Annotated in this window: 50 protein-coding genes and 1 pseudogene (2 of these 51 cut by a window edge); 11 read left to right on the forward strand and 40 right to left on the reverse strand. The window is 65.8% G+C overall.

All coding sequences use genetic code 11. The annotated features are described in order from the left end of the window. The 16 genes from recO to QP997_RS06620 all read right to left on the reverse strand — a co-directional run. Positions 1-161, reverse strand: partial view of a DNA repair protein RecO gene (gene recO / locus QP997_RS06545; RefSeq protein ID WP_284846615.1) — the 5' end (the start) only. The gene continues 598 nt to the left of window position 1, outside the view; only the first 161 of its 759 coding nucleotides appear in the window; the start codon lies at positions 159-161; its stop codon lies beyond the left edge, outside the window. A 30-nt stretch (positions 162-191) separates the two neighbouring features. Next, positions 192-611 carry a DUF4282 domain-containing protein gene (locus QP997_RS06550; RefSeq protein ID WP_148792508.1) on the reverse strand — a complete coding sequence of 140 codons (420 nt, stop codon included), beginning with the start codon at positions 609-611 and terminating at the stop codon, positions 192-194. Beyond that, a complete protein-coding gene (locus QP997_RS06555) occupies positions 595-1,137 on the reverse strand; it encodes a DUF4282 domain-containing protein (RefSeq protein ID WP_148812221.1) in 543 nt (180 codons plus the stop codon). The genes QP997_RS06550 and QP997_RS06555 overlap by 17 nt, the downstream gene beginning before the upstream one ends. A 69-nt stretch (positions 1,138-1,206) precedes the next feature. Then, positions 1,207-2,247, reverse strand: coding sequence for a GTPase Era (gene era / locus QP997_RS06560; protein WP_148792510.1), 1,041 nt, complete (start codon positions 2,245-2,247; stop codon positions 1,207-1,209). Then, positions 2,231-3,784, reverse strand: a complete 1,554-nt coding sequence (locus QP997_RS06565; protein WP_284846616.1) for a hemolysin family protein — start codon at positions 3,782-3,784, stop codon at positions 2,231-2,233. Before QP997_RS06565 ends, era begins: the two co-directional genes overlap by 17 nt. After that, positions 3,785-4,372, reverse strand: coding sequence for an rRNA maturation RNase YbeY (ybeY, locus tag QP997_RS06570; protein ID WP_210398558.1), 588 nt, complete (start codon positions 4,370-4,372; stop codon positions 3,785-3,787). Then, a complete protein-coding gene (locus QP997_RS06575) occupies positions 4,372-5,424 on the reverse strand; it encodes a PhoH family protein (protein WP_284846617.1) in 1,053 nt (350 codons plus the stop codon). Before QP997_RS06575 ends, ybeY begins: the two co-directional genes overlap by 1 nt. Positions 5,425-5,431: 7 nt before the next feature. Next, entirely contained in the window at positions 5,432-6,187 is a 756-nt protein-coding gene (locus QP997_RS06580; protein ID WP_284846618.1) for a 16S rRNA (uracil(1498)-N(3))-methyltransferase, read from the reverse strand. Positions 6,188-6,282: 95 nt separating this feature from the next. Next, positions 6,283-7,425: a molecular chaperone DnaJ gene (gene dnaJ / locus QP997_RS06585; RefSeq protein WP_284846619.1), complete on the reverse strand. Its 1,143-nt coding sequence runs from the start codon at positions 7,423-7,425 to the stop codon at positions 6,283-6,285. 46 nt (positions 7,426-7,471) lie between these two features. Beyond that, positions 7,472-8,524 (reverse strand): heat-inducible transcriptional repressor HrcA, encoded by a 1,053-nt coding sequence (hrcA, locus tag QP997_RS06590; RefSeq protein ID WP_284846620.1) that lies wholly within the window; start codon positions 8,522-8,524, stop codon positions 7,472-7,474. A 69-nt stretch (positions 8,525-8,593) separates the two neighbouring features. Further along, positions 8,594-9,859 carry a radical SAM family heme chaperone HemW gene (gene hemW / locus QP997_RS06595; protein WP_284846621.1) on the reverse strand — a complete coding sequence of 422 codons (1,266 nt, stop codon included), beginning with the start codon at positions 9,857-9,859 and terminating at the stop codon, positions 8,594-8,596. Positions 9,860-9,865: 6 nt separating this feature from the next. Continuing rightward, positions 9,866-10,612, reverse strand: a complete 747-nt coding sequence (locus QP997_RS06600; RefSeq protein WP_284846622.1) for a hypothetical protein — start codon at positions 10,610-10,612, stop codon at positions 9,866-9,868. 170 nt (positions 10,613-10,782) lie between these two features. Continuing rightward, positions 10,783-12,618, reverse strand: a complete 1,836-nt coding sequence (locus tag QP997_RS06605; RefSeq protein WP_284846650.1) for an AMP-dependent synthetase/ligase — start codon at positions 12,616-12,618, stop codon at positions 10,783-10,785. 236 nt (positions 12,619-12,854) lie between these two features. Beyond that, the gene (locus QP997_RS06610) at positions 12,855-13,142 is read right to left on the reverse strand and encodes a hypothetical protein (RefSeq protein WP_284757942.1); all 288 of its coding nucleotides are present in this window, start codon (positions 13,140-13,142) and stop codon (positions 12,855-12,857) included. A 35-nt stretch (positions 13,143-13,177) separates the two neighbouring features. Further along, positions 13,178-15,349, reverse strand: a complete 2,172-nt coding sequence (locus tag QP997_RS06615) for a M3 family metallopeptidase (protein WP_284846623.1) — start codon at positions 15,347-15,349, stop codon at positions 13,178-13,180. Between the two features lie 67 nt (positions 15,350-15,416). Then, a complete protein-coding gene (locus QP997_RS06620) occupies positions 15,417-16,385 on the reverse strand; it encodes an ABC transporter substrate-binding protein (protein WP_284846624.1) in 969 nt (322 codons plus the stop codon). Positions 16,386-16,560: 175 nt separating this feature from the next. Here QP997_RS06620 and QP997_RS06625 point away from each other — a divergent pair, with 175 nt between their 5' ends. Next, a complete protein-coding gene (locus QP997_RS06625; RefSeq protein WP_284846625.1) occupies positions 16,561-17,859 on the forward strand; it encodes a MalY/PatB family protein in 1,299 nt (432 codons plus the stop codon). A 71-nt stretch (positions 17,860-17,930) separates the two neighbouring features. Continuing rightward, positions 17,931-19,826, forward strand: coding sequence for an ABC transporter ATP-binding protein (locus QP997_RS06630; protein WP_284846626.1), 1,896 nt, complete (start codon positions 17,931-17,933; stop codon positions 19,824-19,826). A 135-nt stretch (positions 19,827-19,961) separates the two neighbouring features. Here QP997_RS06630 and QP997_RS06635 read toward each other — a convergent pair whose 3' ends face one another. Both QP997_RS06635 and QP997_RS06640 read right to left on the reverse strand, forming a co-directional pair. Next, positions 19,962-20,135, reverse strand: coding sequence for a CsbD family protein (locus QP997_RS06635; RefSeq protein ID WP_284846627.1), 174 nt, complete (start codon positions 20,133-20,135; stop codon positions 19,962-19,964). 79 nt (positions 20,136-20,214) lie between these two features. Further along, a complete protein-coding gene (locus QP997_RS06640) occupies positions 20,215-21,066 on the reverse strand; it encodes a 3-hydroxybutyryl-CoA dehydrogenase (RefSeq protein WP_284846628.1) in 852 nt (283 codons plus the stop codon). A gap of 139 nt (positions 21,067-21,205) precedes the next feature. Between QP997_RS06640 and QP997_RS06645 the strand changes: the two genes are divergently transcribed. Then, entirely contained in the window at positions 21,206-23,806 is a 2,601-nt protein-coding gene (locus tag QP997_RS06645) for a DEAD/DEAH box helicase (RefSeq protein WP_284846629.1), read from the forward strand. 88 nt (positions 23,807-23,894) lie between these two features. Here the strand turns inward: QP997_RS06645 and QP997_RS06650 are convergent, their stop codons facing one another. The 3 genes from QP997_RS06650 to QP997_RS06660 form a co-directional block, all read right to left on the reverse strand. Continuing rightward, a complete protein-coding gene (locus QP997_RS06650) occupies positions 23,895-24,824 on the reverse strand; it encodes a hypothetical protein (RefSeq protein ID WP_284846630.1) in 930 nt (309 codons plus the stop codon). A 65-nt stretch (positions 24,825-24,889) separates the two neighbouring features. Then, a complete protein-coding gene (locus QP997_RS06655; RefSeq protein ID WP_284846631.1) occupies positions 24,890-25,660 on the reverse strand; it encodes a serine hydrolase in 771 nt (256 codons plus the stop codon). A gap of 152 nt (positions 25,661-25,812) precedes the next feature. Next, complete coding sequence (locus QP997_RS06660) at positions 25,813-26,442, reverse strand: phosphoprotein phosphatase (protein WP_070761596.1); 630 nt, start codon at positions 26,440-26,442, stop codon at positions 25,813-25,815. Positions 26,443-26,590: 148 nt separating this feature from the next. On the opposite strand from QP997_RS06660, the gene QP997_RS06665 reads away from it, so the two are divergent. From QP997_RS06665 to QP997_RS06675, 3 genes and pseudogenes are all read left to right on the forward strand, one after another. Next, positions 26,591-27,628: a bile acid:sodium symporter family protein gene (locus QP997_RS06665; RefSeq protein WP_187441043.1), complete on the forward strand. Its 1,038-nt coding sequence runs from the start codon at positions 26,591-26,593 to the stop codon at positions 27,626-27,628. 124 nt (positions 27,629-27,752) lie between these two features. Continuing rightward, positions 27,753-27,908: pseudogene (locus QP997_RS06670) on the forward strand (bile acid:sodium symporter family protein); the annotation flags it as partial. A 21-nt stretch (positions 27,909-27,929) separates the two neighbouring features. After that, positions 27,930-28,859, forward strand: a complete 930-nt coding sequence (locus QP997_RS06675) for an NADP-dependent oxidoreductase (RefSeq protein WP_284846632.1) — start codon at positions 27,930-27,932, stop codon at positions 28,857-28,859. Between the two features lie 327 nt (positions 28,860-29,186). On the opposite strand, the gene lepA is transcribed toward QP997_RS06675, so the two are convergent. After that, positions 29,187-31,040, reverse strand: a complete 1,854-nt coding sequence (gene lepA / locus QP997_RS06680; protein WP_284846633.1) for a translation elongation factor 4 — start codon at positions 31,038-31,040, stop codon at positions 29,187-29,189. Between the two features lie 152 nt (positions 31,041-31,192). Between lepA and QP997_RS06685 the strand changes: the two genes are divergently transcribed. The 3 genes from QP997_RS06685 (at position 31,193) to QP997_RS06695 (ending at position 33,388) form a co-directional block, all read left to right on the forward strand. Next, on the forward strand, positions 31,193-31,762 hold the full coding sequence (locus QP997_RS06685; RefSeq protein WP_070757614.1) for a type II toxin-antitoxin system PemK/MazF family toxin: 570 nt from the start codon (positions 31,193-31,195) through the stop codon (positions 31,760-31,762). A 176-nt stretch (positions 31,763-31,938) separates the two neighbouring features. Next, positions 31,939-32,202, forward strand: a complete 264-nt coding sequence (rpsT, locus tag QP997_RS06690; RefSeq protein ID WP_012360603.1) for a 30S ribosomal protein S20 — start codon at positions 31,939-31,941, stop codon at positions 32,200-32,202. Positions 32,203-32,359: 157 nt separating this feature from the next. Further along, positions 32,360-33,388, forward strand: a complete 1,029-nt coding sequence (locus QP997_RS06695; protein ID WP_070757612.1) for an ADP-ribosylglycohydrolase family protein — start codon at positions 32,360-32,362, stop codon at positions 33,386-33,388. Positions 33,389-33,481: 93 nt separating this feature from the next. Here QP997_RS06695 and holA read toward each other — a convergent pair whose 3' ends face one another. From holA to QP997_RS06760, 13 genes are all read right to left on the reverse strand, one after another. Further along, positions 33,482-34,486, reverse strand: a complete 1,005-nt coding sequence (gene holA, locus QP997_RS06700; protein ID WP_284846634.1) for a DNA polymerase III subunit delta — start codon at positions 34,484-34,486, stop codon at positions 33,482-33,484. Between the two features lie 6 nt (positions 34,487-34,492). Then, on the reverse strand, positions 34,493-36,700 hold the full coding sequence (locus QP997_RS06705) for a ComEC/Rec2 family competence protein (RefSeq protein WP_284846635.1): 2,208 nt from the start codon (positions 36,698-36,700) through the stop codon (positions 34,493-34,495). Continuing rightward, the gene (locus tag QP997_RS06710) at positions 36,697-37,668 is read right to left on the reverse strand and encodes a ComEA family DNA-binding protein (protein WP_284846636.1); all 972 of its coding nucleotides are present in this window, start codon (positions 37,666-37,668) and stop codon (positions 36,697-36,699) included. The genes QP997_RS06705 and QP997_RS06710 overlap by 4 nt, the downstream gene beginning before the upstream one ends. Positions 37,669-37,718: 50 nt before the next feature. After that, entirely contained in the window at positions 37,719-38,693 is a 975-nt protein-coding gene (locus QP997_RS06715) for a DegV family protein (protein WP_070761589.1), read from the reverse strand. After that, positions 38,690-39,463 carry a histidine phosphatase family protein gene (locus QP997_RS06720; protein ID WP_284846637.1) on the reverse strand — a complete coding sequence of 258 codons (774 nt, stop codon included), beginning with the start codon at positions 39,461-39,463 and terminating at the stop codon, positions 38,690-38,692. The genes QP997_RS06715 and QP997_RS06720 overlap by 4 nt, the downstream gene beginning before the upstream one ends. A gap of 39 nt (positions 39,464-39,502) precedes the next feature. Further along, positions 39,503-40,012, reverse strand: a complete 510-nt coding sequence (rsfS, locus tag QP997_RS06725; RefSeq protein ID WP_284846638.1) for a ribosome silencing factor — start codon at positions 40,010-40,012, stop codon at positions 39,503-39,505. 80 nt (positions 40,013-40,092) lie between these two features. Further along, a complete protein-coding gene (nadD, locus tag QP997_RS06730) occupies positions 40,093-40,743 on the reverse strand; it encodes a nicotinate-nucleotide adenylyltransferase (protein WP_070757599.1) in 651 nt (216 codons plus the stop codon). Between the two features lie 51 nt (positions 40,744-40,794). Continuing rightward, positions 40,795-42,084 (reverse strand): glutamate-5-semialdehyde dehydrogenase, encoded by a 1,290-nt coding sequence (locus tag QP997_RS06735; protein ID WP_284846639.1) that lies wholly within the window; start codon positions 42,082-42,084, stop codon positions 40,795-40,797. Positions 42,085-42,146: 62 nt separating this feature from the next. Beyond that, positions 42,147-43,325: a glutamate 5-kinase gene (proB, locus tag QP997_RS06740; protein ID WP_284846640.1), complete on the reverse strand. Its 1,179-nt coding sequence runs from the start codon at positions 43,323-43,325 to the stop codon at positions 42,147-42,149. A 110-nt stretch (positions 43,326-43,435) separates the two neighbouring features. Beyond that, positions 43,436-44,950, reverse strand: coding sequence for a GTPase ObgE (obgE, locus tag QP997_RS06745; protein ID WP_284846641.1), 1,515 nt, complete (start codon positions 44,948-44,950; stop codon positions 43,436-43,438). 128 nt (positions 44,951-45,078) lie between these two features. Then, positions 45,079-45,345 carry a 50S ribosomal protein L27 gene (gene rpmA, locus QP997_RS06750; protein WP_012360615.1) on the reverse strand — a complete coding sequence of 89 codons (267 nt, stop codon included), beginning with the start codon at positions 45,343-45,345 and terminating at the stop codon, positions 45,079-45,081. A gap of 63 nt (positions 45,346-45,408) precedes the next feature. Beyond that, positions 45,409-45,711, reverse strand: a complete 303-nt coding sequence (gene rplU / locus QP997_RS06755; RefSeq protein WP_012360616.1) for a 50S ribosomal protein L21 — start codon at positions 45,709-45,711, stop codon at positions 45,409-45,411. Positions 45,712-46,078: 367 nt separating this feature from the next. Continuing rightward, positions 46,079-49,648, reverse strand: a complete 3,570-nt coding sequence (locus QP997_RS06760; RefSeq protein ID WP_284846642.1) for a translation initiation factor IF-2 N-terminal domain-containing protein — start codon at positions 49,646-49,648, stop codon at positions 46,079-46,081. A gap of 328 nt (positions 49,649-49,976) precedes the next feature. Here QP997_RS06760 and QP997_RS06765 point away from each other — a divergent pair, with 328 nt between their 5' ends. Beyond that, complete coding sequence (locus QP997_RS06765; protein ID WP_284846643.1) at positions 49,977-50,762, forward strand: hypothetical protein; 786 nt, start codon at positions 49,977-49,979, stop codon at positions 50,760-50,762. An 80-nt stretch (positions 50,763-50,842) separates the two neighbouring features. Here QP997_RS06765 and ndk read toward each other — a convergent pair whose 3' ends face one another. Then, positions 50,843-51,253 (reverse strand): nucleoside-diphosphate kinase, encoded by a 411-nt coding sequence (gene ndk, locus QP997_RS06770; RefSeq protein ID WP_015381795.1) that lies wholly within the window; start codon positions 51,251-51,253, stop codon positions 50,843-50,845. Positions 51,254-51,489: 236 nt separating this feature from the next. Here ndk and QP997_RS06775 point away from each other — a divergent pair, with 236 nt between their 5' ends. Next, the gene (locus QP997_RS06775) at positions 51,490-52,344 is read left to right on the forward strand and encodes an AMP-binding protein (RefSeq protein ID WP_284846644.1); all 855 of its coding nucleotides are present in this window, start codon (positions 51,490-51,492) and stop codon (positions 52,342-52,344) included. A gap of 100 nt (positions 52,345-52,444) precedes the next feature. Here the strand turns inward: QP997_RS06775 and QP997_RS06780 are convergent, their stop codons facing one another. The 4 genes from QP997_RS06780 to QP997_RS06795 form a co-directional block, all read right to left on the reverse strand. Beyond that, a complete protein-coding gene (locus QP997_RS06780) occupies positions 52,445-52,873 on the reverse strand; it encodes a DUF4233 domain-containing protein (RefSeq protein WP_012360621.1) in 429 nt (142 codons plus the stop codon). Positions 52,874-52,905: 32 nt separating this feature from the next. Then, a complete protein-coding gene (gene folC / locus QP997_RS06785) occupies positions 52,906-54,543 on the reverse strand; it encodes a bifunctional tetrahydrofolate synthase/dihydrofolate synthase (RefSeq protein ID WP_284846645.1) in 1,638 nt (545 codons plus the stop codon). Further along, positions 54,540-57,326, reverse strand: a complete 2,787-nt coding sequence (locus QP997_RS06790) for a valine--tRNA ligase (RefSeq protein WP_284846646.1) — start codon at positions 57,324-57,326, stop codon at positions 54,540-54,542. Before QP997_RS06790 ends, folC begins: the two co-directional genes overlap by 4 nt. A gap of 123 nt (positions 57,327-57,449) precedes the next feature. Then, positions 57,450-57,671: the final stretch of a malate dehydrogenase gene (locus tag QP997_RS06795; protein WP_284846647.1), read on the reverse strand. The gene runs 783 nt beyond the window's last position; the window shows 222 of its 1,005 coding nt (coding positions 784-1,005); its start codon lies off the right edge, out of view; its stop codon occupies positions 57,450-57,452.

Here is a 57,671-nt window from a genome sequence, read left to right on the forward strand (position 1 = left end):
CCGAAGCGGGACTTCGTCTTGCGGATGCCCTTGGCGACCGCGCGCACCACCCCGTGACTGCGGGTCAGCAGCACGAGGATGAGGTCGGCCTCCCCCAGCTTGTAGCTGCGCAAGACGAAAGCCTCGTCCCGGAAGTTCGGGCGAGGCGAGAAAGATGACATGGCTGACAGGCTACCGCGTGGGGCAGCTACTTAGACGATGAGCTCGGGGTGCGCGTCGGAGCGGCGACGGATCCGCTGCCAGGCCGTGGCCGTCGCGGCGATGGCGGCGACCATCTCCAAACCGACGCGCAGCAGGGCGATCTCGATGAAGGCGAGGACAGCGTAGAGCACGCCGGAAACCAGAACATTGGCCACGTTCGGCTCGAAGCTGATCTCCGGGGAGCTGGTGAAGAACTCGGAACCATCGAAGCCGTTGATGGAGATGCCCACCCCACTCAGCCCAATCATCGAACCGAAGGTCATAACCACCGCGTTCACCAGAATGATCACGATGCCCAGGATGTAGAGCACCCGGATGAAGCCGGGGGAAAGGATGCGGTCAAAGCCGAAATCCGTCAGGGTTCGGAGGAAGGCCCCCTGTTGCGCAGGCTGGTTAGTTCTGCGCGCCATGGTTCTGTCCCGGGTTCTGGTTCTGCTCCTGTTCCATGGCGCGCAGGCGCTGCTCCTGGCGCGCGTCGATGGCCTGCACAGACTGGGAGGTGCGGATCAGGGACACTGCAACCTCGAGGTAGACGCGGGACAGCGCCAGCACCGCCACCGTGATCAGCACGATCGGCGGGACAGCCAGGACGAAGACCAGCAGGCTGAAGCCCAGCGGCTGACCGGAGAAGAACACGCTCACCGCACCCAGCAGCGCCAGCCCTGCGGCCACGCCGATGACCACGAAGAGCACCATGTACAGCACCTGGGCCACGCTCGGGGTGACGTAGCGGCGGAAGCTGAAGTCGAAAAGCGCGCCGAGGAAGCTGCCGCCCTGCGGGTCCTGAGCCCCGGGGCTGGGCCGATACTCCGGAGTGCGATTTTCCATGCCCTGGCCCTGCAGGAAGGTCTCATTGGCCTGCCGGGCCTGCTCAGGTGTCAGCTCGCCCGGGGTGCGGGGCGAGAAGTCGGAAGGTTGGTTCTCGGGGTTATCCATGTGTACTCCTTGGATGCGCGATCGCGCCGGTGTGCCGCGACGCGCCCAGTGGCCGGGCCGGGCGTGGGTTTAGAAGCCCATGCGCTCCAATGCCTTCGGGTCGGATTGCCAGTTCTTTGCCACCTTCAGGCGGACGTCCAGGTAGATGTTCTGCCCCAGCATCTCGATGATCTGGAGGCGAGAGTTGTGCACGATCCGCGACAGGCGGCGGTTGTTGCGGCCCCGCAGGATGGCCTTCTGGCCCTCCCGCTCCACGTAGATCACCGCGTGCACGTTCAGCACGCCCTCCCTGGTCGGGGACGGCAAGATCTCATCGACCTTCACAGCCACCGAGTGCGGCAGCTCGTGCTCCAGGCCTTCCAGTGCGGCCTCGCGGATCAGTTCGGCGATGCGGGTCTCGGTGTCGTCGTCGGTGACGTGGTCATCTGGGTAGAACTTCGGTCCCTCGGGCAGCTTCTCAGCGATGACGTCCACCAGGGTGTCCAGCTGGAATCCGTCCTGGGCGGACAGTGGGACGACGTCCACCTCGGCGCCGTCGAGTGCTTCGGTGAGCATGGCGTGCAGGCCGAGCAGCTGCTGGCCAACCCGGTCTTTGGAGACCTTATCGGTCTTGGTGACGATGCCCATCAGCGGCACCTTGGGCGCGACCTGGCGGACGTTTTCCACGATCCAGCGGTCGCCGGGGCCGATCTTCTCGTCGGCTGGCACGCACACACAGATCAGGTCCATGTCCACGTAGGTTTCCTTGACCACGTCGTTGAGCCGCTCGCCCAGCAGGGTGCGTGGCCGGTGCAGGCCCGGGGTGTCCACGACGACGATCTGGGCCTTCGGCCGGTGCACGAGCCCGCGGATCGGGTGGCGGGTGGTTTCCGGCTGATCGGCGGTGATGGCGATCTTCTCCCCGACCAGGGCGTTGGTCAGCGTGGACTTACCGGTATTCGGCCGGCCCACGAAGCTCACGAAGCCGGAGCGGAAGCCCTCGGGCGTGTCGAAGCCGAGCCCAGCACCCGCACTTTCGGTCGCGGGGTTGCCTGCTGCCGGGCTGGCAGCAGCATCGGCGGGGAGCATCGACTCATCGGGGAAATTCATCTCGCTAGTCACCCTCCCCATTCTGCCCTACTGCAGGCCGTGGGGCGGAATCATCGCGCCGCGGGGCAGCCTCGCCGGAACCGGACGGGCCCACCGCCTCGGCGCTATCCGCATCGGGCTGTTCCTCCCCCGGGTCCACCCGGCTGACGACCGCGGACTTCACGATGTAGCGCCCCCTCTTGTTATGGCCGCCCTCGAAGACCAGGTGCAGCCCGGCGGTTGTGATCTCCGCCCCCGGCATCGGCACCTTGCCCAGCTCCAGGGCGCCCAGCCCAGCCACGGTGTCAGCCTGGTCGTGCTGCTCCTCGCTGAATTCGATCTCCGTAGCCCGCTCCGGAACCCAGCTGCGGTCCTCCCAGGAGCCTTCTCCGCCGCGTTCCTCGTGGTCTGCCTCCCCATTTCCAGGCTCGCCACGGGAGGGGTTCCTCGGCTCCCCGTGGTGTCCGCCCTCGTAGCGCTGCTCGCGGAAAAGCTCCTCCAGCTCCCCCAGGGAAAGCCGGGAGCTGACCCGGTAGCGGCCATCGCCCAGGTCCTCGATCGGCAGGTCCTCGTCGGCGTCGTACTCGTCGGAGATCTCGCCGACGATCTCCTCCAGGATGTCCTCGATGGAGATCAGGCCCGCGACCGCGCCGTACTCGTCAACCAGCATCGTCAGGTGCACCTGGTCCCGCTGCATGTCCTCGAGCAGGTCGGTGAGCATCCGGGAATCGGGGACGAAATTCGGCTTGCGCATCACCTCGGTCACCGGGGTGTGACGGCCGGCGTCCTGGTCGTGGTACGTCTGCGCGACCAGGTCCTTCAAGTAGACAATGCCGACGATGTCGTCGACGTCCTCGCCGATCACCGGAAGCCGGGACAGCCCCGAGCGCACGCACAGGCTCGTCGCCTGCCCGGCGGACTTGGTGTCCTCGATCCACACCATCTCTGGGCGCGGCACCATCACCGCGCGCGCAGTCGTATTCGTCAGATCGAAGACAGACTGGATCATCCGACGCTCGTCGGTCTCCACGATCCCGCGCTCCGTCGCGATGTCCACCATCTCTCGCAACTCAATCTCCGAGGCGAACGGGCCATCCCTAAAGCCACGGCCCGGGGAGAGCACCGAACCGGCGCGCACCAACCCGCGGGCGAGAAAACCGAAGACCCGGTTCACCCCTAGCAGGAGCGGGGCCGCCGCCAGGGAGATGGAGTAGGGGTTTTGACGTCCCAAAGTACGAGACAGCACGCCGATGACGACGAAGTTAATGAGCGCCGTCAGCAGGATCGCGGCAAGCAGAGACCAAACGTGTAGGCCGAAAGCCTCGACGAACACCGCGGCCATCAGCGCCGTGCCCGTGACCTCGCACAGGGTGCGCAGCAGGACGAGCAGGTTGATGTGCTCCGCGCGGCGGGCCATGACCTTCGCCAAGCGGCGAGCCCCCGGGCGCTCGTCCTTCACCAGCGATTCGACCCGCGCCGGAGAGAGCGAGGATAGTGCTGTCTCAGCAAGGGAGAACATCGCGCCGACCGCGAGCGCGAGGATCAGGCCAATAGTGCCAGCTATTATCCAGGAGTCCATTTACTTCGGCTCGGTTTCTGGTCCTGTGCTGAAGGAGCTGCCGGAGCCGGTGTCGTCGCGGTCGGCCGCGCTCGGGAAGGCTGCAGCACCGCTTGGCTTCGGGCCGAACTTCACGCCGCGCTCCTCCTGGGAGTCGTACCAATTCGCCAGGACCTCATTCTGGATGGAGAACATCTGCTGCTCCTCCTCCGGGGTCACGTGGTCGAAGCCCAGCAGGTGCAGCACACCGTGCACGGTCAGCAGGTCCAGCTCGTGGGCCAGAGAGTGGCCGGCGCGCTCGGCCTGCCCCTTCGCGAAACTCGGGCAGAGCATGATGTCGCCCAGCATCGCCGGGGAGGTCGGCGGGCCGTCCTTGCGGCCCCAGCCCGGGGTCAGCTCATCCATCGGGAAGCTCATCACGTCCGTCGGGCCCGGCAGGTTCAGCCAGCGCAGGTGGAGGTCGGCGATGGTCTCCTCGTCCACGATGTGGATGGACAGCTCCGCGCTGGAGTGGACGTCCATGGTCCACAGCGTGTAGCGGGCGACGTCGATCAGCTCTTCCTCGTTGATCTCACCCCAGCCGGATTCGTTAAAAACCTCGATGCTCACTAGCGGGTTCTCCATTCCTGTTCTTCTTCACGGTCCAAGCGGGCGAGCTCCTCTTCGGCCTCGAAGCGCTCGTAGGCGTCCACGATGCGGGTCACCAAGCGGTGCCGGACGACGTCATTGCTGCTGAGCTCGGCGAACCGGATGCCGTCCACCCCATCCAGGATCTCCTGGCTGGTGGCCAGGCCACTGCGCTGCTTCTTCGGCAGGTCCACCTGGGTCAGGTCGCCGGTGATGACCATCTTCGAGCCGAAGCCGAGTCGGGTGAGGAACATCTTCATCTGCGCGGGCGTGGTGTTCTGTGCCTCGTCCAGGATGACGAAGCTGTTGTTCAGCGTGCGGCCGCGCATATAGGCCAGCGGGGCGACCTCGATGACGCCGGACTCCATCAGCCGCGGGATGATCTCCGGGTCCACCATCTCCCGCAGCGCGTCGTGCAGGGGCCGCAGGTAGGGGTCGATCTTGTCGCCCAGGGTGCCGGGCAGGAAGCCGAGGTTCTCCCCCGCTTCGACGGCTGGGCGGGTGAGGATGATCCGGGTGACTTCCTTGGCCTGCAGCGCCTGCACTGCCTTGGCCATCGCCAGGTAGGTCTTACCCGTGCCTGCGGGGCCGAGACCGAAGACGACCGAGTAATTGTCGATCGCCTCGACATACTCTTCCTGACCGAGGGTCTTGGGCCGCACCGCCTTGCCGCGGTAGCTGACGATCGGGGCGGCCTTGTAGTTCAGTACTGCGCCCTGCTCGTCGAGCATGTCGATGATGCGTCGGGTGACGTCCGGGGTGACGGGCTGGCCGTGGTCGGCGATGGCGGCCATCTCCATCAGGATCTTGCGGGTGCGGCTCACCTCGCTGGCTTCGCCGCGCAAGACCAGGTGGTTGCCGCGGGTCAGGATGTCTGCATCGACGACGTCTTCGACGATCCTGAGATTTTCATCTGCTGGACCGGAGATGGCCAGCACGGCTTCTGGAGGAAGTTCGAGGGTGGAGCTGGCGACTCGCGAGCGTGGTGACTGCGCTGCGTGGGCTCCGTGGGTGCGGACATTATGAGGAACCATATGGGCCTTATCCTACCGCGCCCCAACGGTCCGTGAGGGCGCCAATCGCTCCCAGCGCCACCGCGCCGGCGGTGGCCGTGCGCAGCACCTCGGGGCCGAGAACAACCGCGTGGCCGCCGAGCTCCTCGAGGGTCGCTAGCTCGTCCGGAGCGATGCCGCCCTCTGGGCCGATGACCAGCACGATGTCCTCGACCCCAGCCGCGCTCTCAACGAAGGAGCGGAAGTTGCCGCGGGCGTCCTCGTGAAGCATCCCGAGCCGCGCAGTCGTTTGTGGCCCGGCGAGCGTCGGCACCAGCTCTGGCAGGTCAGTGAGGTTGCGCAACAGACCGGTGATCTCGGGAAGGACGAGCCGGCGGGACTGCTTGGTGGCCGCGAACGCGGTTTTCTCCCAGCGGGCCAGAGCCTTATCTTCCTTCTTATCCCAGCGGGCGATGCAGCGGCTGGCCGCCCATGGGATGATGCGATCCGCCCCGGCCTGGACCATCAGGTCCACCGCTAGCTCGGAGCGGTCGGACTTCGGAAGCGCCTGGACGATCGTCACCCGAGGCGTGGGCTGCGGTAGCTCCAGCAGCTCAGTGACCTGAACCCCCGCGGCGGAGAACGCACCGCGCACGGCGGTGGCGGCCCCGTCGCTGACGATGACCGCCTCCCCGTCGGCGATGCGCTTGACCTGGCTGTGGCGAGCCTCCGCCCCGGTGAGCTGGACGGAATCACCGACCGCAATCCCCTCGGGCAGGGGCTGGATGAACACCGATTCTGTCACTAGGTTCTTTCCGCTTCTTCTGCTGGTGCCTCGGCTGGCTGAGCCGAGGCACGGGTGTTTGGCCAGGCCGGCCTTAGCGGCCTCCCCGCGCCTTCTTAGGTGCGGGAGAAGTGCTTGCGCAGCCGGGAGAACAGGCCGCTGTGCTGGCCACCCTTCGTATTCACTGCCACGTCTTCCTTGGAGTGCTCACGCAGCTGCTCCAACAGGTCGCGCTGCTTGTGGCTCAGGTTGGTCGGCACGGTGACGTCCACGTGGACGATCAGGTTGCCGTGGCCCTCGCGGCGCAGGTGCGGCATGCCCTGACCAGACAGGCGGATCTGCTCGTCCGGCTGGGTTCCTGCCGGGATCTCCACCGACTCGCTGCTGCCATCCAGCAACTCCAGGGAGGTCTTCGTCCCCAAAGCGGCGTCCACCGCCGGGACGGAGATGGTGACGTGCAGGTTATCGCCCTCACGGATGAACATCGGGTGCTCCTCGGCCTGGACCTCGATGTAGAGGTCACCGGCCGGGCCGCCGCCCGGGCCGACCTCGCCCTCACCGGTCATGCGGATGCGCATGCCGTCGGAAATACCGGCCGGGATATTCACCGCGATGTCCCGGCGAGCGCGCACCCGGCCATCGCCCTGGCAGTTCTCGCACGGATCCTCAATAATCTCGCCGGTGCCGCCGCAGCGGTGGCACGGGCGGGCGACCTGCACGCGGCCCAGGATGGAGTTCTGAACCTCCATGACCTGGCCCTGCCCGTGACAGGTGGGGCAGCCTACCGGCTCAGACTTGGACTGCGACCCCGTCCCCTCGCAAGGCTCGCACAGCACCGCGGTGTCCACGGTGACCTCGTGCTTGATGCCGGAGTAGATCTCCTCCAGGCTCAGCGAGATGCGCAGCAGCGCATCGTTGCCGCGGCGCACCCGGGGGACGCGCTGGCCCGCTCCCCCGCCGCCACCGCCGAAGAAGGCGTCGAAGATATCGCCCAGTCCGCCGGTGCCGAATCCACCGCCGCCGCCCGGCTGGCCGAAGCCCGGCTCCTCTGGGTCGCCACCGGCGTCCACAATCTGGCGCTTCTGCGGGTCAAGGAGAACCTCTTGGGCAAGGGTTGCCTCGCGGAACTTCTCCGCCGCGTCCTCGGACGGGTTGACGTCCGGGTGGTACTTGCGGGCGACCTTGCGATAAGCCTTCTTGATCTCCGAATCGGTGGCGTTTTGGTCCACGCCCAGAATGCCGTAATAGTCACGGGCCACGGTGAGTTTTATCCCCTTTGCTCGCTATCGAAACCAAACTTGCAGTCTACTCCCCGGCCAGAATCCGGGATACATAGTGCGCCACTGCGGTCACCTTAGACATCGTGCCGGGGTAGTCCAAGTGGGTCGGGCCCAGCACACCGAGCCCGCCCATGACCGCGTTTTCCGCGCCATAGCCGGTGGAGATCACCGAGGCGCTGCGCAGTTCTTCGTCCTCGTTTTCCTCGCCGATGCTGACCTGGATGCCCATGTCGCGAACCCCGGAGAGGAGTTTGAGAACGACGACCTGTTCTTCCAACGCTTCGAGCACCGGGGTTAATTCCCCCACCCGGGCGATATTTGGGGTACCAGCGAGGATGAGCCGGTCGTTGGGGCGCTCCACCATGGTCTCCATCAGCACGGTCGCCACCGCGATCAGGGCCGGCCGCAGCTCCGCGGGTACCGTCTTCGACCTGGCCTCCTGAGCCAGGGAGGCGATCTTCGCGCAGGCTTCCTCCAGGGTGAGTCCGACGACGCTGTGGTTGACCAGGTCGCGGACGCGCGGCAGGTCGGACTCGGCGAGCGGCTCCGCGAGGTCAACGTTGCGCTGGTCGACCCGCCCGGTGTCCGTGATGAGGACGACGAGCAGGCGGTGGGTGGTCAGGTGCACGAGCTCGCAGTGCTTCACCCGGCCGATGCGTATGTCCGGCAGCTGGACGACCGCCACCTGGCGGGTCAGCTGGGCCAGCAACTGCACACTGCGGCGCAGGACGTCCTCCAGATCCACCCCATGCTCCAGGAAGTCCAGGATCGCCCGGCGCTCCGGCATGCTCATCGGCTTGACCGCGTGGATGCCGTCCACGAAGTGGCGGTAGCCCTTCGCGGTGGGGATGCGCCCCGAGCTGGCATGCTGCTGGGTGATGTAGCCATCCTGCTCGAGGGCGGCCATGTCGTTGCGGATCGTCGCAGAGGACACTCCCAGCTGGTGCCGGTCGAGGAGCATCTTGGAACCCACCGGCTCCTGCAGGGAGATGTAGTCCGACACGATGGCGCGCAGCACCTCGCTGCGTCGTTGCTGGGTCGACAGCGACGCGCGGTTCTTCGGCACGCGATTAGTCACGGAAAAAGCTCACCACCATCTGTTCTGCTTCTCCCCCAGCCTAGGCGAAAGGCCCGACTCACTCCATGATCACTCCATGGCGAGCAGCAGATCGGTGACGATGCCGTCCACCAAGTAGCGACCCTGCTCCGTGACCCGCAGACGCTGCGCGTACGCATCGACCTCGAGCAGCCCCAGGCGCTCGTAGCGCTCGATTTCCACCTCGGCTCCCGCCAGCCCGGCGAGCGCGACTCCCTCCCGCAGTCGCAGCCCCAGCATCAGGTGCTCGGTGGCCAGGTCCGCACGACTCAGCGGCTCGAAGGTCACCGCAGGCAGGTCGCGGCGCTGAATGAGGGACTCCCAGTAGCGGGCGGGGTACTTGGCGTTGACCAGGCGGGTAATGCCAGAGAAGTCTTCCGCGCCAACGCGCTCCGCGGCCTCGGCCGGCAGGTACTGCGCCGCCGTGCCTTCCTGCAGTCGCACGCAGCCGTGGGCTCCCGGGCCCGCACCCCACCACTGACCGTCGCGCCAGTAGATGAGGTTGTGCTCGCACTCCCCGCCCGGCTTGGCCCAGTTGGAGACCTCGTACCACTGGAAACCAGCCTGGGCGAGCCGCTCGTCAATCATGCGGTAACGATCGGCGTAGACGTCTTCGTCCGGGGCGGGCAGCTCCCCGCGGCGGACTTTGCGGGCCATCGCGGTGCCGTCCTCGACGATGAGGGAGTAGGCGGAGACGTGGTCCACGTCCGCCTCGATGACGGCATCCACGCTGCGGGCCAGGTCCTCGTCGCGCTCGGTGGGCGTGCCGTAGATCAGGTCCAGGTTCACGTGCTCAAAGCCCGCGGCCTTGGCCTCGGCCACCGCCTGTTCCGGGCGGCCGGGCGTGTGCTGGCGCTCCAGAACCTTCAGCACGTGCCCCGCCGCCGACTGCATGCCAAGCGAGATCCGGTTGAAGCCGGCCTCGCGGAGTCGGGCGAAGAATTCCGGGCTCGTGGACTCCGGGTTAGCCTCGGTAGTGACCTCCGCGTCCGGGGCCAGGCCGACAGTGCGACGCACCGCGTTGAGGGCACGCACCAGCCCCTCGGCACCCAGCATGGAGGGGGTACCGCCGCCGAAGAAGACCGTGCTCACCCCGGGGTCGGATGCTCCCTCGTAGAGTCCTCGCCGATCCCAGGCCGCTGCCGCCAGCTCGAGTTCCACCTCGAGCGCGTCGAGATAGCCGGCCGGGGTGCGCCCCTGCGCGGACCCCATGCTGGCGGGATCGGCGGCCAGCTCCGCGGGGGTATAGGTGTTGAAGTCGCAATAGCCGCAGCGCGAGGCGCAGAACGGCACGTGGATATACAGCCCGCTGGTCATGCCCAGCTACACTACCCGGCCACGACGCTTCGTCAGCTTTACGATGAGCTGCTCGATGCGCGCCCGCTCGGCGAGGAACTGCGGTGGGGCCTCCCCGCGCATGGCTTGCGCCACGGCGGGCTGCTTGGCCACGCCCTCCTGCCAGTGCGCCACGATCTCCCGAGTGCGCTTCTCCGCCTCGTTGAAGACCTGCGGCAGCAGCACGGCTTGCGCGTTGATGGCCAGGTCGGTCTGCTGGACGACCCACTCGGCCAGCTTCTCCAACTCCCCGATGAGCTCCTCGTTGCGCTCGCGCAGCCACAGCCGCCAGCCGACGGTCGTCGCCATCTGCGGCCGGGCTTCGTCGTCAGCGTCCTGCGAAGAGGACGTCACCCCGGTTGCAGCCTCACCGCTGTCAGTCGGCAGTGTGGGTGCACCTTTGCGCAGGAAGGACAGGGTGCGCCCGGGGTGGTGGAAGGTATTGGACATCTCGCCGCTGCGCACGCCGGAGACGAAGGCCTGGCGCAGGCCGTTGAGCTCCGCGAGCCCCGGCCGGACCTCCTTGCGCCCCTGGCGGACGACGGAGGTGAACTCGAGCAAGCAGTCCTCGACCAACTCGCCGTCCCAGTCCGCGATGGCCTGGGCAATGTGCTCGATGTGCTCGGCGATTTCATCGCCGATGTCGTAGATGTTCTGGGTGAGGTCGCGCACGCGCAGCGACGCATCGTAGTGCACGTGACCTCCCTTTTTCGCTTCGTCCACGACATCCGGCACTTCGCCTTGTAGCTTCCGGTTCCCTGTAGGGCGGCGCATAAAAGGCTGTACCCGCATCACATTATGTGAGTGATGCGGGTACGTCCGGGAGGCTTGGCCGTGTCCGGGGATTTATATGAGCTTTCGGCCCCTCACCGCCACCGGGTGGGGCGGCGATTGGGGCCGGGCAGCTACTTCTCGGAGTAGATCCAGGCGATGTCGTCGGCGAAGTTCTTCTCCACCATGAAGCGCTTGAGCTTCATCGAGGGGGTCACCTCACCGCGCTCCTCCTCGAAGTCGCGGTGGACGATGCGGAACTTCTTGATGCCCTCCGCGTGGGACACCGACTGGTTGGCCTCGTTGATCGCGTCCTGAATCTCGCCGCGCAGGTTCGGGTTCTTCGCCAGCTCGCGGATCGAGGTATTGGCGGAGATGCCGTTGCGGGCCTTCCAGCTCTCCACCGCATCCTCATCCAGGGAGATCAGGGCGCCGATGAACTTCTGATCATCGCCCACGACCATAGCCTGGGAGATCAGCGGGGCGGAACGCAGGATGTCCTCCAGCGGACCCGGGGAGACGTTCTTACCGCCGGCAGTAACGAGGATTTCCTTCTTGCGGCCGGTGATGCGCAGGTGGCCGGTCGGCAGCAGGGCGCCCAGGTCGCCGGTGGCGTAGAAACCGTCCTCGTCGAAGGCCTCCTTGGTGGCCTCCTCGTTGTTCCAGTAGCCGCCGAAGACGACGTCTCCCTTGAGCAGGATCTCGCCGTCGTCGGCGATGCGGACGGTGTTACCGCCAACGGGGCGGCCCACGGTGCCGATGATGTTATCCGGCTCGAAGTTCACGGTGATGGCGGCGGTGGACTCGGTCAGCCCGTAGCCTTCGTAGATGTACACGCCGACGCCGCGGAAGAAGTGCATGAGCTCCGCGTTGAGTGCCGAGCCTCCAGAGATGGCGTACTCCAGCTCCCCACCCATGGCCTCGCGAACCTTGGAGTAGATCAGCTTGTCGAAGATGGCGTGGCTGGTCTTCAGGGCAAGGTTCGGGCCCTGTGGGGTGTCCAGCGCCTTGGAGTACTCCACGGCGATCTTCTCGGCGCGCTCGAAGAGCTTCTCGCCGATCTTGGATCCATCGGAGGCCTTAGCACGCATGCCCGCGTGGACCTTCTCGAAGACGCGTGGCACGCCCAGGATCATGTTCGGATTGGAGCGCTGGAACTCGGTGACCAGAGTGCCGAAGTCCGACCAGTGGGTCTGAGTGCAGCCGGTGATCAGCAGCAGGTAGGACACCGCGCGGGAGAGCACGTGAGCCAGTGGCAGGAAGGTCACCGCGCTCTTGCCCGGCATACCCAGGCGACCAATCGGGTGAGTTCCCAGGCCGCGGGCCTCGCTGAGCCAGTTGGAGTGCAGCACCATGCAGCCCTTCGGTAGGCCGGTGGTGCCGGAGGTGTAGACGATGGAGCAGACATCGGAGGAACGCACGTCGGCGATGCGGGCCTCCACCTCGTCCTGGGAGATCTTCTTGTCGCGGCCGTCGTTGATGAGGATGTCGACGGCGCCGCGGTTGATGCCCAGCACACGCGTCAGCGGTTCCTTCTCGGTGGGGGTGCCGTCCTCGGGGATGAAGTTCTCGAGGCGCTCGCAGTGCTCCTGCGTCTCACCGACGGCGAAGCTGGCGCCGGAGTCCTGCACGATCCAGGCGCACTGGGAGGTCGAGGAGGAGGGGTAGATCGGCACGGAGATCGCGCCCGCCGCCTGGATCGCCAGGTCGAGCAGCGACCACTCGTAGCGGGTTTCCGACATGATGACGACGCGATCCTTGGCCTTCACCCCATTGGCGATGAGACCGCGGGCGACGGCGTAGACCTCGTCGAGGAACTGGGTGGTGGTGACGTCCTCCCAGTCGAAGTTCTTCGGGCGACTGAAGGAGACCACGCTGGGGTGATCTTTCTGCAGGTCACGCAGCGCGGTGAGAATCGTCTCGTTCTCGCCGATGGTATACAGCGGTTCTGAGGTGTATTCCGTCCTCATCATTCTCCTTTGTGGACCGTAGCTCAGGAATAGATTTCGCTACAGCTATAAAAACACACATAAGTGGTGCAGATCACTAAAACGCCAATTTTCCCGAGTCGTGCATCTTTGCGGGCCTCCCCCACCGCCAAGGGGTGAAGACCTTAAAGGACGTTAGTCGCGAGCCACGCCACGAGAAGGAGCACGAGCAGCAGGGCGAGGGCCTGCCGAACCTTCGAATGGTGCTTCATGGTTTCCTAAACACTCTCCTGTTCACCGCAGCGCCCGCCATCAGCATCGGCGCCGCACTCTGGCTGAGAACCCGGGGACCGTTGAGCAGACCCCGAGGTCGTAGGTTTTTCAACCTGCGCTGCCAGCAGCTTCACGCTCTCTGGCCCCAGAACCTCCGCCTCCTCGGCACTTCGCGGGATAATCCCCCAGAGCACCTTATTGAGCAGCCAGGAGGCACCCCCGGCGAAGGCAGCCAGGAACGCCACCACCACCGGAGCCTGGATCCATACCGAGGCGTTGATCAGCCAATTCATGTTCTCTCTACCGAGAATCTACTCGTTGCGCGCGCTTAGCCGTTAACCGCACCGGCCAGACCACGGCGGCGCAGCAGTGGTTCGACGCTGCGCTGGCGGCCACGGAACATCCAGAACGCATCCTCGTAGTCGATGGTCGCACCGCGCGAGAGGATCATGCGGCGGAAGCGCTCCCCGGCAAAGCGGACATCGTCCGGATCGATCTCGTCGGCGCCCGCCTCGTTGCTCGTCGCTGCCTCGTCAGCATCCACCGCAGACTCCCGGGCGGCCCCGGTGTCAACGAAGGCCTGGAAACCATCGGCGTCCAGGACTTCCGCCCAGAGGTAGGACCAGTAGTCCGCCGAGTATCCGCCGGCGAAGATGTGGTTGAAGTAGGCGGAGCGGTAGCGCGGGGCGATCTTATCCGCGATATCGATGCCAGCCTCCTCGAGCGCGCGGCGCTCGAAGGCGGCGATGTCCGTAACCTGGGCGGCCTCGTCTTCGGTGAGCTGGTGCCAGGCCAGGTCCACCACGCAGGCGGCGACGTACTCGGTGGTGGCGAAGCCCTCGCCCCACTGCGCCTGCTTCTGGACGGCGGCGGCCAGCTCGGCGGGCAGCACCTCGCCGGTGTCCACGTGCTTGGCGTAATTAGCGAGGATCTCCGGCTGCAGGGCCCAGTTCTCATTGATCTGGGAGGGGAACTCCACGAAGTCGCGTGGCACGGAGGTGCCGGACAGGCTCGGGTAGCGAACCTCGGAGAGCAACCCGTGCAGGGCGTGACCGAACTCGTGGAAGACCGTGGCAACCTCGTCGAGGCTGAGCAGCGCTCGTCCCACCTCGCCCGGCGCGAGTTCGGCCGGCTTGGCGATATTAAGGACGTTGACGACCACCGGCTTGGTTCCCAACAGGTCGGACTGATCCACGAAGCTGCTCATCCACGCGCCTCCCCGCTTGGTGGGGCGGGCGTACATGTCCGTGATGATCAGGCCGATACCCTCCCCGGGGGTCGCTCCTGGGTAGCTGCTGTCCGCACCCTCGCGGACCTCCCAGACCAGGGCCTCCGGGTGGTAGCCCTCGAGGTCTGCGCGGCGGACAACCTCGATGCCATAGAGACGCTGGGCGGCGTAGAAGGCGCCGTCGATGAGGACCTGGTCCAGTGGGAAGTAGCTGCGCAGCTCCTCCTCGTCGACCGAGAGTTCCTCCTGCTTCAGCTGGGCGGACCAGTAGGCCCAATCCGCGCCCGTCAGCTCCGGGCTCTCCTCGCCGGCAGCTCCAGCGGAGACGGCCTGCTTGTCCAGCAGTCGCTTGTACTCACCGTGGGCATTGCTCACCGCGGCGGGAATCACCTGGTTCAGCAGCCCCTTGACGGCCTCGACGGAGCCGGCGGTTTCCTCCTCCGCCACGAAGTCCGCGTGGGAGGCGTAGCCCAGCAGCTTGGCGCGGCGGGCACGCAGGCGGGCGATTTCCTTGAGGGTCTCATCGTTGGCAGTGCCCGCCCGCTGCAGGGAGGCCTCGTAGACCCGGTGGCGGACCTCCGGGTTCTCGAGGGACTCCAGGATGGGCTGCACGCTGGGTAGGCCGAGCCGGATGAGCCAGCCCTCCTTGCCGGCCTCCTTCGCATCGGTGGCCAGCACCTCGCGGGTGGCCTCGCTGAGGCCGGCGAGCTCCGCCTCCTCGGTGATCAGCACGGCGGAGGCCTCGGTCTGCTCCTGCAGGACGCGGCCGAAGCGGGTGGAGAGCTCGGCGAGGCGCTCGTCGATTTGCTTGAGCTCATCCCGCTGCTCCGGGGCGAGTTCCGCCCCGCCCCGGCGGAACTTGCGGCGCCAGTAGGCCATGAGCGCGGCCTCCTCGCTGTCCTCCTCAATCTGAGTGTTCTCGTCGACCCGCTTGATGCGCTCCCACAGCGCCTCATTGAGGTAGAGCTCGGAGAAGTGCTTCGCCAGTGGCGGGGAGACCGCCTCTTCCACGTCGCGGATCTCCGGGGTGGCCATCGTGCCGGCGTAGTTGAAGATCACCGCGAGCACGCGGTCGAGCATCCGCCCAGAGGCCTCGAGGGCCTCCACGGTGTTCTCCCAGGTCGGCTCCTCGGGGTTCGCCGCGATGGCCGAGATCTCCGCGGCGTGGTCGTCCACCGCGGTGAAGAAGGCCGGAACGAGTTCGCTGACCTCGACTTTGGCGAAGTCCGGCAGCTCGTAGGGAAGGCTGGAAGGCGTGTCGAAATCTAACATGCGCTCCAGTGTAGCGACCCGCCCAGACACGGCCGTGGGGCCGGTGGGCAGGCAGCAGGGCTAGGAGCTAGTCGTCCTTGGATACTTCCTTGGCGATGATCTCCAGCGGCTCGAGGGAGCGCACGGACGGGTCCAGGCCAACGCCCGGGACGACGATGAACTTGTTCTCGCGCACCGCCTTCATGTTCTTGGTCGCGGGCTCGCGCTTGAGCTCGTCGATCTTCTCCTGCGCAGTATCCATCGGCAGTCCGCGGCCGGAGATGTCGGCGACGACGATGTAGTCCGGGTCTTTCTCGGCGAAGGCCTCCCAGCTGACTTCGTTGCGGGCCTCCTTGAGGTCCTCGAAGACGTTGGTCGAGCCGGTGAGCTTCGCGATATCGTTGGAGATGCCGTAGCGGCCGTCGACCCATGGGGCGGCGTCGTTGATGTTGAAGAGGAAGGCGAGGGACTTGCCGGAGTTCACATCCGCCTTATCGACGGCCTCCTGGGTCCGGTCGATGAGCTTCTTGGCCTCGTCTTCTGCGCCGAGGATCTGGCCCAGCTGCTCGTAGTCCTTCTGGAGGTTCTCGAAGCCGGTCGTACCATCCGCCGGGCAGTCGGTGTTCGAGACGAAGGTGCGCACCCCGTTATCTGCCCAGAACTCGCGGGTGCCGGTGAGGCTTTCGACGAAGCTGCCGCGCTGGGTGGCGACGATGAAATCCGGGTCCACGTCGAGCACCTGCTCCGCCGTCGCGACTGTCTTGTTCAGCACGGGAATGTTGTCATAGGCTTCCTGCCACTTCGGCTGGACCTTGTCGCGCAGCGAGCTGGTGCCGACCATCTTGTCCTTCTGGCCCAGCTCGAAGAGGTTTTCGGTGGTGGCCTGGCGCAGGGTGACAATGCGCTCCGGCTTTTCCTCGATCGAGATCTCCATGCCGCAGTTGTCGATCGTGCGCCCACCCTGGGCAGCGGTGTCCTCCTCCGAGCACGCGACAAGGCCTGCCGCCAGGGTCACGCCGACGACGCCTGCGCCGATCCGCAGAGTTTTATTCTTCATGTTGACCTTCCTTCATCGGTCACGGGGACCATCCGCCGGACCGCGACAGCTCCATCGACAGCCGACACGCCTGTCGCTCTGGCGTTCAATCGATACTCGATTCTAACTAAGCGCCCAACGCCACAACGTAGACAGAGTTGTCTACACCCCCGTCCGGGCGCGTACACTGTTGCCCATGACTAGCCACAACTCCAGCACACTCGAATTGCCCACCCTGGCGGAGCTGCGCCGCCGCGGTACGAAGAAGTGGCGCGGCTACCCCGATGACGTCATCCCCATGTGGGTCGCGGAGTCCGACTTTCACACCTGCCCCGCCGTTGCCCGTGCCATCCAGGACTGCGTGGACCGCGAATACTTCGGCTACTCCGCTGACGACGTAGAGCTGCGGGAAGCACTCGCGGCCTTCTACGAGCGCCGCTTCGGCTGGAGCTTCTCCCCCGACTGGGTTCGCTCTGTCCCCGACGTGGTCACAGGCGTGACAATCGCCGTCGAGGAGCTCACTCCCGCTGGCTCCGCGATCGTGCTGCCCGTGCCCGCCTATAACCCCTTCTTCGAGATCCCCGACGTCACCGGTCGGCCGGCGATCGAGGTGCCCATGACTCCGGAGGGAGGCTTCGACCTCGCGGCCCTGGAGGAGGTCTTCGCATCCGGCACCGCAACCACACGCGGACGCGTCGTCGGAACAGAAGAGGGACACGGCGGCAACGCAGAAGAATCTCACGGAACCGCACCGGCCGGGTCGCTGATCCTGTGCAATCCTTATAACCCGCTCGGTCGGGTGTTCAGCGAGGAGGAACTGCGCGACGTCGTCGAGCTGGCAGCGAAGTACAACGTGCGGGTCATCTCCGACGAGATCCACGCCCCCATCGTCTACCCGGGGCACCAGCACACCCCGGCCGCCTCGATCAGCGAGATCGCGGCGGAGAACACCATCACGGTCACCGCCACGTCGAAGGGGTGGAACACCGCCGGCCTCCGGTGCGCCCAGATGATCCTGAGCTCCCCGCGCGACCACGAAATTATGGCAGGAGTGCACAAGCTGCGCACCGGGGAGGCATCCACCATCGGGATCGCCGCCGCGACCGCCGCCTACAGCGACGAGTCCGGCTGGCTGGAGGAACAGATCGACTACCTCAGCGGCAACCTCGACCTGATCGAACGCCGCCTGCCCGAGGTTCTGCCCGGCGCGAAATTCCACCGCCCGGAGGGGACCTACCTGCTGTGGGTGGATGCCCGCGACGTCCCGGGGCTGGGTGCGACCACGGGCGCAAATAGTGAAACGTCGACGGATCCAGCGGGGCCAACAGACCCAGCCGAGCAGATCCTCCAGCGGGCGAAGGTGGCCTTCAACACCGGAGCCATCTACGGCGCCGGTGGGGCCGGACACCTGCGGATCAACTTCGCGACCTCGCGGGAGATTCTCACTCAAGCGTTGGATCGGATCGCTGCGGCGGGCTTCGGAGAGAGCGCTTAAGACTTGTCTGCCCTCTTGACTAGGCTTCTTGGTTGGTAGACCTCAAGCCCAATTAAGGAGCACGCGAGTACATGATTGCCGCTTTCGGCAGGATTCTACGGTCCACGAAGGAGCTCATGCCCTTCTACGTGATCGTGATGATCTCGAGCATCCTCACCGCCGGCCTGGCTCTGGCCGCACCATTCCTGGTGAAAAGCGCCACCGACACGATCATGGCCTCGGTGCAGGGCGAGCTCTCCCGTGACACCGCGCTGCAGACCGTGATCTGGCTGGCGGTAGCCCTGCTCGGCGTGGAGCTGGCCAATAACCTGGTGCGGAACATCGGCGGCTGGTTCGGTGACGTGATGGCCACCCGAATGCGGCAGATCCTCTCCAACCGCTACTTCGCGAAGCTGCTCAGCTTGCCGCAGAGCTACTACGACAAGCAGGTCACGGGCACCATCATCTCGCGGCTGGACCGCTCGATCCTGGGGCTGACCCAGTTCCTGCAGTCCTTCGCCAATAACTTCTTCTCGATGCTGCTGACGGTGGCGATGATCCTGGTCATCACCGCGATCTACTACTGGCCACTGGCCCTGCTACTGGCCATCATCTTCCCGATGTACCTGTGGCTCACCGCGCTGACGAGCCGGAAGTGGATCGTCTGGGAGAAGGAGAAAAACGAACACATCGATACCGCCCAGGGCCGGTTCGCTGAGGTCATCGGCCAGGTGAAGGTGGTGAAGTCCTTCGTCACGGAGCTGCGCGAGCTGCGTATCTTCCAGAAGCACTTCGACGACACCGTGCAGATCACGCGCGTGCAGTCCCGCTACTGGCACATGATGGACATCTTCCGCATGGGCGGGATGAACATCATCTTCTTCGCCATCTACCTCACCCTGTTCTGGCAGACGATCAACGGGCGCTTCACGCTCGGCGATATGGTCCTGCTGCTGCAGCTGGTGGTCATGGCCCGCCAGCCGGCCGGCATGATGAGCTGGCTGGTGGACACCGCCCAGCGCGCCGCCGCCGGTTCCCGCGAGTACTTCGAAGCGATGGAGGAACTGGAGGAGCCGACGACGGCCCCCGCCCTGCGGGACGCTTCCCGGCCGGGAGGCAGCATGCTCGTCGACCAGGAGACCGTGGACGCCGCGCTCGTCCCGCAGCTCTCCGCCCCGGAGTCCGGGCCGGTGTTCGAGTTCCGGGACGTGGACTTCGAGTACCTGCCCGGCGAGCCTGTCATCCACGATGTGAGCTTCAGCGCGCAGCGGGGCCAGACGGTAGCGCTGGTCGGCGAGTCCGGCGGCGGTAAATCCACCCTCGTGAACCTACTGCTGGGGCTGTACCAGCCCACCGCAGGCACGCTCACCGTCTGCGGCAAGGATGTCTCGACGTTGACCAGCGCGGAGCTGCGTTCCTCAGTAGGCGTGGTCTTCCAGGAGCCCGCGCTATTCTCCGGCACGATCCGGGAGAACATCGCCTACGCCACCCCGGATGCCAGCCAGGCGGAGATCGAGCACGCCGCCAAGCGCGCAAATGCGCACGAGTTCATCATGGGCTTCACCGATGGCTACGACACGGTCATCGGCGAGCGGGGCCTGCGGCTGTCCGGTGGCCAGAAACAACGCATCGCGGTGGCCCGCGCGATGCTGAAGGACGCACCCGTACTGGTGTTGGATGAGGCCACCTCCGCGCTGGATACCAAGGCCGAGCGCGTGGTCCAGGCAGGCCTGGAGCAGCTGATGGAAGGGCGCACCACGCTGGTCATCGCCCACCGGCTATCCACGATCGCGAACGTGGACACCATCGTCACCCTGGACGAGGGCCGCGTCGACGAGGTTGGCTCCCCCGCGGAGCTGGCGACCTCCGGGGGCATCTACTCCGAACTGCTGAAGCTCACGGGCTCGACCTCGGCGGCCGACCGCGAGCGGTTGAAGCGCTTCGGCTTCTGGGAGGGCGATCCGGAGGAGGAGCCCGCGGAAGGTTAAGAACCCGGGCTCGCCCCGGGCCCAGGCGACGCGACAACAAGAAAGGCTCCCACCGGAAAACCGGTTGGGAGCCTCAAAAATTTTCGGCTTAAGCACCGGGGCTCACGCCCAGGGGCTTAAACGAGGGAAAATTCTTTACTTGTCGGTCGCGTTGTTGAAGGCCTCAGCAGCCTTGTCCTTGACCTCGTTAGCCTTGTCCTGCAGGTCGGACTTAGCCTGGTCGATCTTGCCCTCAGCCTTGGTGGACTCGTCGCCCGTTGCGTCGCCGAAAGCTTCCTTTGCCTTGCCCTTGATGTCGTCGATAGACATATGCTTCCTCCTAGAAGTAGGAATTTTCCTTTGCCCCTTCCACGGTACAGAAAGTTCGCGCGCGGGGCAGAAATAATTTTTAGTACTCGTAGAAACCCTTGCCAGACTTGCGGCCAAAGTGGCCTGCCTGCACCATGCGGCGCAGCAGCGGCGGGCAGGAGTACGTCGGGTCGCCGAACTCCTCGAACATCACGTCCGCGATGAACGCACAGGTGTCCAGACCCACCATGTCAGCCAGGGTCAGCGGGCCCATCGGGTGCGCGGCGCCCAGCTTCATGCCGGTGTCGATGTCCTCTGCGGTGGCCACGCCCTGCTCCACCATGCGGATCGCGGAGAGCATGTAAGGCACCAGCAGGAAGTTCACGATGAAGCCGGAACGGTCCTTCGCGCGGATGGCGGTCTTGCCCATCTTCTCGGTCGCGAAGGCCTGCGCCTTCTCCACAGCCTCATCAGAGGTGGTCAGCGCCGGGATGACCTCCACCAGCGGCAGGACCGGAACCGGGTTGAAGAAGTGCAGGCCGAGCACGCGCTCTGGATTCTTCGTCGCCGAGGCGATCGTCTGGATCGGCAGCGAAGAGGTGTTGGAACACAGCGGGGCGCTCTTGTCCTCGACGATCTCGTCGAGCTGGGCGAAGACGTCCTTCTTGACCTTCTCGTTCTCGACGATGGCCTCCATGACCATCTCGCGGTCCGCGAAGTCCTCCAGGTTGGTGGTGTAGCTCAGTCGGGACAGGGTGGCGTCCCGGTCCTCTGCGGAGAGCTTGCCGCGGTCCACGGCCTTGGCCAGGGACTTCTCGATGCGCTCCTTGCCTGCGTCGACGGCCTCCTGCTTCAGCTCCCACACGAGGACGTCCGCGCCGGACTTCGCTGCAACCTCTGCGATTCCGGATCCCATGAGTCCTGCTCCGACGATGCCTACTCGCTGCACCATGTGAAACCTCCGTTTTGTCGGTAGATAGTTATATTTTTCAGCATAGTGACGCAGGCTACATTTCGCCGTCTTTTCCTCCTCTCCGCTGCCACTCCCCTCGCCTCATTTCGCGCGGTCTTCCGACACGGGCGTTGCTAGGATGATCGGCGTGAATATCGACGGCCAGGAAGTCACAGTTCAACGCATTGATTCGCTCATCGACGGGCTGGTCGACGTGCGTTTCCACTGGGAGGCCACCACGCAGCGGGTTAACCGGCTCCGCGAGGGCGGACCCGCTCCCACACTGTGTTCCGAGGACTCCGCCCGCCTGTTCGGGCTTGGACAGAATCTCAGCACGGCTGCTTTCCTGCGCAGCATTGAACCAGGCCGGGCCTCGAGCATTCCCTGGAACGAGGTCAACTCCTCGCTGCAGACCGTGGGAGAGATCCCCACCCGCGACGAGCTCGAGGAGCAGCGCCCGGAGCTCAAGAAGCTCGCCGAGTACCGGGGCCTGCGCCGCCTCTTCCGGTCCCGCCCACAGACCCAGATCGACACCTACCGCAGGTACGCCGCCATCGACGGCGCCACGGTGCACTCGGTGCTGACTGGCGTGGACGCCGCCCTGGGTTCCACGGACCGCGGCCAGTTCCTGGGGATCGATCTGGCGGCGATGCGCCCGGCGATCACCGCCGAGCTGGAGCGCCTCACGGGCTGGGATGTGCACTGGCACCAGCCCGCGGAGCTCGATGTCCACTGGCAAGCACTCGCGCGGCTGGCCGAGGTCGACGCCACCGAGAAGTCCCTGCTGGCGGAGGTCGAGAGCCAGCAGCGCTCGCTGAAGAGCACGCTGGCGGACGCGGAGCTGAGGCAGACCGACATCCAGATCCTCGACCAGCTCACGCCGTCGACCTCCCTGCGCCTAGGCCCCCTGCATCACCTGAACCTGCTGGATATCGAGGCCGCCACCGTCAGCGACCTCACCCGCTACGACGGCGTAGGAGAACAAACCGCCCGGCAGGCGATCGCCGCGGCGAAACGCTACGCCGCCGAGATGCGCGCGGACCAGCCCGCGATCATCGACTACCGGGATAAGGGCCCCTCCACCGCCTACGTCCGGGCGCTGGCTGATCTCCTCCAGTTCCGCGAGCAGCAACGTGAAGCGCAGCTCGAAGGCCCATTCCTGACACTGCCGGAAGCTTTCGATGCCTACGAGCAGGGCGTCAGCGAATTTGCGCTGGCCCGCCCGGCCGATGGTCCACGTCTGATCACGCAGGCAGAGCTCGCGAAGATCCCGACCCGCAGTACCCCGCTGAACGCAGAGCAGGCGTGGCACCTTTACGCAATCCGCGCGGCAGAGTTCCATGCCTTCGGCGACGACAAGTCCGCCACCGCCGTGCCGGAGGACATCGCCAAGTCCATCGAGGAGATCACCCTCCGTGGCGTGCTGCACGCGAGCCTGCGTGGCTACCAGGACTTCGGGGCGAGGTACGCACTGGCCCAGCGCAAGGTCCTGATCGGCGATGAAATGGGCCTGGGCAAAACCATGCAGGCTTTGGCGGTGTTCGCCCACCTCGCTGCCCGCGGCGAGAAGCACTTTCTGGTGGTCTGCCCGCCCAGCCTGCGCATCAACTGGGAACGCGAAATCAAAAAATTCACGGATCTTGAGCCCCACATCATCGCCGGACCGTACAAGGACGCCGCCTACGAGGCCTTCAACAACCGGGGCGGGGTCGCCATCGTGGGCTTCCCCGAGGTTCGCGGAGACTCCACAGTCATGACCGGTGACCTAGAGTTCGGCGCGCTCGTCGTCGACGAAGCGCACCGGGCAAAGAACCCCAAATCCAAGCAAGCCCAGGGGGTGCAGCAACTCACCGCACGGACGGAGGTCGTCACCTACCTTTCCGGCACCCCGCTGGAAAACCGGGTGTCGGAGATGGAAACACTGCTGGGCTACCTCGACCCAGAGCTCGAACCCAAGCTCGAGAAGGCACGCAGGAGCGCGCGTGAGTTCCGCACCGTCGTCGCGCGCCGCTACCTGCGCCGCAACCAGAGCGACGTCCTCGCCGAGCTGCCCCCGCTGACCGAAACAGAGGAATGGATCGAGGCCTTCGAGTCGGACCGTGAGAAGTACAACGAGGCCGTCGAGGCGGGCAACTTCATGCAGATGCGGCAGAGCTTCAGCGGGCCAGGGTCAGCGAAGATGGAGCGCTTCGCCGAGCTGCTCACCGACGGCCTGGACGATGATAAGACGATCGTGTTCACGTACTTCCGCGGCGTGCTCGATCACCTCATGAATAGCCTCGGCGACCGGGCATTCGGCCCGATCGCGGGCGGGGTGAGCCACCAGGAACGCCAGCAAGCGGTGGATGATTTCACGGCAGCTGAACCCGGCGCGGTGCTCGTCGCTCAGATCAATGCCGCCAGCGAAGGGCTGAATATCCAGGCGGCGAACCACGTGGTGCTCATCGAGCCCCAGCTCAACCCGGCGGTTGAGGCGCAGGCCATCGCGCGCGCCCACCGCATGGGCCAGATTAACCCGGTAGAAGTGCACCGGCTGCTCACCCCGGATTCCGTGGAGGAGCGGCTGCATCTGCTGCTGGCAACCAAGCGGGAGCTCTTTGATTCCTATGCCCGCGACTCGGTGGCCGCCCAGCAGAACCCGGAGGCCATGGACATCACGGACCAGCAGGTCATGAGTGAGGTGCTCGCCGCCGAGAAGGAGCGGATCAAGGAGCGTCGCGGCGAGACCCCGACCCTCTAGGTCGTTCTCAGGCGTTCTGGGCCACTCTCACCTTCTTAAGCGTGCCCAGGGGGGCGCGCCGCAACGCCCCGCCGGCAGGCGCCGGATACTAGCCCAGCTGGTTGAGCAGATCGTCGGCGCGGTTGCGCAGGTCCTGCTCGAGTTGGTCGGTGTCGGGCAGCTCGATGCCGCCGGTGCCGTTGCCCGGGTTATTGCCCTCCGGCGCGGGGTTGGTGTCCCCTCCCGGCTGGCCACCCGGGTCCTGGTTATCGCGACCGCCGAGGCGGTTGCGCAGGTCGTCCAGGTTCGGGCCGCGGCTGGGCTCCTCCTGCGTTTCTGGCGCTTCGGTGCTCGGCTCGGTGGTGACGGTGGTGGTGGACGTCGTGGAGGTCGAGGATTCGTCGTCCGCCGACTCGTCGGAACGGTTATTCCACCACATGAACCCGCCGATCAGCAGGGCGATGACCAGCAGGATTCCCAAGATGAGGCCCACTGGGGTGCGCCGCTTGCCCTGACCATTCTGCCCAGGGGTACCGCCGCTGAACTGGGAGTTGCCGTGCTGCTGTGGCTGGCGCGGTGGGTAGCCATTCGGCGGCTGCCGGTAGCCCTGCTGTGGGCCTGGCCCTTGCGGCCCCGGGTAGCTGGCACCGTAGCCCGGTGGCGGGCCTTGCTGATACTGGGGCGGGCCCTGCTGGTACTGGGGCTGATCATGGCGATACTGGGGAGGTTGCCCGTTCTGGTAGTCCGGCTGCCCGGCCGCCCCGTGCGGCGGATACTGCGCGGCCCCGTGGTCGGGGTAGTCACCGAACCCATCCGGGAGGTACTGGGTGTCGAACTGATCGGCGGCAGCGTGATTTGACCCGTGATCCGGCCCCTGCTCCGGGCGGATGACGCGCGTCGCATCGTCGTTTCCGTCGAAACCGCCGTCGGCCTGGTCAAAGCCCTCGTCGTTGACGCGGGGGAAGAACGAGGTCTCGGCGTCGTCGTCCTCGTAGTTCCAGTTCGGACGGCCGCTTGCGTTGTCGCGGTTGTTATTCACAGTCTGTTTCCTCCTTCAAGGGAAGAACCCTTTTCTTGAGGAACCAGTCTAGGTGACTTAAGCGACTACCAGGAGTGTGGGCGGGCGGACTTCACATCTTCCGTCTGCTTGGCAGGCCCACCCCAAGTGAAGGCGGCGGCGGTGTAATTCGCGCCGTAGCTGGCAGAGCTCACCGCGGTCTGGCCATAATCGGACCAGCCCCACTTGGTGCCTTCGGCGCCCGGCAGCCGCGCGGTACCCCAGTTTTGGCGGGTGCCGTCGCTGGCCACAGGGGCCGCCGTGCCCATCCAGAACAACACCGGGGAGTTGGGGGTGTGCTTGCGCAGATTATCGAGGAAGACCGCGGCGTCCGTCGCGCTCGTCAGCGAGGTGCCCCACTTATCCCCCGCCACGGTGCTCCACAGGCCATAGCGCTGGGCGGTCTTGGTGATCGCCTCCGGGTACTTCTTATAGAGCTGATTAGCGGCATCGTCGTCGGAGATCCGCAGCATCTTCTGCGTGAGGTACCAGTCCCGGCCGGACTTATCCCCGGACTTCAGGACGTAGTCCGCGATATACATCTTCATCACGGACAGGCCGGGGCGCGGTTCGTCGGCATTGCCGGTCTTCGCGATCCCCTTCGGGGTGACGACGGCCATCGTCGTCTCGGCTGGCACGTTGGCGATGTACTTGCCCAGATCTTCGGACGTCGCGGGCCACGCTGCAAGCGCTTCCTGCTTCGCCGCGTTCGTTGCACCAACCGGGCCAGCGACGGCGGAGACAGTAAGGCCCGCACCGAGGAGTACGGCAGCGAGCGAGCGCGCCGGTGTCGCGGCAGTGCGAATATTGAACTTCACTGTCTTCCCACCTTTCAACGTCCAGGGGCGCCCGCAGCAGGAGAAATGCAGCTGAGGGCACGAGGTTTTCGGATTAACCCTACCTTAGAGGCTTCTCAGAGCAATGCAGCCTGTCCGATTTTTCTCAGCGCAGACCTCGAGCAGCTCAGTGCTTAGTCCCTTCCGGAGGCCATGAGGGTTTCCATGAGCTCCTCCTTGACCACCGGCTTCAGCCCCCAGGGGTCCACGCCCACGTCGACCTGACCGGCCCCGGTGATGGGGGTCGGCGAGTGAAGGTGGCCGTGCAGCATCCAGGGCACGTCCAGGCGCAGCTCGTCGTGGCGGGAACCACCCGGGATATGGTCCTGGCCGGGGCGCGGGAAATGGTTGAGCCACACCGTGTGCCCCTCCCAGAGGAGGTTTTGCATCGACTGCACGGAGTCGAAGACCTCCAGGAAGCGGGGCTGGCGCAGGTAGGCGTGCGTGTGCAGCGGATGGGTCGAGTCGTGGTTTCCGCTCACCAGGTGGAGGTAGACCCGCGGCATGTCATCCGCCTTCAGTGCCGCCTGGATCTTGTCGAGTGCTGCCTCTTCTTGCGGTTCCCAGCCGCTGGAGATATCTCCGAGGATCCACAGGTGGTCCCCTTCTTGCAGGGCTTCGCGAAGGTTGCCTAGCAGTGTGGCGTCGTGCCGGGCGACCCCGGCCTCGTCCTCGCCGAAACCCCTAATGCCGGACACCAAGGGGTGCCCAAGATGCAGATCGCTCGTGAACCAGGTCGTGGATCCTTCTCCGCCGGTCAACATCGCGCACACCTCCCTTAATCCTCACGCGCGCTGCGCCCGCCGGGCTGACGGCCGCGCTCTGTTGAACACTTTCGCTCCAGCTTAGCCATACTCAGCACAAAACCGCCCCGTTTCACACTTTGGGACCTTAATCCCATATAGTGGGTTTATGACACAGCACGACAACACCACGAACACCACCACCGTGGACGCCGAAGAGCGCTCGGCACGTATCGCCGTCTTCGCTTTCCCGGCGTTCATCTTGGCTGGCTCTGCCCTGGCCTTCTTCTCCCCGGGCACCTTCACCCCGCTGGCCCCGCACGTCTCCACGATGATCGCCATCATCATGCTGTGCATGGGGCTCACGCTGACCCTGCCGGACTTCAAGGAGATCCTGCGCCGCCCCTGGCCGATCTTCATCGGCGTCGTCGCCCAGTTCATCATCATGCCGCTGGGCGCGGTCGCGGTCGCCAAGCTGCTGGGGCTCAACCCGATGCTCGCCATCGGCCTGCTGATGCTGGGCTCCGTCCCCGGCGGCACCACCTCCAACGTGGTCGCCTACCTCGCGAAGGGCGACGTCGCCCTCTCCGTCGCCATGACTTCCGTGTCGACGATCCTGTCCCCCATCGCCACCCCGATCATCATGCTGCTGCTCGCCGGTGAGGAGACCCCGGTCGACGGCGCGAACATGGCCTGGTCCCTGGTCCAGACGGTGCTGCTGCCCGTCGTCGGCGGCCTGGTCATCCGCGTGATCTTCGACCGCTTCGTCACCGCGCTGCTGCCGATCCTGCCGTGGCTGTCCATCATCGCCATCGGTGGAGTGGTCTTCCCCGCCGTCGCGAAATCCTCCGACACCCTGGCCCAGGTCGGCCTGCTCACCCTCATCGCGGTGATCCTGCACAACGCCATCGGCTACGGTCTGGGCTTCCTGGCAGCCAAGGTCTTCGGTTACCCACAGGCCGTCGCCCGCACCACCTCCATCGAGGTCGCCACCCAGTCCGCAGGCCTGTCCTCCGCGATGGCGGGCAAGTACTGGAGCCCCGAGGCTGCTATCCCGGGCGCGATCGCCGCGGTCTGGCACAACATCTCCGGTGCGATCTTCGCCTTCCTGGCCCGCCGCATCGACGCCAAGCGCGCCGCACAGCCCGCCCACCAGGAAACCAAGCAGGCGAACCCAGAGGAGGTCCCGACCCCGGTCGCGGACTAAGGATCACAAAGCCCGCTTGCCCTCCCCGGCGCGTGAGCCCACGGGTTCACGCGCACAACCCAGAGACAGCTTCAATACACAACGACCCGGCGACGCCAAGTTTGGCGGCCGGGTCGTCGTCATAATCGAGGTCGCCACCCAGTCCGCAGGCCTGTCCTCCGCGATGGCGGGCACGTACTGGAGCCCCGAGGCTGCTATCCCGGGCGCGATCGCCGCGGCCTGGCACAACATCTCCGGTGCGATCTTCGCCTTCCTCATACGCCGCTTCGCCAAGAACTAGCGGACCCCTACCATGGGGTTCATGCGCATCTTCGGCTTTGAATCCTTCGGCGGCCCCGATGTCACCCGCTTCCTCGACGTCGCCGACCTCACCTGGCAGCCCGGCAGCGTGCTGATCCGCCCCACGGCGATCAGCTTGAATCCCGGCGACATTAAAGTGCGGAATGGCCAGCGCCAGGGTTCCTTCCCGGTCTCTTTCCCCATGGCCATGGGCCGCGAGGCCGCCGGCACCGTCGTGCAGGCCGACCCTTCTACCGGTTTCTCACCAGGTGATCGCGTCTTCGGCTCGGCTTTCTCCGGCACTGGTGCTGCGAGCGATTCTCTTGTTCTTTTGGACGCCGCCTCGACCGCAGCTATCCCCAGCGGTGTAGAGGCCACGGATGCCACCTGCCTCCCCGCGGCTGCCGGGACCGCCTACGACGCTTTGGCAGAACTGCACGACCTGGAGACTTGGCCGGATGAGGGCGCCCGTCTGCTGGTGATCGGCGCAGGTGGCGGCGTGGGCACGCATGCCCTGCAGTTAGCGCGGCATTTCGACATTGAGGTCATCGGCATTGCCAGTGCTCGCAAGAAGGCGCTGGTAGAGCGCCTGGGGGCGCGGTTTATGGACACCGCGGAGCTAGGCAAGACCGGTTCCCACGTCACCGTTCCACCAGTGGACGGCATCCTGGATCTAGTCGGCGGCGAGGTCTTGGAGGGGCTGGCGCGCCTTGCACCAGAGGGCGCGATCCGCAGCGCCGCAGACAAGCAGCTGGCCGCCCGCCTGGGTGGCAGTGGCATCACTCGAATCCGCACCCAAGAGCGTTTCGCGGAGCTCGCCCGCTTGGTCGCGGACGGCGCGATGCGCCCGGTGATCGGCAGAGAGCTACCTTTCAGCGCCGCCGCCGAGGGCTACCAGGAGGTCGAGTCGGGCCACGCGCTGGGGAAGGTTGTTCTCACTGTGAATGACTAGCGGAAGCGCTAGGCTTCTTCATTAATACGACTCTTTGCTTTGCTTAAGGGCATTTTCATGAAGCGCATGCCTGCCCTAGTCCTACTCACCGTCGCCGCGATGGGATTAAGCGCCTGCGGATCTGAAGATTCCAACGATGCCGCCGACTCAGGCAGTGCCGCCAACGCCTCTGCACAGCAGGAATCGGCAGCTAAGGATCACAAAGCCCGCTTGCCCTCCCGGCGCGTGAGCCCACGGGTTCATGCGCACAACCCAGAGCAGCTGAAATACACAACGACCCGGCGACGCCAAGTTTGGCGGCCGGGTCGTCGTCATAAAGGAAGGAAGTTAGTCCTCACCCCCGGTGGACAGGGCGGCGACGAAGGCCTCCTGCGGCACCGAGACGGTACCGATGTTCTTCATGCGCTTCTTACCTTCCTTCTGCTTCTCCAGCAGCTTGCGCTTACGCGAAATGTCACCGCCGTAGCACTTCGCGAGGACGTCCTTGCGCAGCGCGCGGATGTTCTCACGCGCGATGATCTTCGAACCGATGGCAGCCTGGATCGGCACCTCGAACTGCTGGCGCGGGATCAGATCCTTGAGCTTCACGGCCATCTTGTTGCCGTAGTAGTGAGCATTCTCGCGGTGCACGATCGCGCTGAACGCATCCACCGGCTCACCCTGCAGCAGGATATCCACCTTCACCAGGTCCGCCTGCTCCTCGCCGGCCTCCTCGTAGTTCAGGGAGGCATAACCCTTGGTGCGGGACTTCAGAGAATCGAAGAAGTCGAAGATGATCTCGCCCAGCGGGATGCGGTAGCGCAGTTCCACGCGGTCCTGGGAGAGGAAATCCATGTTCTTCATCTGGCCGCGCTTGGACTGGCACAGCTCCATGGTCCCGCCCAGGAAGGTCTCCGGCACGATGATCGTCATATCCACCATCGGCTCGTAGACCGCCTGCATCTTGCCGCCCGGCCAGTCAGACGGGTTGCGCACGAAGGTCTCCGTGCCGTCCTCCTGGATCACGCGGTAGACCACGGACGGGGCGGTGGAGATTAGATCCAGGCCGAACTCCCGCTCCAGGCGGGTGCGGGTGATCTCCATGTGCAGCAGGCCCAGGAAGCCGCAGCGGAAACCGAAGCCCAGGGCGACGGAGGTCTCCGGCTCGAAGCTCAGGGAGGCGTCGTTGAGCTGCAGCTTCTCGATGGCCTCGCGCAGCTCCGGGTACTGGTCCGCGGAGATCGGGAACAGACCCGAGTAGACCATCGGCTTCGGCTCCGCGTAGCCCTGCAGCGGCTCGGTCGCGCCGTTGTGCGCCAGGGTGACGGTATCGCCGACCTTGGACTGGCGGACGTCCTTCACACCGGTGATGAGGTAGCCCACCTCGCCCACGCCAAGGCCCTTAGTCTTCGTCGGCCCCGGGGAGACAACACCGATCTCCAGGGTGTCGTGCTCCGTGCCGGTGGACATCATCTTGTTCTTCTCGCGGTCGTTGAGGCGACCGTCCATCATGCGGACGTAGGTCACCACGCCGCGGTAAGTGTCGTAGACCGAGTCGAAGATCAGCGCGCGGGCCGGGGCATCCGGGTCACCCACCGGGTGCGGGACAAGCTCGCAGACCCGGTCCAGCAGCTCCGGCACGCCCTCACCCGTCTTACCCGAGACGCGCAGGACCTCCTCCGGCTCGCAGCCGATGATGTTCGCCAGCTCCTGGGAGTACTTCTCCGGATCGGCGGCCGGGAGGTCGATCTTGTTCAGGACCGGGATGATCTCCAGGTCCTTATCCATCGCGAGGTAGAGGTTCGCCAGGGTCTGGGCCTCAATACCCTGGGCCGCGTCGACCAGCAGGATCGCACCCTCACATGCCTCGAGGGCGCGGGAGACCTCGTAGGTGAAGTCCACGTGGCCCGGGGTATCAATGAGCTGGAGAACCAGCTCCTCGCCCTCGTGCTCACCGGACTTCGGCACCCACGGGATGCGCACGTTCTGCGCCTTAATGGTGATGCCGCGCTCCCGCTCCAGCTCCATGTTGTCCAGGTAGCGGTCGCGCATATCGCGGTGCTCGATGACGCCGGAGAGGTCGAGGATGCGGTCCGCCAGCGTCGACTTCCCGTGGTCGATGTGCGCGATGATGCAGAAGTTTCGGATCCGCTCGGGCTCCGTAAACGTCTCGATGGCGTAGTTCTTCTGCTTGGCGCTCATGCCGTACTCCTCGACTCTCCTTCAAGCCACTTCTCCCCAGCACGGTGCGGGGGTAAATCGCTATCCAAACCCTACTATGTTCCGCGGATTGTGCACTATCGTCGCGCCTCGTTCCGCACGCCCCGCCTACCGGGCGCGATAAGATCAGCGCTATGCCCCTTTTCGACAGGACGCCACCGCAACCGAAGCAGCAGGACCGGCCCGGCCGGATCACCCGGCTGCTCAACCGGCACTTCCGGCACTACGGGAACCTGGCCGAGGGGCTCGAGCTGTTGAACTCCGAGCTGGGGCTCACGGAATCCGCGAGCGTGCGCTACGTGCCGCCCGAACCCACCGTCAAAACACCCACGCACGTGCACGCACGCGCCACGATCTACGCACCAGACATGGACGGCCAGGCGGACCCCGGTGAGGTGGTGTGGGCAGACATTCGCCCCAACCGTGGGGCAGAGATCCAACGACGGGCCGTCCTCATCGTCGGACGTAACCACCACACGCTGCTGACCCTGCTGATCTCGTCGAACGAAGAGCACCGCAACCACGACAACTGGACCGCGATCGGGCCGGGCGCGTGGGACATGAACCGCAGCGAAAGCTGGGTGCGCCTCGACAAGATCCTCGAGATCCCGGAGTCGCAGATCCTGCGGCGCGGGCTGCACATGCCGGAACGCCGCTACGACCGCATCGCCCAGCGGCTCCGCGAGGACTACGGCTGGCACTAGGCCGGTTAGGTTTCGCGCCACGCAGCTGCTAAAATTCCTCGAGTTCCCCATGGCGGATTCGGGCCACCGGCCGCACGGCGCAGGACCTTGGGCATCGTGTGAGAGAACGTCGTTGGACACACTCGGCCACCATGGTTGTCACGAACACTGATTTTTAAGGAAGAGGTAGCCAGCACATGGCAAACATCAAGCAGACTAAGAAGCGCGTTCTCACCAACGAGATCGCACGTCAGCGCAACAAGGCAGTCCGCTCCCGTCTGCGCACCGAGTCCCGCAAGTTCCACGCACTCGTGGAGGCCGGCGACAAGGATGCAGCCGAGAAGCAGATGCGCGTTGCTGCTCGTCTGTACGACAAGGCCGTCACCAAGGGCGTTCTGCACCGCAACAACGCGGCGAACAAGAAGTCCCGCATGGCCGCACACCTGAACGGCATGAAGTAAAGTACGCCGTTTCAGGGGGACCGCGCAGCGCGGGGGTTTCTCCGCCGCGGGGTTCCACTAGAGTACGAAGGGATCGGTTCTCCGGTCCCTTTTTGCTTTCCTGCGAAACCGCAATTTCGCACTCCTCTTTTTGAGAATCCAAGGAGCCACAAGTTCTATGAAGGAACGCTTCCGTTCGGCACTGTTCGGCACCGCGTTGGGGGACGCATGGGGCTTTCCTTATAACGCCGAGCCCCAGTCGGACAGCACCCCGCTGCCGGATCAGCTGAAGATCAGCGACGACACGCAGATGACGCTGGCGCTGACCGCCGCGATGCGGGCGATCGACGAGGGCGACATGGACCGCGACGAGGGCATGGAGACCATCGCCAGCCAGTTCATCGCGTACCGCCGGGACCCGGACTACCAGCGCTACCCGGGCGCGTCGAACACCGAGTCCCTGGACCGTCTGCTGGAACACGGCCCCAAGGAGTGGGACAAGGTATCCACCCACTCCCCTGGTTCGGGCGCGGTGCTGCGTTCCTCGGCCTCCGCGTTCCTCGGCCAGGGCGGCACCGGCGTGGGTTGGAGCGTGCTGCAGACCACGCTGACCCACGACTCCTGCCCGGCACGTGCGGCGGCAGCGGTCGTGGCCTGTGCGCTGCTCGCGGACCCGGGTTCGGATCTGCTCGACGTGGCCTCCGGGCTGGCGGGCGACCGGCATTTCGATGAGGACACGATCCTCACCGACCAGGAGAAGTCGGACATCATCGAGGACCTGGAGAACGCGCTCATCACGGACCTGCCGGGCCCGGATGTGCCGCTCATCGAGCTGGTCAACCGCGTGATCGAGGTACGCAAGGTGATCAGCCCCATGCTGGCCAACGGCGACTTCGAGGAGCTCTACCGCGATGCCCACAAGTTCCTGAAGATCCTGGGGCGAGGCTGGGGCGCGGGCTCCGCGACGGCCTCCGCGCTGCTCCTGGCGCAGCTTTACCTGGACAACGCCGAGCGCTACGCCCCGCAGGACTTCCTGCACGTCGCCGTGAGCTGGGAGGGCAACCGCAACTCCCGCGCCGCGCTGACGGGCGCGCTGATCGGCGCGCACCTGGGGGATACCCGCTGGGAGGCGACCCGCGATTACGACTTCGGATCCCGCTACGACCAGGCGATTCACTCCGGGGTCTGGGCCGGCTTCGGCGTCTAGTTTCCCCGCGTCGCGGGTGGCTCGCTCCCCGGGGGAGCGAGCGACACACCATGGGTCGCGGGGTGGGGTTGGCCGGGGGCTAGGCCCAGGGCGCTAACGGCGGGCGATGAGCCCCGCGAGCTGCCGCACCGTGTCCTCCACCGCATACTCCGGGGCAGGCAACTGCCCCTTCACCCCGGCATCCAGCTGCGCGACCAGCTGCACGCCCCGGGACACCGCCGCCGGGGGCCACTGCCTGGCCACCCGCAGCGTCTTCTCCAGCTTCCAGGGCGCCATCCCGAAGGCCGACGCGTCCCTGCGTGGGTCGATCCGTCCGGCACCGGCCACGCGCGCTACGTCTCGCATCGCGGTGGACAACGCCGAGGCGATGAGAACCAGTGGCACGCCCAGCTGGATCGCCCGGCGCGCCGCGGCCACGGCCTCCCCCTGGCGGCCGGCCAGCACCAGGTCCGCGATATCGAAGCCGGTGACCTCCGCCTGCCCCTGGTAGTAGCGCTGCACAGCATCCGGGGTGACTTTCGCATCGGTGTCGGCGACCAGCTGGCTCACCGCACTCGCCAGCTCGCGCAGATCGGAGCCCACCGAGTCGAGCATGCGGTCCACGACCTCCGGGCCTACGCTCACCCCATAGGAGCGGAACTCCTGCTCCACGAAGGATCGCCGCTCCCGGGGCCGGAGTGGCTCCGCTGGGAAGATCCGTACCCCGAGCTTCTGCCACTCGTTGACCAGCCGCTTATTGCGGCCCTTCCCGCTGTGCAGCAGGATCAGCACCACGCCATCAGCCGGGGTTTCGATGGCGGACTTCAGCAGCGTCACCGTCTCCTTCCCGCAGTCCGCGACCCCGGAGATCACCACGATCCGGTCCTCTGCGAACAGCGAGGGGCTCAGCAGCTCGATGAGCTGCGGCTCGCTCAGGTTGGTGGCCTTGTGCAGCTCCACGGGTAGGTCTGGATTGCCCGCGTTCTTGCGAGCCGCGTGGACGATGGCGAAGCGTTGCCGCTCGGCGAGGAATTCCTCCGCGCCCACGATCATGTTGACCGCGGAGATCGCCGGGGGTTTCTTGCTCGCCTGTTCGCCACGTGCCATGCCCAAAATCATGCCAGATCATCGCGGGCCACCGGAAACAACCAGCCCCTTCGGTGTGAGCAGCCCCGCCCCATCGGCGCAGGGATAGTGCACGGGCACCCCACCCGGCGTCTGGCTTGGCCGCCCGTGGCTGCGCCTCCCCGTGCCCTCGGCGGGCCCTTCGCAGTCCAGCACGACGATGAGCGCTGCCTCCCGGACGCTTAAGGCCTGCGCATCGCTGTTCACCGTCACTACCTTCGGCTCTCCGGCCGCTGCCTGTTCCCCTTTCTTTTCGACGACGCCGCCCGCTTGCAGTGTGAGCTTCCCCCGCGGCGTCTGGCAGGGCTGGCGCGTGCCGGTGGGATAGCGAAGGCGCCAACCGCTTGTCCCGTCTCCCGCACCGCAGACCGCGACGGCCCAGTGTGGCTCGGCACCGAGGTCGCTGCCCCAGCCCGGCGCGGGTGCCGCTGCCTCGTAGGGCCCGAGCTGCCAGGTGCCGATGCGTACGAGAAGCATCGCGCAGGCGATGAGCGCGGGGATGGTCTGCCACCACAGCATCCCCATTGCTGCCAGGATCATCGCCCCGAGCATCGCTGCCCAGGCCAGCGCCCAGCCGGGTCCGCCGGGGGTGTGGAGCACCCAGGTGCGGGAGCATCGCTCGGCCACGGTGTGGATCCACCATGCCGCGGGGGCTGCAGGAACGAGAAGCCAGGCGGCCAGACCCACGGGCATACCGAGGAGCAAGGCAGCGCTGCCGACGAGGCAGGCAACAAGCGCCAGCACCATCAGCGGGGCGACCGCCCATCCCACCGCGAGGTTGGCGGGCACGGCCGCGGGCGAGACGATGCCCGTCATCATGACGATCGCCGGCTGGGTCGCCACATCGGCGACGAAGGAGACCGCGAGAGCGCGCAGGAGCATCCCTTCGACCACCCGTGGCTCGCGAGCCCAGCGGCGCTGGGTGAACCGGCCCCAGACCAGGATGAGCCAGCGGCCAATCCGGGGACCGGCGGTTACGATCGCCACGGTCGCCAGCACCGAGAGCAGCAGGCCGTACTCCACTGCCATGCCAGGCCGGATCAGCACCAGAGCCAGGACCGCCCCACCAAGGGCTGCCAGCGAGTCGCTCCACCGGGAGCTCAACACCGCCACCGCCCCGACGAGCCCCATAAACCCGGCGCGCAGGATACTCGGCAGCGGCCCCACCACCATCGTGAAAGCCACGAGGGTGCCCATGACGATGATCCACCTACCCCGCCGGGACACCCCGCATGCGGTGGCGGCGATGGTCACCGCGCTGATGAGCACGGCGACATGCAGCCCGGAGACGGCGGTCAGGTGGGAAAGCCCGCTGACGATGTAGTGCTGCCGAATGTCCTGGGGCATCTGTGAGATATCCCCGATGAGCATGCCCGGGATCAGCGCCTCCGCACCGGAAAACCAGGCCTGGTTGGCCAACGTAGCCATCGGCCCGGTGCTGGCCAGCTCGTTGATGTTCCGGCGCAGCCGTGCGGAGATCCCCATAACGCCCCGTGGCTCTGCCGTGATGCTGGGTGGCCTGGTCGCGGAGAGCCTGGCGGGCACCAGCCCAGGGCGCTCATCGGCCCGCACCGTCGCCACGAGTTCGAGGGTGGTGCCGGGCTGAGCAGAAAGCAGCTCCGGGCTGCGGTGGCGGTCGTTCACAAATAGCGGCAGCTCGCCCAGCCCAGTGATCCGTACCGGGATCTTCAGGCTGCCGCCGTTGAGCACCCGTGCCCCACCGGCGATGGTGACCTCTCCCCGGTAGTGGCCCCTCGGTTCCCTCTCGCTGCTCTCGCCTTGCTGGCCGCCCGATCCGCTGGCGCTGAGTTCGCGCACCATCGGGTGATTATCCACCCGGCTTACCTGCAGGGCTGTGCCCGCTGCAGCCAGGCTGGCGATCGCCGCCGCGACCACGAGATTCCACCCGGCAGCCCGAAGCAGCTCGCGCCAGCGCAGGTAGCTGCGCACCCGTGATGAGACCAGCACCGCTGCCACAACAACTGCAAGGCCCACCGCAGCGACCGTCACCCACGGACTCCGAAGCAGGATCGTCGCTGCCGTCGCGGCCCACGCGGCCGCGGCGGGAAGCAGCAACCTGAGGTCCGGGCCACGGCGGGCGCGCTGCGCATCGGGTGAGCGCGGATCTCGAGCCGCCTCCGGGGGCCTGCGGCCCGCCACCGAGTCCACGGGCTGGGTCTGCTCACCCGAGTGCTGCCGCACGCTCACAAGCTGACCCCGTCCTTCATCGCCGCGAGTTTGCCCGGCCCGATGCCGCGGACCTCCATGAGCTGCTCCACGGAGCGGAATGGCCCGTTGGCCTCCCGCCATTCGACGATCGCCTTGGCCGTCGCAGGTCCCACCCCGTCCAGCGTCTCCAGCTGCGTGGCATCCGCGGAGTTGATGTTGACCTTCCCGCCAGCTGCACCTCCCCTGGCCTCGCTGCCACCAGACCCGCCAGCCGGCGTACCACCCGCTGCACCGCCTGAGGAGCCACCAGCACCAGCCGGCCCGGATTCTCCTGGCCGCAGCACATAGGAACCGTGCTGGTCCACAACGATCTGCACGCCGTCGGAGACCTTCTCGGCCAAGTTCACGTTATTGAGATTCGCCCCGGGTAACGCTCCACCGGCGTGATTGATCGCATCGCCCAGCCGCTGCTTTCCGGTCATCTCCAGCAGCCCCGGGGTGCGGACCTTGCCCTGCACGGATACGACGACCGCCGCGTCGTCGTCCTGCTTGCCGTCACCCGCCGCCGCACCGGAGCCACTGCCCTGGCTGGTGGCGTCGGCTCCAGCGTCCCCGCCACCGGCAGCACCACCCTTCGCCGCTGCACCGCCAGCCCCGTCCCCACCCGCCGAAAGCACCCTCTCGGCATCTTCGCTATGAACGTTCCTGCCCGCCGGGTTGATGACGTCCTCTGCCTCGTCACCTGTCCGAGTGAGCAATCCGATGCCACCCACCGCGATCACCACAGCGGCGACGATCCCCACCAGCACTTTCGCCGACGCAGCACTCAACCAGGAGCGCTTCTCGAAGTCCACAAGCGCTGTCTCGTGCCCGGGCATCGGCTGGGTCAGCGCGGCGATCCGTTCCTGGAGCGCGCTGTGATCCTGCTTGCGTTGAAAACTGCCTCCCATGCCGCCCAGCGAATCACGGTTGCCGGGCACTCCCACCGAAGCAGAAGGTAACCCCACGCCAAAAACCCTGGGGCCTGTGGACAACCCCCGCCTGTGGATGGGGCGGGTTAGTCGCAGACCACGGCCACACCGATCGCACCCGGACCCGTGTGAACCGCGATTCCTTCGGAGACCTCGTAGAGCTCGACGTCGACCTCGGGCAGAGTCGGCGGCGTCGGCTCGGCCGAAGCACCCCCATCGGCAGTCTCCGCCGCGGCATCCTGCGCAGCCTTCGCCGCCTTGTCGGCTTTATCAGCCTTCTCGGACTTCTTCGACTTTTCCGGCTTCAGGGCCCGCTCCACCAGCTGCGCTGGGAGCTCAGCCAACTGCTCCTCGAGCATCTGCTTCAGGTGCTTGGCAGGCTCCACCGCCTCCGACTGCATAATCCCGATCTTCATGCGGCGGGGCTTGCGCCCCTCCTCGGCCGCGGCATCAGCCTCGGCGACGACGACCTCGCTGGCCATCTCCACCAGCTTCGCCATCGCCTTGGCCTGGGTGCGGGTCTTCGCCGCCAGCTGCAGCTCCCCGTCCGCAAGCTTGAGGATCGGCTTGATCGCCAGAGCGGTGGTCAGCAGCGTGCGCGCGGTGGACAGGCGCCCACCCCGGCGCAGGCTATCGATCTTGTGCACATACAGCCACAGGGTCGCGGTGCTCAGCACCCGGTCCGCGGCGTCGGCCACCTCGTCGAGGCTGCCGCCGGCGCGAGCCACCCGGGCGGCCTCCAGCGCGGCGTAACCGAGCGTCATGCCCGCCGTGTTCGTGTCCACGACGCGCACTTTGCTCTCCAACACCCCGGCTGCGGTCACCGCGTTGGACCAGGTGGAGGACAGCTCCTTGGATAGATGCAGTGCGACCACGCCATCGTCCCCGCTGCGTTCCAGCAGGCGGGCATAATTCGCGGTCAGCTCCAGCGCCCCCAGCCCGGCGGTGGTCTTCTCTGCCCCCTGCCCGGAGGTGTAGAGATCCACCACCGTCACGCCCGCAGCGTCGGCGAGCTCGCGGGGCAGGCAGCTGGAGGAATCCGTGATCACATGAACGGTCACCGTGCTGCTCCCCCTTCATCCGGGTTGTCCAGCTGCTGGCCCGGAACCTCTACTCCGACGTTCCAGCCCTCCAGGTACCAGCGCGGGCTCAGCCACCACTCGGCCGCGGCCTCCGGCACTTCAGGAACGGTCGAACCGTCCACCGCGGGCGCGGTCTGCGGCCCGTCCCCCTGCCCAGACACCGGGAAGTGCGGGCGCGCCACCAGCTCGGCCCAGCGCGCGTTGCCGAGCCGGGCGAATACCGGGTAGTGCTCCGCCGGGACATCCAGCAAGCGCGAGGTCAGTGCCGCAATCGACCCACCATGCGCCACCACCAGCACGGTGCCATCGAAGGCATCGGAGGCCATGAGGTCCGCGATCCCGGCCGCGGTGCGTTCAGCCACATCCAGCCGGGTCTCCCCACGAGGCGGTGACCAGCGCGGATCGTGGCGCCAATACGCCCGCTGGCCGGGGTATTGCTCGTCGATCTCGGTGTGGGATCCGCCCTGCCAGTCCCCCAGGTGCGTTTCCCGGAACCGGGGGTCGATCTCGACGTCCAGCCCCCAGGCCTCGGCGACGATACTCGCTGTCTCCACCGCGCGCTCCAGGTCGGAGGCGACCACCTTGGTGACGTTCCAGTCGCGGGCCACCGCGGCGACGTCGCGGGCTTGCTGCCGGCCAACCTCCGATAGCGGGGTGTCCAGCTGGCCCTGCATGCGCCCTGCGGAGTTGTACTCCGTCTCTCCGTGGCGCATCAGGATGAGCCTGCGCTGGCTCGCGTTAGCAGTCATGGCGGTGTTCTTCTCGGTCGTTTTGATCGTGGCCGGGTTTTAGAGCTCGTCGGCGTCGGGCTCTGGGCCAGCCAGCGGCAGGTCGTCGATGGTCTGGACGTCGAGGACATCCACCTCAGCATCCGGATCCCAGTTGGCGCCGCGATCGACCTGCTCCACGCCCTCGACCTCGATCTGTGGGGCGTCGAGGAAGAGACGGTCCAGCGCGTAGTACTCGCGCTCCGCGCGGCGCTGCACGTGGACGACGACGTCGCCGTAGTCCAGCAGCACCCACAGTCCCTCGCCGCGACCCTCGCGGCGCAGGGGCTTCGTGCCATTTTCGGCCAGGTGATCCTCGACTTCGTCAACGATGGACTGCACGTGGCGCTCGTTATCGCCGGTGACGATCACGAAGCAGTCGATGATGGCCAGGCGGTTGGAGACGTCGATGACGAGGATGTCTTCGCCCTTCTTCTCATCTGCCGCCTGGGCAGCGAGACTGGCGAGGGCGATGGATTCTGGTTGTGCGGTCAAGCGAAACCTTTCTAAAGAAGTATGCTCTGGCCCCATGATAGCGGGGCATCCGCGAGGGCTCCGCCTGTTCCCGGCGCGTCGGGCAGTGCGGGGCGCCGTAGGTTGCTGAATGTCGCCTAATCGGCGTACATGCGGTGCTTGGCGATGTACTGCACCACCCCGTCGGGGACGAGGTACCAGACTGGCCGGCCGCTCATCGCGCGCTCCCGGCAGTCCGTGGAGGAGATCGCCATCGCGGGGATCTCCACCAGGCTCAACCTCCCGGCTTCCACTTCCCGGGCCAACGGGGAGTCCAGCATCGAGAGCTCGTAACCAGGCCGGGTCACCCCGACGAAGTTCGCCAAGTCGAACATGGATTCCCAGTCCCGCCAGGTGATGATCTGGTTCAGCGCGTCCGCGCCGGTGATGAAGAACAGCTCCGCGTCCGGGTAGATCTTGCGCATATCCGCCAGCGTGTCGACCGTGTAGGTGTTTCCCCCACGGTCGATGTCCACCCGGGAGACCCGGAAGCTCGGATTCGCGGCGGTCGCAATGACGGTCATCAGGTAGCGGTCTTCCGCCGGGGAGACCCGCTTACCCTTCTTCTGCCAGGGTTGCCCGGTGGGGACGAAGACGACAACGTCCAGGTCGAAACGGTCCGCAACCTCACTCGCGGCGACCAGGTGGCCATTGTGGATGGGGTCGAAGGTCCCACCCATGACGCCGACGCGGCGCGGCGAGTCGGGGTTCGCGGGAGCCTCCGTGGCCGGGGACGGGGTGTTAGTCATGCTGCTTAGGCTAGCGCACTGGGGTCGCGGGGCCGGTGCGCGCTGTGTCGCCTAGGGGCGGGTCTGACCCTCGCCAGTGAGCACCCACTTGGTGCTCGTGAGCTCCGGAAGGCCCATCGGCCCGCGGGCGTGCAGCTTCTGGGTGGAGATGCCGATCTCCGCGCCGAAGCCGAACTCCTCGCCGTCCGTCCAGGCGGTGGAGGTATTCAGGGAGAGCGCGGCGGCATCCACGTGCTTCTCGAAGTAGCGCAGCACCTCGTAGTCCCGTGCGGAGATCCCCTCGGTGTGGCCGGAGCTGTAGGTGGTGATGTGCTCCACCGCGCCGCGCACCCCATCGACGATCGCGGCGGCGATATCGAAGCTCAGGTACTCGTCGGTCCAGTCCTCCGCGGTGGCCTCCACCACGTCCTCGGCCAGGCTATCCAGTTCGGCCTTCCCGCCGTGGACGCGCACGCCGGCAGCAGCCAGTTCTGCGAAGACACGCTTCTTGGCGTCATCAGAAAGAGCCGCATCCAGCAGGACGGTCTCGGTCGCATTGCACACCGAGCAGCGGCGGGTCTTGCCGTTGAGCAGTAGCTGGATCGCCTCGTCCAGGTCGGCGGAGGCGTCGATGTAGAAGTGACACTTGCCCGTACCCGTCTCGATCGCGGGAACGGTCGCGTTCAGAACAACCGCCTCGATCAGTCGCGCCCCACCGCGCGGGATGACGACGTCGACCAGGCCACGAGCGGTGACCAAGTCCTGGACGGAGTCGTGGCTATCGCACGGCAGCAGCTGGACGATGTCGCGGGTAAGGCCCTGCTCGGCGGCGACGTCCTGCAGCAGCTCCACCAGCTTCTCGTTGGTCTGGCGGGCGGAGCGGGAGCCGCGCAGCAGCGGGACGTTGCCGGACTTGATGGCCAGGCCGAAGGCGTCGACGGTGACGTTCGGGCGAGCCTCGTAGACCATGCCCATCACGCCGAGCGGAGTGCGGACCTGCTTGAGGTCGATGCCGTTCGGGCGGGTGTGGCCTCGGACGACCTCTCCCACCGGATCCGGCAGGCCGACGATCTGGCGCAGACCGCCGGCGATGCCCTCGATGCGACCAGCGTCCAGGGCGAGGCGGTCGATCAGGGCGTCGTCGAAACCGGCCTCGCGGCCCGCGGCGACGTCCTTGGCATTGGCCTCGAGGATCGCGTCGGTGTTGGAGATCAGCGCGTCGGCGGCGGCGAGCAGCAGATCATTCTTCTGCTGGGTGGTGAGCACGACCCGGCTGGCCTGCTTCGCCTTGGCAGCCTTGGCGAGCACTTCTTCGCGCTCGGCTTGACGCTGTGGGGAAAGGTTATCGTTCTTTTCGCTCATCATGCCTCTTTCATCGTTGGGAAAATTTGGGTCTGCCCTGGCGGGCCAAAGGAATCGTGGGGCTAAATTGGCAGCTGCTGGCGGCGGGGCGGCTGCCGGTTGGCGTAATAAGAGAGGTAATCGGTGTGGATCACAGGGCGCTGCGCGTCGCCCGGAAGCTCCGATGTGTGGCGTCCCAGCATCGGGACCAGGTCGGTGGCGTCGTAGTTCACCTCACCGCGGCCGAAGATCTTTCCGTCGCTGCCCACGAGGTCCACGATGTCGCCGCGGTTGAAGTCACCCATGACCTGGGTGACGCCGACTGCGAGGAGGGACTTGTTGCCGTCGACCACGGCCTCCTTCGCGCCGTCGTCGAGCTGCAGTGCGCCGCGGGACTCGGCGGCGTAGAGCACCCAGAACTTCCACGCGGACAAGCGATCTTCCTCCGGCCAGAAGCAAGTTCCCACGGACGCACTTTCCAGGGCGGGGGCGATGTTTTCGGTGGAGGTCAGCAGCACCGGCACTCCCGCTCGGGAGGCGAGTCGGGCAGCGGTGACCTTCGCGGCCATCCCACCGGTGCCCAGTCGGCCGCCGTCGCCGGCGGCAACCCCCGAGAGGTCATTGCTGCTACGCACCTCGGAAACAAACTGCGCATCCGGCTCGTTCGGATTGCGGTCGTAAAGACCGTCGACGTCGGAGAGCAGGACGAGGGCGTCCGCGAAGACGAGGTGGGAGACGATGGCGGCGAGGCGGTCGTTATCGCCGAAACGCATCTCGGAGGTCGCGACCGTATCGTTCTCGTTGACGATCGGCACGGCGGAGAGCTGGCGCAGGCGGTCGATGGTGCGCTGCGCATTGCGGGCGCGGTCGCGACGGCCGGCATCGGCGGCAGTCAGGAGGACCTGGCCGATGGTGCGGCCGTAACGGGCGAAGCTCCTCCCCCACTCCTGGGCGAGCAGCACCTGGCCCACCGAGGCGGCAGCCTGCTTGGTGGCCAGGTCGCTGGGGCGCTGGCGCAGACCGAGCGGGTCCATGCCCGAGGCGACCGCACCGGAAGAGACGACGATGAGGTCCGTGTCATCCGACATACGAGCTTCGAGAGCATCGGCGATGGTGTCGATGCGCGCAGGATCTACGCGTCCGGACTCGTCGGTCAGGGAGGAGGATCCGATTTTCACCACCAGTCGCTTGGCATTGGCGATGCGATGGCGCACGGTGCCGGGCTCCGGCATCGTGGCGGCATCTAGCTGCTGTGTGGGCATTGAATTTTCTTTGCTCGCTGCAGACATGCCCACCAGTATGCCAAATTACTTATGAATACTGAGGCTTTTGAGTTATCTAAACGTTATCTAACTCGCTACCCAGGGTCGCACTAGCCCTGCCAGCGCTCGGTATCCGCGACCTCGCCATCGCCGTAATCGTATTCGTCGATCAGACCGCGTCGTGCCTGGGAGGCACGCTTACGCTGCTCTGCAGTCACACGGTCCGTCTGCTCCAGGCGGCGGTCCTTACCACGGCCGTATGCCGGGGTCTGATCCACGCCCGCCACGGTCTGCGGATCCCACTCGAAGGTGATCCCACCGATGGTGACCTCGGAACCATCCACGGCGCCGGCCTGCCACAGCGCTTCCTCAACACCGGCCTTAGCCAGGCGGTCGGCGAGGAAGCCGATAGCCTCGTCGTTCTCGAAATCGGTCTGCAGGATCCAGCGGTCGATCTTCTGCCCGGTAACAATGAACGCGCCTGGGTTCTGCTTATCCTCGTGGACTTCGAAGTCCGCGAAACGGCCCTTACGCTTCGGCCCCACCGACTGCGGACGAATAACCTGCTGCGGCTCTGGGGTGTTCTCAACCTTCTTGCGGTGCTCCCGGACGATGTCCATCAGGGCGAAGCGCAGCTCGTTGAGCCCGGTACGCGCGACCGTGGAGATGCGGAAGATCGGCCAGCCGAACTTCTTCAGCTCCTCTTCCTGCAGGTCCGCCATGTCCTCGGCGTCCGGCACGTCCATCTTGTTCAGGATGATGACGCGGGGACGTTCCCGCAGGTCGCCCAGTCCGGCATCGGCGCTGAGCTCACTCTGGTAGCTGTCCAGTTCGTGCTCGAGGGCGCGAATATCGTCCAGCGGATTGCGCTCGGATTCCAGCGCTGCTGCGTCCACCACGTGTGCCAGGACGGCAGTGCGCTCGATGTGGCGCAGGAAGTCCAGGCCGAGGCCGCGCCCCTCGCTGGCCCCTGGGATGAGGCCCGGAACGTCGGCGATGGTGAAAGTATCGTGATCCACGCTGACCACCCCGAGGTTCGGCGCGAGCGTGGTGAAGGGATAGTCCGCGATCTTGGGCTTGGCCGCGGAAAGCACGGAAATCAGGGAGGACTTGCCCGCAGAGGGGAAGCCCACGAGGCCGACGTCGGCCATGGACTTCAGCTCAAGGGTGATGTCTTTCTGCTCGCCGGGCTCGCCGAGCAGCGCGAAGCCCGGGGCCTTACGCGTCTTAGAGGCCAGCGAGGCGTTACCCAGCCCGCCGAAGCCTCCCTGGGCGACGATAACCTTCTGCCCGGGGCTGACGAGGTCGGCGAGCACCTCGCCGTCTTCGTCAATGACGACGGTTCCCGGTGGGACGTGGAGGGTCAGGTCCTTGCCGCGGGCACCGTGCCGGTCGTCGCCGGCGCCATTGTTGCCGCGCTCGGCGCGCACGTGCGGGGAGAAACGGAAGTCCAGCAAAGTGTGCACCTGGGGGTCAACTTCGAGGACGATATCCCCACCGTGGCCACCGTTGCCGCCGTCCGGCCCGCCCAGGGGCATGAACTTCTCGCGGCGCACAGAGTTACAGCCATTGCCGCCATCGCCGGCTTTGAGGTGCAGAACGACCCGGTCAACGAATTGCGACATGGTTGTAAGTCCTTCCTTCGATCGGATTCAAATTTTAGCGAATAATGCAAAGAAGCTCCCGCCCTCGCCCCGGTGGGGCGGAAAGTGCGGGAGCTTCGTGCTCGTGGGGTTTTGAAAAACCGCGGGCTTTACGCCTCGACGGCCTCGTCCTCCACGATGTTCACCAGGCGACGGTTGCGCTTGGTGGAGAACTGGACGGCGCCAGCCTTCAGTGCGAACAGCGTGTCATCGCCGCCGCGACCAACGTTCACACCTGGGTGGAACTTGGTGCCGCGCTGACGGATGAGGATCTCGCCCGCCTTGACCTGCTGGCCGCCGAAGCGCTTAACACCGAGACGCTTTGCCTCGGAGTCGCGACCGTTACTGGAGCTAGAAGCACCCTTCTTAGTTGCCATGAGTCTCCCTCCTCGGGAAGAAGTAAGAGCACCCGCGCACTCAGCACGGACGCGTCTCGGTTATTACTTGATGCCGGTGATCTTCAGCACGGTCAGGGCCTGACGGTGGCCCCAGCGGCGCTTGTAACCGGTCTTGTTCTTGTAGTGCATTCCGCGGATCTTCGGGCCACGAACGTGCTCGACGATCTCTGCGTTCACGGCGACGTTTTCCAGCTTGTCGCCGGAGGTCAGATCCGCGCCATCGACGACGAGAACCGGGGTGAGAGCCACGGCGGAACCTGGCTCACCCTCGATCTTCTCGACCTTGACGAGGTCACCTTCGGCAACCTTGTACTGCTTGCCGCCGGTCTTGACGATCGCGTACATGGTAGGGCTACCCCTTATAAATCTCTTCGACTCAGGCAGCTCTCGACGACGATCCCACGTGCGACGCGAGCATCCTGACTGGACAATATGCAAAATTAAGTGTGTTCATTTCGGCATCACAAGCCGCGCCCGATTAGAGGCGATGAACAACGACTGCCCAATACTACCCAGCCGGGGCCGGAAAACCAAAATCTTTTTCCAGCCCATCGCAGGTAGCGCCCGGCTCAACCGCCTGGCTGTGAAGGGTGGGACTAATGTGGCGAAACCGGCACACGCCCCCCTCCCCGCCCGCGGTGGGACACACAGAGGTGGCTGATGCACAGCCGCGGGGTAAGCGGGCAGCCGTGGCGCTAGCGCAACCGTGAGGCTAGCGTCGCGGGCTGCTGCGCACCACCCGGCGACGCCGACCGCGCGCCCGACCCTGGGTCTCCCCCTTCGCCGATTGCCCGGACTTCCCGGCGCTCTGGTTTTCCCGCTTCTGCTCGCCCTTGGGCTGGGCAGCCTCGGGCTGCTGGCCGAAGTCCTCCGGCTGCGGGCGGCGATCCGAGACGGAGTTACCACGCGTACGACGGCGACGGCGTGGGGAGTTCTCGAACTCCTTCACCGCCTCCTCGTAGGTATTGGCGCCGTATTTCCCAGCACCCCGGGTCCCAGAGCGTCGCGCCCCGGCGTTGCGGCGATCGCCTTCGGAGCCTCGCTTCTGGCCGGAAGGCTGGTCGCCCTGACCCTTCTTGTGGGAGTTGTGCTCGCCTGCCTGGCGGGCACCAGTCTGCCGAGCGGCTGGCTTAGAGCGGACCACGCGACGGCCACGGCGACGCGCCCCACGGGAGCCGCTCTCGGACTTCTGCTGCTCACCCCGCTGATCAGAACCGCGGTCCTCGCGAGAAGAAATCTTCAGCTCCGGGGCATCCGCATTCGCCGCAGAGCGTCGCTGGGCGGCGCCACCCCGCTGCTGGCTAGGTGCCGTGGGCCGCACAATGCGGCGAACCACCCGGCGAGGAGCGCGCTCCTGGCCGGACTGGGATGCCTCATCCGATCGGTCGGCAGACTGCTCCTTCTCCGCGGACCCCTGCTCGGTGCGGGCGGTGGCGTCCTTCACAGAAGAGCTGGTGCGGCGCTGAACGGAACGGCGACCGCCCCGGCGCGACGTCCTCGTCTCCTGCTTCTGCTCCCCGCCGAGATCTGCCGCGGACTCAGAACCTGCCTGCGAATCCTGGCGCTGCTTGCCGGAGCGGCGTTCCTGCCCCTCGGAGTTGCGGTGGTCCTGAGCATCCTCGCGCCCCTTGCCATTGGCGACCTTGGACTTGGAGCCCTTGTCCTCGTGGCGCGTCGCGTTCTTGCCGCGCTGGTCACGCTGCTCGTCACGGCCGTGGTTCTTGGACCCCTGGTCTCCGCGTCCGCCCTGACGCTGCTCCGTGCCCTGACCGTTGCGCTGCTCCTTGCTGCCACGCTCGCCACGGCCGCGGCCATTGCCACGGGAGGAACGGCGGCGACGCTCTGGCTCCTCGCTAAAGTCCTGCTCGACCGGGTCGGGATGCACGATCACGCCGCGGCCGTCGCAGCACTCACAGGTGGTGGAGAAGGTCTCCAGCAGGCCAGCACCCAGGCGCTTGCGGGTGATCTGCACCAGGCCCAGCGAGGTGACCTCGCTGACCTTGTGGTGGGTGCGGTCGCGGCCCAAGTACTCGATGAGGCGGCGCAGCACCAGGTCCTGGTTCTCCTCCAACACCATGTCGATAAAGTCGACGACGATCATGCCGCCGATATCGCGCAGCCGCATCTGGCGCACGATCTCCTCGGCGGCCTCGAGGTTATTCTCGGTGACTGTTTCCTCGAGGTTGCCGCCGGAGCCCACGAAGGAGCCGGTGTTGACGTCGATGACGGTCATCGCCTCGGTGTGGTCGATGACCAGGTGGCCACCGGAGGGCAGCCAGACCTTCCTGCTCAACGCCTTGGCGAGCTGGTCGTCGAGACGGTGCGCGGCGAAAACGTCCTCGTCGGCGTGCTGCTCGGGGTGCCACTTGTGCACCCGATCCATCAGCTCCGGGGCCATGCGACCCATGTAATCGCGGACCATGCGCCAGGACTTATCGCCCTCGACGAGCAGCTCGGAGAAGTCCTCGTTGAACAGGTCGCGGATGACCGTGATCAGCATGTTCGGCTCTTCGTAGAGCGTCACCGGCTTCGCGCCCTTGGACTTGCGCTCCTTGGCCTCGGTCTTCTCGATGTTCAGCCACTGCTTGTGGAGGCGGTTGACGTCCTCCTCGATGAGCTCCTCGGCTACGTTTTCCGCGGCGGTGCGGATGATCGCCCCGCCCTGGCCCGGCACGACGCGCTGCAGGATCTCCTTCAGCCGCTTGCGCTCGGCCTCCGGCAGCTTGCGGGAAATGCCTGCGGTGGTACCGCCCGGGAAGTACACGAGGTAGCGACCTGCGAAGCTGATGCGATTGGTCAGGCGGGCACCCTTGTGGCCGACCGGGTCCTTAATGACCTGGACCATGACCTGGTCGCCAGAGCGCAGCGCCTGGTCAATGCGGCGGGACTTGGAGTGCAGGTGCGGGGAATGCCAGTTGACCTCGCTGGCGTAGAGCACCGCGTTGCGGCCGGTGCCGATGTCAATGAATGCCGCCTCCATGGAAGCCAGGACATTCTGCACCCGGCCCAGGTAAATATTGCCGACCATCGACTGCTGGGTGTCGCTGGTGACGAAGTGCTCGACCAGCTGGCCATCCTCAACGACGCCCACCTGGGTCGTCAGGCCGGTGTGGTCGTGGCGCTCGGCGTCGCGCACCATCATCTGGCGGTGCACGGACTCCCGGCGCGCGAGGAACTCGGAGCGGCTGATGGCCTTGTGGCGGCCGCGCTCGCGGTTCTCCTCCCGCCAGCGGCGCTTGGATTCCAGGCGGGTGGACCCCTTCAGGCGCACCGGCTCGTCGACGATGTCCGCCTCTTCGCGCTCACCCGGGTGCAGCTGGTCGGCGGTGATGGCCTCCTCGGTTGCGCCCTGCGGCTCCGGGTTGGGCTGCTGGGCCTTCTGTTCCTTCTTCTTGGGCTCCGCCTTCTTGGCCTCGGAATTCTTCGAGGGTTCCTGCTTCTTGGACCCCTCGTCCGAAAGCTCCGTCTTCGCCGCTGCCGAGTCCTGCTGGATGGCTCGGCTGCCCACGCGGCGCACGATTCGGCGCACACGGCGGCGAGTGGGCTGCGGAGTCGCCTCGTCCGTAGAAGTCTGGCTCTCCGGGGTGGTGCCTGCCGGCGACTCGGCCTGAGCTGGTTGCTCCGCTGCGGCCTGGCGCGGCTGCGCGTTGTCTACCTCGGCCTTCTTCGCTTCCGTCTTCTTGGTGGCGGCACGCTTGGTGCTCGACTTCTTCGCAGCGCCCTTCTTCTCAGCCTGCTGTGCACTCTTTTCGGCGCTCTTTTGGGTGCTCTTGCGAGCACCCTTCTTAGGCTCTGCCTTCTTCTGCTCTTCCTGCTGTTCAGCAGCCTCTGGAGAGGTGTCTTGCTCCGGAGTCTCCTGCGTAGGCGCAGCCTCCTTCGCAGCAGTCTTCTTCGTGCTCTTCTTAGCAGTCGTCTTCTTAGGCGTTGCCTTCTTAGCGGCGCTCTTCTTGGCCCCCGCCTTTTTGGCAGTACGCTTCTTGGCCTCGACCTTGTCGGCAGCGGGCTCCGCTGCGTCAGCCTCGCGCTTCGCCGCTGGCTGCTCAGACTGGGTTACCCCTCCCCCGGCAGCCAGGCGAGAGACCACATCGGTGGCCTCCTCGTTCGACAGCGTCGAGGAGGCCACCTTGCCGGTGATCCCGAACTCCCCCAGCACGGTGAGGAACTCCTTGCTGGTGATCCCCAGTTCCTTGGCCACCGAGTGCACGCGCACCCGGCGACCGAAGTTTTCAGTATTAATTTTTCCGGCCGATTCAATCAGCGCTGGTTCCGGCGTAAAAGCCACGTTTCTCCTTGAAAGATTTTCTCGCGCTAGCTGGCGGCGTCCTTAAAGAAAAAGGTCGAGAACAGCAGCGGTCCCGTCGCAACGACGGCCGCCAGCGCCAGCCAGGCGCTCGAGCGACACCGGGCCGGGTACCTCAGAGGAGGCCTGGCAATGGGGTGTGCTCGCAAACGATGTTTAAGTGTGATGGATTAGCCCTGACCTGACCGCATCGTCGTTGTGGGTACGGGTGTAAGGAAAATCCTGTTCCCCATCTTGTCATAACTTCCCCCGCGATGAGGGAGCCGGCATCGCGAGAGGTCGTGTGTGGGGAGGTTGCTAACCTGATGGAATGTTCCAGATCAGCGAAAAGCAGCTTCGAGAGCACTACGGGAAGAATCAACCTTCCACGATGCTCGGGTGGACCCTCGGCGTTGTGTGGACTCTCGTCGTCATCGCTTGTTCCGCCCTCCCACACGTGTGGATGGGATTCGTGGCAGTCGCCTTCCTGCTGGGGCTGATGGTCTTCGGCTATACGAAGTTCTTCAACCGGCATGGCTACCGAGGAAACGATTACGATCCTCTCAAGCCGGATGTGAAGCTGCAGCGGAGCGAGTTCAACTGGCGCGAAGTGCTGCGCTTCGTTGTCCCTTATTCCGCGTCCTACGTGGCGCTGAGCATCGCGCAGTCCACGGCACCATGGGTGGTTGTTGTTCCAGTGGCGATCGCTACGGGCCTGGGGATGGCGTGGTACTTCACTTCAGGGGCGCACCAACCAACGCATTACGCGACACCACCGCAACTCTTCGGCGATGCAGGCGATGTTTCCGCACCGGTGGGGTCCGACAAGATCTTCGAGGGGCCGGATGCCATCGTAGCCTTCATGCATGCCGATGAGCTCGTGCCCGGCATCTATCAGCGCCTAGAAAGCGAACTCGTGGCGGAGCTGGTCGCGGACGGGGCTGTCGAGCACGAAGTCAAGGCCGCTCTCAACGAGGCCGATGCGCACGGGCAGGTGGTGCGGATCCGCGAGGTGCGCCACCGCGGCAGCACCGACCAATGGCTGACGCTGACCGAGGAAGCCAGCCAGACGTACCAGGACAGCGTCCGCGGCGCCGGTGATCTAGCGAGCCAGTAGCGGCACCGCTGACCTGCAGCACAAGGAAACGTCCCGGCAAACCCACATGGGCCTGCCGGGACGTTGTGCTGTGAAAGGTATTAGAGGTTCGGGAACCAGATAGCGATCTCGCGCTCAGCGGACTCCGGGGAGTCGGAGCCGTGGACGACGTTCTCGCCGACGGTCAGTGCAAAGTCACCGCGGATGGTGCCCGGGGTGGCTGCCTCGACCGGGTGGGTGCCGCCAGCCAGCTGACGCCAAGCAGCGATGGCGGACTCGCCCTCGACGATGCCGGCGACCAGCGGTGCGGAGGTGATGAAGTCCACGAGCTCGCCGAAGAACGGCTTGTCCTTGTGCTCCTCGTAGTGCTTCTCTGCGGTTGCGCGGTCTGCGGTGCGCAGGTCCATCTCGACGAGCTTCAGGCCCTTGCGCTCGATGCGGGAGATGATCTCTCCGACGTGGCCGTTCTTAACGCCGTCCGGCTTAATGAGAATGAGAGTGCGTTCAGTCATGCTCTAAGAATAGCGAATCCTTATGCCCCTCGCCCACCCTGAACCTCCCTGTGTCCCCTTGCCTTTTGATCTCTTTCGCTAGCGCAACACAAATAGCGAAATAATTTTGAAAACGAGCACCACCATCGGTGAGACACAGATCACATAACACTGAAGGAGGCGGGCATGGCCTCCAAGATCTACACCAGCCCATACCCGAGTTTGGACTACCCCGACACCGACGTTAAATCTTCTCCATGGAGCTCGCGGCCCTGCAAGACGCCCCGAAACCAGCTTCCGAGGTGACCATCGAACCTCACTCGGTTGCCGCTGTCCCATTCTCTTCCGGCACCACCGGGTTGCCGAAGGGCGTGCAGTTGACCCACCGGAACCTCACCAGCAACTTGATGCATGTCCGGGAAATGATTGAGCGTTCCGGAATTGAAGCGCGCACAAACACCCTGAGCGTGCTGCCGTTCTCCCATATCTACGGCATGACGGTCCTGCTTCTCGGCCCGCTGCTACACCGCCACCACATCTTCACCATGCCGAAGTTCGACATCGAACAGTTCCTGCGTGCCCACGCTGAACGCGCGATCGAATTCACGTTCATCGCCCCTCCGATGGCCAAAAGCCCGGAAATCGACCCGGCATGGTTTTCCGCTTCGAAGCTCATGGTTTCCTCTGCGGCGCCAATCGACGCTCCGATTATGCGCGCGGTCGAAGAACGCCTCGATACAAAGGTCGTGCAGGGATGGGGCATGACAGAGGCCTCACCGCCGGTCGCCCTAAACCTCCATGGCGACGCCGATCACTCCAGCGTTGGCAAGCCGGTGGCAGACACAGAAATCCGGCTGGTGGATATCGACACCCCTGAAGACGTTCCCGAGGGCGAGGCCGGCGCGGAGCGCGATGGCCTAGAGATCCCGCGCGCGTTCGTCGTAACTCGCGAAGGTTTCGAGCTGGGGGCACAGGAACTCATGGACTGGGTCGCTGACCGTGTGACCCCATACAAGAAGATCCGCGCCGTGGAGTTCGTCGATGCCATCCCGAAAAACGCAACCGGCAAGATCCTGCGCCGCGAGCTGGCGAAGGTCCCCTTCGAGAGCTAGCAGGGCCGCGCTGCACACGCCATAAAACCTAAGCCTCCCCGACCCGCCCGACGTTGGGCTGGTGGGGAGGCTTCACGCTCAATGGCGCTCGCGGAGCAAGTTAGACGTGCTGGCTCGGCAGCAGGCCGCGCCGCATGCGCTCCTGAACCACCTTGCGAAGGTGGTAGATGTACCACCACACGCCGATGAAGATCAGAGCCATCACACCGATCACCAGGTTGGCGAAAACCCCGATCAGAGCCAGGACCTGCAGACCCCAGTTGATCTTGTCCGCCGCCGGAGCCTTCTGCATGAAGGCCGCCGCAAACATCAGCACCGCCACGGCCAGGACGTAGCCGAACTGCAACCAGACAGGACCCAGCCCCGAATCCACGCGGCCGACCACGGTCAGCCCCAGCAACATGACGATTCCCTCCAGGACCAGGGTGCCCGCCATGACTCCGCGAATGCCCTTCATCGGGTCATTAGCTGGGGCATGCCCGGGACCGAGGGGGCCCATCTCCAGTTCTTCAGCCGGCTTGCGCGCCATCTGCTTCCACTCCTCCTGTGTACTCGAGCGTTCTACTCGGGCTTCTTGGCGAACAGCGTTCGCGCCTCACCTGCGGTGACCACCGAGCCGGTGACCAGCACTCCGGCCCCGGCCAGCATGCCATCGCTATCGTCCTCAGCCAACTGGATGGCGGTCTCCACCGCAGTCGGGAGCTGCTCGGCGACGTGGACCCGCTCCTCCCCGAAGGCATCCCGGGCATACTCGGCGAGCACGTCCACCGGCAGCGCGCGCGGGGACTGCACCTCCGTGATAACGACGTCGTCGAGGACAGGCTCAAGCGCGGCGAGGATGCCGCGGGCGTCCTTGTCCCCCAGGACCGCGACCACGCCGATGAGGCGGCGGAAGTCGAAGTCCCGGTCCACGGCCTTGGCCAAGGCTGCCGCACCGTGCGGGTTGTGGGAGGCGTCGATGAACACGCTCGGGGTGGCGCGCACACGCTCCAACCGGCCGGGAGATGTCACGGTAGCGAAGCCCTCGCGCACCTTATCGACGTCCAGCTGGCGGTCGCCGCCAGCTCCGAAGAAGGCCTCCACCGCGGCCAGGGCGGTGGCGGCATTGCGGGCCTGGTGTTCGCCGGACAGCGGCAGGAAGATGTCGTCGTAGGTCCCGGCCAGTCCCTTGATCGTCAGACGCTGGCCACCGACTGCGACGGTGGATTCCACGGCGCCGAACTCGGCTCCGGCGCGAGCGACCGCGGCGTCGACCTCGACCGCACGCTCCAGCAGCACGCGCATCGCCTCGGGCTCCTGCTCGGAGATGATCGCGATATTCTCCGGCGGAGTGAGCAGATCCTCGCGATCCCAGCGGGACTTGATGATGCCTGCCTTCTCGCCAGCGATCTCGGTGAGGGTATCGCCGAGGAAGTCCGTGTGGTCCATGCCGATGGGCGTAATCACGGAAACGTCGGAGTTCACGACATTCGTCGCATCCCAAGTTCCGCCCATGCCGGTTTCGATGACGGCTACGTCCACCGGAGCGTCCGCAAAAGCGCTGTACGCGAGCGCGACCAGCACCTCAAACTTGCTCATCTGCGGGCCGCCCTCGGCGGTGGACTTCGCATCCACCATCTCCACCATCGGCTGGATCTCCCGCCACATGCGGATGTAATCCTGCGGGTGGATCGGCTCGCCGTCAACGGCGATACGCTCGGTGACCAGCTGCAAGTGCGGGGAGGTCGTTCGCCCTGTGCGACGGTGGAATGCCCGCAGCAAGGACTCGATCATCCGCACCACGGAGGTCTTGCCGTTGGTGCCAGCGACCTGGATGGTGGCAAAGGAGCGCTCCGGGTTGCCCAGCAGGTCCATGAGCATCTCGATGCGTTCCAGGGAGGGGTCGATCTTCGTCTCCGGCCAGCGCTGATTCAGCTCGGCTTCGACCGCGGCGAGGTCTGCCAGATCCTCCTCAGTGATGGGCCGAGGCGGCAGCGCATCGTCGCCGCTTAGCTGACCATCCTCCTCACCGGGCTTCGTGCCGGCGGCATCGATAGGAAGCGCCAAGCCGTGCTCGTCGAGGCGCACTCCCCCGACGGCGGGCCCGGCAACGGCCTCCTCCTGGCCGGTCAGCTCAACGGCACCGGTGTCCCCGGCCTGGCCTTGGCCCTGGTCCTCGCCCGGCGCGGTGTTCAAGTCACGATCCGTCGAATCGGTCATTTCTTTGGCAGCCCCTCCAGACGGCGGGTGATGCGGTCAAACTCCTCCTGGGCCACGACCTGGCGTTCCTTAATATCCGCCACGACGTGCTCCGGAGCCTTGTTCAAGAAGTTCTCGTTGCTGAGCTTCTTCGCTGCGTTGTCCAGCTCCTTCTGAGCGTTGGCGAGATCCTTTTCCAGGCGCTTGCGCTCGGCCTCAATATCCACGGCGTCGGAGGTATCCAGTTCGACGGTGATCGTGGCCTGGCTGAGGCGCAGCTCAATGGAGGCGGTGGTCTCCCAGTCATCCCCCGGCTCCTCAAGTCGGGCCAGGGAGCGGATGGCTGCCTCTTCTTCCTCGAGGTCGACGGCGGCGAAGTCCAGTCGGCCCGGGACACGCTGCTTCGGCTTGACACCCTGGTCCGCACGGAAGCGACGCAGCTCGGTGACCAGCTTCTCCAGGTCAGCCATGCGGCGGGCGGCCAGCTCGTCTGGCTCGGCGCCGTTATTGGTCATGGACTGGTCCGGCCACTCGGCGATGACCAGGGACTCCGGGTAGCCCTCGACGTCCTTGGTCAGGGCGGTCCACAGGGTCTCCGTGACGAAAGGCATCGCCGGGTGCAGCAGGCGCAGCACCGCGTCGAGGACGCGGCCGAGCACCACCTGGGTATTCACGCCACGGACGTACTCCTCCTCGGTGGCGGATTCCCAGTCACGCGGGATCTGTACCTTCGCGATCTCCAGGTACCAATCGCAGAACTCGCCCCAGGCGAACTTGTAGAGGTTCTCGTTAGCCAGGGAGAACTCGTAGCGCTCCAGGGCATCGTCGACGAGGGCGCGGGTGGCCTCCAGCCGGTCGAGAATCCAGCGGTCCGCGTCGGTCAGCTCCTCGCGCCGCGGCAGCTCGCCGATCTGAGCGCCGTTCATGAGCGCGAACTTGGTGGCGTTGTACAGCTTCGTCGCGAAGTTACGGGAAGACTGCGCGGAGTGTTCGCCAACCGGCAGGTCCGCACCAGGGTTGGCACCACGAGCCAGGGTGAAGCGCAGCGCGTCAGCGCCGTAGTCGCGCACCCAGTCCATCGGATCGATGCCGTTGCCCAGGGACTTGGACATCTTGCGGCCGTGCTCGTCACGGACGAGGCCGTGGAGGAAGACATCCTTGAACGGCACCTGCGGGCGGCCATCGCGAGCGGCCTGGTCCTCGCCATTGGCCTTGCCGTGCAGCGGGGAGCCCTCGAGCGTGTCCGCGAAGGTGGCGAACATCATCATGCGGGCGACCCAGAAGAACAGAATGTCGTAGCCGGTGACCAGCACGGAGGTTGGGTAGAACTTCTGCAGGTCCGGGGTGTTCTCCGGCCAGCCCATCGTGGAGAACGGCCACAAAGCGGAGCTGAACCAGGTGTCCAGCACGTCCTCGTCCTGGCGCCAGCCCTCGCCTGTCGGCGGCTCATCATCCGGGCCGCAGCACACGACCTCGCCATCCGGCCCGTACCAGATCGGGATGCGGTGACCCCACCACAGCTGGCGGGAGATGGTCCAGTCGTGCATGTTGTCCACCCAGTCGAACCAGCGCGGTTCCTGGGAGGCCGGGTAGATGGTCGTATCGCCCTCACGGACGGCGTCGCCGGACATCTTCGCCAGCTTCTTCACATCCACCCACCACTGCAGGGAAAGCCGCGGCTCGATCGGCTCGCCGGAGCGCTCGGAGTGGCCGACGGAGTGCACGTAGGGGTGCTTGCGGGCCACGACGCGGCCCTGCTCCTCGAGGGCCAAGCGGATCTTCTCGCGGGCCTCGAAGCGGTCCATGCCGTCGAACTGCGTGCCGGTGCCGGACACGTGGCCGGTCTCGTCGAGCACCACCGGCATCGGCAGGTCGTGGCGCTGCCCCATCGCGAAGTCGTTCGGGTCGTGCGCCGGGGTGATCTTCACCGCACCGGTGCCGAACTCCGGGTCCACGTAGTCATCCGCGATGATGACCATCTCGCGGTCCGGCAGGAATGGGTGCGGCAGCGTGGTGCCGACGAGGTCGGCGTAGCGCTCGTCCTCCGGGTGCACCGCGACGGCCACGTCGCCCAGCATCGTTTCCACACGGGTGGTCGCGACGATGACGTGGGGCTCGTCGTCGTTAAGGGAACCGTAACGGAGGCTGACCAGCTCGCCCTCGACGTCCTCGTAGTTGACCTCGATGTCGGAGATGGCGGTCTGCAGCACCGGCGACCAGTTGACCATCCGGTTGGCCTGGTAGATCATGCCCTGGTCGAACAGGGCCTTGAAGATGGTCTGGACGGCGCGGGACAGCCCCTCGTCCAGGGTGAAGCGCTCGCGGGACCAGTCCACCGAGTCGCCGATGGCGCGCATCTGCTGTTGGATCAGGCCACCGTATTCGTCCTTCCACTCCCAGACGCGCTCGACGAACTCCTCGCGGCCGTAATCAAAGCGGTCCTTAGATTCGCGCTTCTTCAGGTCGGATTCCACGCGGGTCTGGGTGGCGATACCTGCGTGGTCGGAGCCCGGCAGCCACAGGACCTCGTAGCCCTGCATGCGACGGCGGCGGGACATCGCGTCGATCAGAGTGTGATCCAGCGCGTGGCCCATGTGCAGCCGACCGGTGACGTTCGGCGGCGGCAGGACGATGGAGAACGGCGGCTTATCGCTCGTCGCGTCGGCCTTGAAGTAGCCGGCCGAAACCCAGCCTTCGTAGAGCTCCGATTCCACATCGGATGGGTTCCACTGATTGGGCAGCAGCTGCGAACGATCCTCGCCGCGCTGGACACCCTGGGACGTTGCAGGAGTATTGCTGGTCATCGCACCCTGATCACTTACTCGGGGACAAATTCTGTTGAACTCATCCCAGTGTAGTAGACGGGGCGGACACGGCTGGCAGCTCGTCGGCTAACCCGAGCCACCAGCCGGAACAGCAGTGTGTGGCTAGTCGATGAAGCCGGCCTCGCGCACCGCGGCCAGCTCCTCTTCCAGCTCTTGCTGGGTGCGGGCGATGCGCTTCTTCTGCTCCTCACCCAGCTCCAAGCCCTGGACGATCTCCCACTCGCCGTTCACACTGCGGCACGGGAAGCCGAAGACCAGCCCCTCCGGAACACCGTAGGAACCGTCGGAAGGCAGCGCGACGGAGACCCACTCGTCGCCCTCGGT

Origin of the sequence: Corynebacterium sp. MSK039, assembly GCF_030232315.1 — a bacterium.
In the GTDB taxonomy this organism is placed as follows: domain Bacteria; phylum Actinomycetota; class Actinomycetes; order Mycobacteriales; family Mycobacteriaceae; genus Corynebacterium.

Bases quoted from the DNA above. Each gene is read 5' to 3' on its own strand.
- QP997_RS06550 (WP_148792508.1), bottom strand. From the start codon at position 611: ATGGCGCGCAGAACTAACCAGCCTGCGCAACAGGGGGCCTTCCTCCGA.
- QP997_RS06555 (WP_148812221.1), bottom strand. From the start codon at position 1,137: ATGGATAACCCCGAGAACCAACCTTCCGACTTCTCGCCCCGCACCCCG.
- era (WP_148792510.1), bottom strand. From the start codon at position 2,247: ATGGGGAGGGTGACTAGCGAGATGAATTTCCCCGATGAGTCGATGCTC.
- QP997_RS06565 (WP_284846616.1), bottom strand. From the start codon at position 3,784: ATGGACTCCTGGATAATAGCTGGCACTATTGGCCTGATCCTCGCGCTC.
- QP997_RS06575 (WP_284846617.1), bottom strand. From the start codon at position 5,424: ATGGTTCCTCATAATGTCCGCACCCACGGAGCCCACGCAGCGCAGTCA.
- hemW (WP_284846621.1), bottom strand. From the start codon at position 9,859: ATGACCAGCGGGCTGTATATCCACGTGCCGTTCTGCGCCTCGCGCTGC.
- QP997_RS06605 (WP_284846650.1), bottom strand. From the start codon at position 12,618: ATGAGGACGGAATACACCTCAGAACCGCTGTATACCATCGGCGAGAAC.
- QP997_RS06610 (WP_284757942.1), bottom strand. From the start codon at position 13,142: ATGAATTGGCTGATCAACGCCTCGGTATGGATCCAGGCTCCGGTGGTG.
- QP997_RS06615 (WP_284846623.1), bottom strand. From the start codon at position 15,349: ATGTTAGATTTCGACACGCCTTCCAGCCTTCCCTACGAGCTGCCGGAC.
- QP997_RS06620 (WP_284846624.1), bottom strand. From the start codon at position 16,385: ATGAAGAATAAAACTCTGCGGATCGGCGCAGGCGTCGTCGGCGTGACC.
- QP997_RS06625 (WP_284846625.1), top strand. From the start codon at position 16,561: ATGACTAGCCACAACTCCAGCACACTCGAATTGCCCACCCTGGCGGAG.
- QP997_RS06630 (WP_284846626.1), top strand. From the start codon at position 17,931: ATGATTGCCGCTTTCGGCAGGATTCTACGGTCCACGAAGGAGCTCATG.
- QP997_RS06635 (WP_284846627.1), bottom strand. From the start codon at position 20,135: ATGTCTATCGACGACATCAAGGGCAAGGCAAAGGAAGCTTTCGGCGAC.
- QP997_RS06640 (WP_284846628.1), bottom strand. From the start codon at position 21,066: ATGGTGCAGCGAGTAGGCATCGTCGGAGCAGGACTCATGGGATCCGGA.
- QP997_RS06645 (WP_284846629.1), top strand. From the start codon at position 21,206: ATGATCGGCGTGAATATCGACGGCCAGGAAGTCACAGTTCAACGCATT.
- QP997_RS06660 (WP_070761596.1), bottom strand. From the start codon at position 26,442: ATGTTGACCGGCGGAGAAGGATCCACGACCTGGTTCACGAGCGATCTG.
- QP997_RS06665 (WP_187441043.1), top strand. From the start codon at position 26,591: ATGACACAGCACGACAACACCACGAACACCACCACCGTGGACGCCGAA.
- QP997_RS06675 (WP_284846632.1), top strand. From the start codon at position 27,930: ATGCGCATCTTCGGCTTTGAATCCTTCGGCGGCCCCGATGTCACCCGC.
- lepA (WP_284846633.1), bottom strand. From the start codon at position 31,040: ATGAGCGCCAAGCAGAAGAACTACGCCATCGAGACGTTTACGGAGCCC.
- QP997_RS06685 (WP_070757614.1), top strand. From the start codon at position 31,193: ATGCCCCTTTTCGACAGGACGCCACCGCAACCGAAGCAGCAGGACCGG.
- rpsT (WP_012360603.1), top strand. From the start codon at position 31,939: ATGGCAAACATCAAGCAGACTAAGAAGCGCGTTCTCACCAACGAGATC.
- QP997_RS06695 (WP_070757612.1), top strand. From the start codon at position 32,360: ATGAAGGAACGCTTCCGTTCGGCACTGTTCGGCACCGCGTTGGGGGAC.
- holA (WP_284846634.1), bottom strand. From the start codon at position 34,486: ATGATTTTGGGCATGGCACGTGGCGAACAGGCGAGCAAGAAACCCCCG.
- QP997_RS06720 (WP_284846637.1), bottom strand. From the start codon at position 39,463: ATGACTGCTAACGCGAGCCAGCGCAGGCTCATCCTGATGCGCCACGGA.
- rsfS (WP_284846638.1), bottom strand. From the start codon at position 40,012: ATGGGGCCAGAGCATACTTCTTTAGAAAGGTTTCGCTTGACCGCACAA.
- nadD (WP_070757599.1), bottom strand. From the start codon at position 40,743: ATGACTAACACCCCGTCCCCGGCCACGGAGGCTCCCGCGAACCCCGAC.
- QP997_RS06735 (WP_284846639.1), bottom strand. From the start codon at position 42,084: ATGAGCGAAAAGAACGATAACCTTTCCCCACAGCGTCAAGCCGAGCGC.
- proB (WP_284846640.1), bottom strand. From the start codon at position 43,325: ATGCCCACACAGCAGCTAGATGCCGCCACGATGCCGGAGCCCGGCACC.
- obgE (WP_284846641.1), bottom strand. From the start codon at position 44,950: ATGTCGCAATTCGTTGACCGGGTCGTTCTGCACCTCAAAGCCGGCGAT.
- rpmA (WP_012360615.1), bottom strand. From the start codon at position 45,345: ATGGCAACTAAGAAGGGTGCTTCTAGCTCCAGTAACGGTCGCGACTCC.
- rplU (WP_012360616.1), bottom strand. From the start codon at position 45,711: ATGTACGCGATCGTCAAGACCGGCGGCAAGCAGTACAAGGTTGCCGAA.
- QP997_RS06765 (WP_284846643.1), top strand. From the start codon at position 49,977: ATGTTCCAGATCAGCGAAAAGCAGCTTCGAGAGCACTACGGGAAGAAT.
- ndk (WP_015381795.1), bottom strand. From the start codon at position 51,253: ATGACTGAACGCACTCTCATTCTCATTAAGCCGGACGGCGTTAAGAAC.
- QP997_RS06775 (WP_284846644.1), top strand. From the start codon at position 51,490: ATGGAGCTCGCGGCCCTGCAAGACGCCCCGAAACCAGCTTCCGAGGTG.
- QP997_RS06780 (WP_012360621.1), bottom strand. From the start codon at position 52,873: ATGGCGCGCAAGCCGGCTGAAGAACTGGAGATGGGCCCCCTCGGTCCC.
- folC (WP_284846645.1), bottom strand. From the start codon at position 54,543: ATGACCGATTCGACGGATCGTGACTTGAACACCGCGCCGGGCGAGGAC.
- QP997_RS06790 (WP_284846646.1), bottom strand. From the start codon at position 57,326: ATGACCAGCAATACTCCTGCAACGTCCCAGGGTGTCCAGCGCGGCGAG.